The organism is Tsukamurella sp. NPDC003166 (assembly GCF_040611135.1).
In the GTDB taxonomy this organism is placed as follows: domain Bacteria; phylum Actinomycetota; class Actinomycetes; order Mycobacteriales; family Mycobacteriaceae; genus Tsukamurella.
Genome location: NZ_JBEXNL010000010.1, coordinates 55013 through 111575, shown reverse-complemented (window position 1 = coordinate 111575; position 56563 = coordinate 55013). Strand labels below are relative to the sequence as shown.

The 56563-nt window shown below is 70.9% G+C and carries 52 protein-coding genes, 1 tRNA gene and 1 riboswitch (2 of these 54 cut by a window edge); of the genes, 33 read left to right on the top strand and 20 right to left on the bottom strand.

All coding sequences use genetic code 11. From position 1 onward, the window contains the following. The 4 genes in view from ABZX10_RS13400 to ABZX10_RS13385 are tightly spaced (at most 27 nt apart) and all read left to right on the top strand, a layout consistent with a single transcriptional unit that may run on beyond the window. On the top strand, positions 1-74 hold the end of the coding sequence (locus ABZX10_RS13400; RefSeq protein WP_355540142.1) for an enoyl-CoA hydratase. The gene continues 661 nt to the left of window position 1, outside the view; the window shows 74 of its 735 coding nt (coding positions 662-735); its start codon lies beyond the left edge, outside the window; the stop codon is at positions 72-74. Between the two features lies 1 nt (position 75). Beyond that, the gene (locus ABZX10_RS13395; RefSeq protein ID WP_355540139.1) at positions 76-1167 is read left to right on the top strand and encodes an MBL fold metallo-hydrolase; all 1092 of its coding nucleotides are present in this window, start codon (positions 76-78) and stop codon (positions 1165-1167) included. A gap of 10 nt (positions 1168-1177) precedes the next feature. Then, positions 1178-1351 carry an antitoxin gene (locus ABZX10_RS13390; RefSeq protein ID WP_355540136.1) on the top strand — a complete coding sequence of 58 codons (174 nt, stop codon included), beginning with the start codon at positions 1178-1180 and terminating at the stop codon, positions 1349-1351. A 27-nt stretch (positions 1352-1378) separates the two neighbouring features. Next, positions 1379-2962 carry a VWA domain-containing protein gene (locus ABZX10_RS13385; RefSeq protein WP_355540133.1) on the top strand — a complete coding sequence of 528 codons (1584 nt, stop codon included), beginning with the start codon at positions 1379-1381 and terminating at the stop codon, positions 2960-2962. A 1-nt stretch (position 2963) separates the two neighbouring features. On the opposite strand, the gene ABZX10_RS13380 is transcribed toward ABZX10_RS13385, so the two are convergent. Beyond that, positions 2964-3040 (bottom strand) — tRNA-Arg (locus ABZX10_RS13380). Positions 3041-3122: 82 nt separating this feature from the next. On the opposite strand from ABZX10_RS13380, the gene ABZX10_RS13375 reads away from it, so the two are divergent. Next, on the top strand, positions 3123-4265 hold the full coding sequence (locus tag ABZX10_RS13375) for a metallophosphoesterase (protein ID WP_355540130.1): 1143 nt from the start codon (positions 3123-3125) through the stop codon (positions 4263-4265). An 18-nt stretch (positions 4266-4283) separates the two neighbouring features. Continuing rightward, a complete protein-coding gene (locus tag ABZX10_RS13370; protein WP_355540127.1) occupies positions 4284-4763 on the top strand; it encodes a DUF2510 domain-containing protein in 480 nt (159 codons plus the stop codon). Here the strand turns inward: ABZX10_RS13370 and rnhA are convergent, their stop codons facing one another. After that, positions 4764-5207, bottom strand: coding sequence for a ribonuclease HI (rnhA, locus tag ABZX10_RS13365; protein WP_355540124.1), 444 nt, complete (start codon positions 5205-5207; stop codon positions 4764-4766). A 37-nt stretch (positions 5208-5244) separates the two neighbouring features. On the opposite strand from rnhA, the gene ABZX10_RS13360 reads away from it, so the two are divergent. Beyond that, positions 5245-5844, top strand: a complete 600-nt coding sequence (locus ABZX10_RS13360; protein ID WP_355540121.1) for a pyridoxamine 5'-phosphate oxidase family protein — start codon at positions 5245-5247, stop codon at positions 5842-5844. 30 nt (positions 5845-5874) lie between these two features. Here ABZX10_RS13360 and ABZX10_RS13355 read toward each other — a convergent pair whose 3' ends face one another. Then, positions 5875-6882, bottom strand: coding sequence for a hypothetical protein (locus ABZX10_RS13355; protein ID WP_355540118.1), 1008 nt, complete (start codon positions 6880-6882; stop codon positions 5875-5877). A gap of 132 nt (positions 6883-7014) precedes the next feature. Between ABZX10_RS13355 and ABZX10_RS13350 the strand changes: the two genes are divergently transcribed. Then, positions 7015-7650, top strand: a complete 636-nt coding sequence (locus tag ABZX10_RS13350; RefSeq protein ID WP_355540115.1) for a TetR/AcrR family transcriptional regulator — start codon at positions 7015-7017, stop codon at positions 7648-7650. Beyond that, on the top strand, positions 7647-8405 hold the full coding sequence (gene cobF, locus ABZX10_RS13345; protein WP_355540112.1) for a precorrin-6A synthase (deacetylating): 759 nt from the start codon (positions 7647-7649) through the stop codon (positions 8403-8405). The genes ABZX10_RS13350 and cobF overlap by 4 nt, the downstream gene beginning before the upstream one ends. On the opposite strand, the gene ABZX10_RS13340 is transcribed toward cobF, so the two are convergent. Next, a complete protein-coding gene (locus tag ABZX10_RS13340; protein ID WP_355540109.1) occupies positions 8384-8956 on the bottom strand; it encodes a TetR family transcriptional regulator in 573 nt (190 codons plus the stop codon). The two genes, cobF and ABZX10_RS13340, sit on opposite strands and share 22 nt — an antisense overlap. 94 nt (positions 8957-9050) lie before the next feature. Here ABZX10_RS13340 and ABZX10_RS13335 point away from each other — a divergent pair, with 94 nt between their 5' ends. Continuing rightward, positions 9051-9497: a hypothetical protein gene (locus tag ABZX10_RS13335; protein ID WP_355540106.1), complete on the top strand. Its 447-nt coding sequence runs from the start codon at positions 9051-9053 to the stop codon at positions 9495-9497. 46 nt (positions 9498-9543) lie between these two features. On the opposite strand, the gene ABZX10_RS13330 is transcribed toward ABZX10_RS13335, so the two are convergent. Beyond that, a complete protein-coding gene (locus ABZX10_RS13330) occupies positions 9544-10293 on the bottom strand; it encodes a 3'(2'),5'-bisphosphate nucleotidase CysQ (protein WP_355540104.1) in 750 nt (249 codons plus the stop codon). Between the two features lie 22 nt (positions 10294-10315). Here ABZX10_RS13330 and ABZX10_RS13325 point away from each other — a divergent pair, with 22 nt between their 5' ends. The 3 genes from ABZX10_RS13325 to efeB all read left to right on the top strand — a co-directional run bounded on the left by ABZX10_RS13325 (position 10316) and on the right by efeB (position 14536). Further along, on the top strand, positions 10316-11191 hold the full coding sequence (locus ABZX10_RS13325; protein ID WP_355540101.1) for a DNA-formamidopyrimidine glycosylase family protein: 876 nt from the start codon (positions 10316-10318) through the stop codon (positions 11189-11191). Between the two features lie 65 nt (positions 11192-11256). Then, the gene (gene efeU / locus ABZX10_RS13320) at positions 11257-13296 is read left to right on the top strand and encodes an iron uptake transporter permease EfeU (RefSeq protein WP_355540098.1); all 2040 of its coding nucleotides are present in this window, start codon (positions 11257-11259) and stop codon (positions 13294-13296) included. Then, positions 13286-14536, top strand: coding sequence for an iron uptake transporter deferrochelatase/peroxidase subunit (gene efeB, locus ABZX10_RS13315; protein ID WP_355540095.1), 1251 nt, complete (start codon positions 13286-13288; stop codon positions 14534-14536). The genes efeU and efeB overlap by 11 nt, the downstream gene beginning before the upstream one ends. A gap of 263 nt (positions 14537-14799) precedes the next feature. On the opposite strand, the gene ABZX10_RS13310 is transcribed toward efeB, so the two are convergent. Both ABZX10_RS13310 and ABZX10_RS13305 read right to left on the bottom strand, forming a co-directional pair. After that, a complete protein-coding gene (locus tag ABZX10_RS13310; protein WP_355540092.1) occupies positions 14800-15420 on the bottom strand; it encodes a DoxX family protein in 621 nt (206 codons plus the stop codon). Positions 15421-15523: 103 nt separating this feature from the next. After that, positions 15524-16993 carry a PLP-dependent aminotransferase family protein gene (locus ABZX10_RS13305; protein ID WP_355540089.1) on the bottom strand — a complete coding sequence of 490 codons (1470 nt, stop codon included), beginning with the start codon at positions 16991-16993 and terminating at the stop codon, positions 15524-15526. A 61-nt stretch (positions 16994-17054) separates the two neighbouring features. Here ABZX10_RS13305 and ABZX10_RS13300 point away from each other — a divergent pair, with 61 nt between their 5' ends. The 3 genes from ABZX10_RS13300 (at position 17055) to ABZX10_RS13290 (ending at position 18906) form a co-directional block, all read left to right on the top strand. Then, a complete protein-coding gene (locus tag ABZX10_RS13300; RefSeq protein WP_355540086.1) occupies positions 17055-17771 on the top strand; it encodes a hypothetical protein in 717 nt (238 codons plus the stop codon). Further along, positions 17690-18427 (top strand): SDR family oxidoreductase, encoded by a 738-nt coding sequence (locus ABZX10_RS13295; RefSeq protein ID WP_355540083.1) that lies wholly within the window; start codon positions 17690-17692, stop codon positions 18425-18427. Before ABZX10_RS13300 ends, ABZX10_RS13295 begins: the two co-directional genes overlap by 82 nt. 248 nt (positions 18428-18675) lie before the next feature. Then, a complete protein-coding gene (locus ABZX10_RS13290; RefSeq protein WP_355540080.1) occupies positions 18676-18906 on the top strand; it encodes a hypothetical protein in 231 nt (76 codons plus the stop codon). On the opposite strand, the gene pgi is transcribed toward ABZX10_RS13290, so the two are convergent. Then, the gene (gene pgi / locus ABZX10_RS13285; protein ID WP_355540077.1) at positions 18903-20597 is read right to left on the bottom strand and encodes a glucose-6-phosphate isomerase; all 1695 of its coding nucleotides are present in this window, start codon (positions 20595-20597) and stop codon (positions 18903-18905) included. The two genes, ABZX10_RS13290 and pgi, sit on opposite strands and share 4 nt — an antisense overlap. 113 nt (positions 20598-20710) lie before the next feature. Here pgi and ABZX10_RS13280 point away from each other — a divergent pair, with 113 nt between their 5' ends. From ABZX10_RS13280 to ABZX10_RS13270, 3 genes are all read left to right on the top strand, one after another. Beyond that, entirely contained in the window at positions 20711-22174 is a 1464-nt protein-coding gene (locus ABZX10_RS13280; RefSeq protein WP_355540074.1) for an NAD-dependent succinate-semialdehyde dehydrogenase, read from the top strand. A 259-nt stretch (positions 22175-22433) separates the two neighbouring features. Beyond that, positions 22434-23744: a hypothetical protein gene (locus ABZX10_RS13275; protein WP_355540071.1), complete on the top strand. Its 1311-nt coding sequence runs from the start codon at positions 22434-22436 to the stop codon at positions 23742-23744. Further along, complete coding sequence (locus ABZX10_RS13270; protein ID WP_355540068.1) at positions 23741-24478, top strand: glycosyltransferase; 738 nt, start codon at positions 23741-23743, stop codon at positions 24476-24478. Before ABZX10_RS13275 ends, ABZX10_RS13270 begins: the two co-directional genes overlap by 4 nt. 245 nt (positions 24479-24723) lie before the next feature. Here the strand turns inward: ABZX10_RS13270 and ABZX10_RS13265 are convergent, their stop codons facing one another. After that, the gene (locus tag ABZX10_RS13265) at positions 24724-25386 is read right to left on the bottom strand and encodes a helix-turn-helix domain-containing protein (protein ID WP_355540065.1); all 663 of its coding nucleotides are present in this window, start codon (positions 25384-25386) and stop codon (positions 24724-24726) included. Positions 25387-25459: 73 nt separating this feature from the next. Between ABZX10_RS13265 and ABZX10_RS13260 the strand changes: the two genes are divergently transcribed. Continuing rightward, on the top strand, positions 25460-26590 hold the full coding sequence (locus ABZX10_RS13260) for an FAD-dependent monooxygenase (RefSeq protein ID WP_355540063.1): 1131 nt from the start codon (positions 25460-25462) through the stop codon (positions 26588-26590). A gap of 15 nt (positions 26591-26605) precedes the next feature. Here the strand turns inward: ABZX10_RS13260 and ABZX10_RS13255 are convergent, their stop codons facing one another. Beyond that, positions 26606-26890 (bottom strand): chorismate mutase, encoded by a 285-nt coding sequence (locus ABZX10_RS13255; protein WP_355540060.1) that lies wholly within the window; start codon positions 26888-26890, stop codon positions 26606-26608. 43 nt (positions 26891-26933) lie between these two features. Here ABZX10_RS13255 and ABZX10_RS13250 point away from each other — a divergent pair, with 43 nt between their 5' ends. The 3 genes from ABZX10_RS13250 (at position 26934) to pcrA (ending at position 33338) form a co-directional block, all read left to right on the top strand. Then, positions 26934-28781, top strand: a complete 1848-nt coding sequence (locus ABZX10_RS13250; RefSeq protein ID WP_355540057.1) for a hypothetical protein — start codon at positions 26934-26936, stop codon at positions 28779-28781. 177 nt (positions 28782-28958) lie between these two features. Further along, the gene (locus ABZX10_RS13245) at positions 28959-30752 is read left to right on the top strand and encodes a hypothetical protein (protein WP_355540054.1); all 1794 of its coding nucleotides are present in this window, start codon (positions 28959-28961) and stop codon (positions 30750-30752) included. 162 nt (positions 30753-30914) lie between these two features. Beyond that, positions 30915-33338, top strand: coding sequence for a DNA helicase PcrA (gene pcrA, locus ABZX10_RS13240; protein ID WP_355540051.1), 2424 nt, complete (start codon positions 30915-30917; stop codon positions 33336-33338). Positions 33339-33430: 92 nt separating this feature from the next. Here the strand turns inward: pcrA and ABZX10_RS13235 are convergent, their stop codons facing one another. The 4 genes from ABZX10_RS13235 to ABZX10_RS13220 form a co-directional block, all read right to left on the bottom strand. Beyond that, the gene (locus tag ABZX10_RS13235; protein WP_355540048.1) at positions 33431-34438 is read right to left on the bottom strand and encodes a M23 family metallopeptidase; all 1008 of its coding nucleotides are present in this window, start codon (positions 34436-34438) and stop codon (positions 33431-33433) included. 185 nt (positions 34439-34623) lie between these two features. Beyond that, a complete protein-coding gene (locus tag ABZX10_RS13230) occupies positions 34624-35934 on the bottom strand; it encodes a nitrate/sulfonate/bicarbonate ABC transporter ATP-binding protein (RefSeq protein WP_355540045.1) in 1311 nt (436 codons plus the stop codon). A 27-nt stretch (positions 35935-35961) separates the two neighbouring features. After that, a complete protein-coding gene (locus tag ABZX10_RS13225) occupies positions 35962-37698 on the bottom strand; it encodes an ABC transporter permease subunit (protein ID WP_355540309.1) in 1737 nt (578 codons plus the stop codon). A gap of 23 nt (positions 37699-37721) precedes the next feature. Then, positions 37722-38426 carry an MgtC/SapB family protein gene (locus ABZX10_RS13220; RefSeq protein ID WP_355540306.1) on the bottom strand — a complete coding sequence of 235 codons (705 nt, stop codon included), beginning with the start codon at positions 38424-38426 and terminating at the stop codon, positions 37722-37724. A 252-nt stretch (positions 38427-38678) separates the two neighbouring features. Then, positions 38679-38847: riboswitch (M-box (ykoK) riboswitch) on the bottom strand. A 59-nt stretch (positions 38848-38906) separates the two neighbouring features. Here ABZX10_RS13220 and ABZX10_RS13215 point away from each other — a divergent pair. From ABZX10_RS13215 to ABZX10_RS13180, 8 genes are all read left to right on the top strand, one after another. Beyond that, positions 38907-39521: a TetR/AcrR family transcriptional regulator gene (locus ABZX10_RS13215; RefSeq protein ID WP_355540042.1), complete on the top strand. Its 615-nt coding sequence runs from the start codon at positions 38907-38909 to the stop codon at positions 39519-39521. A gap of 251 nt (positions 39522-39772) precedes the next feature. Then, positions 39773-41332, top strand: a complete 1560-nt coding sequence (locus ABZX10_RS13210) for a carboxyl transferase domain-containing protein (protein ID WP_355540039.1) — start codon at positions 39773-39775, stop codon at positions 41330-41332. A gap of 6 nt (positions 41333-41338) precedes the next feature. Beyond that, positions 41339-43327, top strand: a complete 1989-nt coding sequence (locus ABZX10_RS13205) for a biotin carboxylase N-terminal domain-containing protein (protein WP_355540036.1) — start codon at positions 41339-41341, stop codon at positions 43325-43327. Position 43328: 1 nt separating this feature from the next. Then, a complete protein-coding gene (locus ABZX10_RS13200) occupies positions 43329-44477 on the top strand; it encodes an acyl-CoA dehydrogenase family protein (RefSeq protein ID WP_114514865.1) in 1149 nt (382 codons plus the stop codon). Next, positions 44474-45022, top strand: a complete 549-nt coding sequence (locus ABZX10_RS13195; protein ID WP_355540031.1) for a MaoC family dehydratase — start codon at positions 44474-44476, stop codon at positions 45020-45022. The genes ABZX10_RS13200 and ABZX10_RS13195 overlap by 4 nt, the downstream gene beginning before the upstream one ends. Positions 45023-45024: 2 nt before the next feature. Continuing rightward, entirely contained in the window at positions 45025-45867 is an 843-nt protein-coding gene (locus tag ABZX10_RS13190; RefSeq protein WP_355540303.1) for a CoA ester lyase, read from the top strand. A gap of 3 nt (positions 45868-45870) precedes the next feature. Continuing rightward, a complete protein-coding gene (locus tag ABZX10_RS13185) occupies positions 45871-47499 on the top strand; it encodes an AMP-binding protein (RefSeq protein ID WP_355540028.1) in 1629 nt (542 codons plus the stop codon). Between the two features lie 4 nt (positions 47500-47503). Then, positions 47504-49366: an acetoacetate--CoA ligase gene (locus tag ABZX10_RS13180; protein ID WP_355540025.1), complete on the top strand. Its 1863-nt coding sequence runs from the start codon at positions 47504-47506 to the stop codon at positions 49364-49366. A gap of 3 nt (positions 49367-49369) precedes the next feature. Here the strand turns inward: ABZX10_RS13180 and ABZX10_RS13175 are convergent, their stop codons facing one another. Genes ABZX10_RS13175 through ABZX10_RS13150 form a run of 6 tightly spaced genes read right to left on the bottom strand, consistent with a single transcriptional unit; the run spans position 49370 to position 55165 of the window. Then, positions 49370-50722, bottom strand: coding sequence for an FAD-linked oxidase C-terminal domain-containing protein (locus ABZX10_RS13175; RefSeq protein WP_355540022.1), 1353 nt, complete (start codon positions 50720-50722; stop codon positions 49370-49372). Further along, complete coding sequence (locus ABZX10_RS13170) at positions 50719-51537, bottom strand: sulfurtransferase (protein WP_355540019.1); 819 nt, start codon at positions 51535-51537, stop codon at positions 50719-50721. Before ABZX10_RS13170 ends, ABZX10_RS13175 begins: the two co-directional genes overlap by 4 nt. Next, a complete protein-coding gene (locus tag ABZX10_RS13165; RefSeq protein WP_355540016.1) occupies positions 51534-52508 on the bottom strand; it encodes a 2-dehydropantoate 2-reductase N-terminal domain-containing protein in 975 nt (324 codons plus the stop codon). Before ABZX10_RS13165 ends, ABZX10_RS13170 begins: the two co-directional genes overlap by 4 nt. Next, positions 52505-53545, bottom strand: a complete 1041-nt coding sequence (locus ABZX10_RS13160) for an ABC transporter substrate-binding protein (RefSeq protein ID WP_355540013.1) — start codon at positions 53543-53545, stop codon at positions 52505-52507. The genes ABZX10_RS13165 and ABZX10_RS13160 overlap by 4 nt, the downstream gene beginning before the upstream one ends. 28 nt (positions 53546-53573) lie before the next feature. After that, positions 53574-54284 (bottom strand): ABC transporter ATP-binding protein, encoded by a 711-nt coding sequence (locus ABZX10_RS13155; protein WP_355540010.1) that lies wholly within the window; start codon positions 54282-54284, stop codon positions 53574-53576. A 2-nt stretch (positions 54285-54286) separates the two neighbouring features. Then, positions 54287-55165 (bottom strand): ABC transporter permease, encoded by an 879-nt coding sequence (locus ABZX10_RS13150; RefSeq protein WP_355540007.1) that lies wholly within the window; start codon positions 55163-55165, stop codon positions 54287-54289. A gap of 146 nt (positions 55166-55311) precedes the next feature. Here ABZX10_RS13150 and ABZX10_RS13145 point away from each other — a divergent pair, with 146 nt between their 5' ends. Next, positions 55312-55941: an ABATE domain-containing protein gene (locus tag ABZX10_RS13145; RefSeq protein ID WP_355540003.1), complete on the top strand. Its 630-nt coding sequence runs from the start codon at positions 55312-55314 to the stop codon at positions 55939-55941. Beyond that, positions 55934-56563: the 5' portion of an LLM class flavin-dependent oxidoreductase gene (locus ABZX10_RS13140; RefSeq protein WP_355540000.1), read on the top strand. Its footprint extends 546 nt past the window's final position; 630 of the gene's 1176 nt are visible here — the first part of the coding sequence; the start codon lies at positions 55934-55936; its stop codon lies off the right edge, out of view. The genes ABZX10_RS13145 and ABZX10_RS13140 overlap by 8 nt, the downstream gene beginning before the upstream one ends.

Here is a 56563-nt window from a genome sequence, read left to right as displayed (position 1 = left end):
GGGACTCGGAGGACATCAAGGAGGCCATCATGGCCCGGTTCGAGAAGCGCGAGCCGCGCTTTCAGGGTCGCTGACATGCGGCTGGGCAACGTCGTCACTTTCGCCGCCGGAGCGGCCGCGGGGATCGCTGGCGCCGCGGGGCTGCGCGCCGCGAGCGGCCTCAAACGATCGATGGGCGCGCAGGTCGACACCGTCTACACCAACACCGACCCCGACAGCCCGCACCAGCGGTTCGACGCGGCGAAGATCGCGCGCGGCGTCGTGGGGCGGGCCCGGCGCGGGCTGGGCGCACCGTCGGGCCCGATCCCGCTGGCCGCGGACCCGAGCCCGGAACAGGCCTCCGACCTGGCCGTCACCTGGTACGGGCATTCGTCCGTGCTGATCGAGGTCGACGGCTTCCGCGTCCTGGCGGACCCGGTGTGGGGCGAGCGGGTCTCGCCGTCGCCCACGATCGGGCCGGCGCGGCTGCACCCGGTGCCCGTGGCGCTGAGCTCGCTGCCGGAGATCGACGCGGTGGTCATCAGCCACGACCACTACGACCACCTCGACCTGCCCACGATCGACGAGCTCACCCGCGACCGGGACGTGCCCTTCTGCGTGCCGATCGGCGTCGGCGGGCACCTGCGGGCGTGGGGCGTCCCCGAGCACCGGATCGTCGAGCTCGACTGGGATCAGGCGCACGTGCTCACGCAGGGCGGGCGCAGCCTCAAGGTGGTGTGCACCGAGGCCCGGCACTTCTCGGGCCGCGGCCTCACCCGCAACTCGACCCAGTGGGCCTCGTGGTCGCTGGTCGGCCCGGAGCACGCCGTGTTCTTCGGCGGCGATACCGGCTTCACCGAACGGTTCAAGCTCGTCGGCGACCATTTCGGCCCGTTCGACCTGACGCTGCTGCCGATCGGGGCGTACGACCCGCTGTGGCCCGACATCCACACCAACCCGGAGGAGGCCGTCGCGATCCATCAGCTGATCGCCAAGCCGGGCGCGCCCCTCGTGCCGGTGCACTGGGCCACCTTCAACCTCGCCTTCCACGAGTGGTCCGAGCCCGTCGAGCGGCTGCTCGCCGCCGCGGAGGAGGCCGGGGTCACCACCGTGATCCCCATGCCGGGTGGCAGGGTCGACGGTGCGATCGCCCCTGGTCCGCGGGACTGGTGGCAGCGGGTCCGCTAGCCTGAGCGGCATGGATTTCAAGGATCTCGCGAACAAGGCCAAGGACGCTCTCGGGAAGAACCCGGGGCTCATCGACAAGGCCGGTGACTTCGTCGACGGCAAGACCGACGGCAAGTTCGCCGCCCAGGTCGACAGGGCGCAGGACGCGGCGAAGAAGTTCGTCGGCGGCGACGCACAGAAGTAACACACGAGAAAGAGCGTCACTGCACTCATGGGTCGTCATTACGCGCCGGGTGACTCGGCCGCGGAGCCGCGGCGCCGGCGGAACCTCGCTCGGATCCTGCTCGGCGCGGGGCTGGTCGCCGTGCTCGTGGCCGGCGTCGTCGCGATCGTGAGCGGGCGGTTCGAGCGGTGCGGCGCCCAGCACACCGTCACCGTGATGGCAGATCCCGCGCTCGCTCCGGCGGTGCGCTCGCAGGCGTCGCTCGCGTCGGACCGGTGCACGACCTTCGCCGTGGCGGAGGTGCCGGACGGAGAGGCTGCTGGCCGGCTCGCCGGTGGCGGGGAGGGCGCCGACCTGTGGCTGGCGCCCTCGCGCAACCGGTCCGACGCGGTGTCGGCGCAGCTCGGCCGCGAGGTGCCGACGACCGTGGTCGCCGCGTCCCCGATCGTGTTGGCGGGCGCGAGCATCCCGCAGCCGGCGAGCTGGCTCGAGGCGATGTCGCAGGCCAGCATCCGCGCCGTGCCCTCCGGCTCGCCGTACGCCGACGGGCCCGTCGTGGTCGGCGTCGCCGAGGCGGGCGCGCCGGGCGGCAACCTGCAGGGCCTCGACGTCGCGCTCGCGCAGTACGCGCAGGCCGCCAAGCGGGTCAGCGGCGAACCCGTGCGGGCGGCGGCCGACGCGGGCGGCGTCGTGGTCGTCCCCGAGTACGCGTACCTGGCGGCCAAGAAGACCAAGGGCGATGTCGCGGCGAGCGTGCCCAAGACGGGCACGCCGCGGGACGAACTCCTGCTCGCCGTCACCGCCACCGGCGACCGGCTGCCCGTCGCGAAGGACGCCGGCCAGCGCCTCGCGAGGGCTTTCGCCTCCGCGGACGGCCGCGCGGCCCTCGCCCGCGACGGTCTGCGCGGCACCGACCTGGCGGAGGCACCGTCGGGCGGCGTGGGAGCGGTCACCAAGCTCCCCGACCCGAACCCACAGCTCCTGGCCCACGCCCTGCAGGCCTTCAGCACCCTGGAGGTGCCGCTCAAGACGCTGGTCGTGGTCGACACGTCCGGCTCGATGGAGGAGAAGGTCGGCACCACCACCCGCATCGGGATGCTGGCGTCGGGCTTCACCAAGGTGGTCACCCAGATCCCGGACGCGAACGCCGTCGGCCTGTGGACCTTCTCGCTCGCCCCGAACGGCGGCAAGGACTGGACCGAGGTCGTGCCCACCGCGCGGCTCTCCGACAAGCGGGGTGACAAGACCCAGCGGCAGGTGCTTCTCGACGGGGTGAACTCGCTCCCCGGTCGCGTGCGCGGCGGCACCGGCCTGTACGACACGACGCTCGCCGCGTACCGGCAGGCCGTCAAGGACTTCGACCCCGCCTACTCGAACTCGCTCATCCTGCTCACCGACGGCGGCAACGAGAAGGACGGCGGCACCACGCTGGAGCAACTGGTCGCGGAGCTGCGCAAGCTCGTGGACCCGGCCCGCCCGGTGAACATCCACACCGTCGGCATCAGCAAGGACGCGGATCTGCCGGCGCTGAGGAAGATCGCGGACGCCACCGGCGGTACCGCGCAGTCGGCCGACACGCAGGAGCAGATGCTCACCGATTTCGTGACGGCGATCGCCAAGCGCGCGAAATAGCTGGTGCCCCCGACAGGAATCGAACCTGCGACCTGATCTTTAGGAGAGATCCGCTCTATCCGACTGAGCTACGAGGGCGTGCGGCACGATTCTAGCCACGTGCGCCGCACCGGGTACATTCGGATGTCCGAGTTTGCACCAGCACGAGGGGGAGACGCGCGTGCCCACCGGCGTCATCGTGGTTCTGATCGTCACTCTGGCGTCGCTGGCACTGATCCAGTGGCGTGTCGTACGACGCTGGTCCAGCCGTCCCGCGCGCATCGCGGGCACCCTCGCCGGCGTCGCCGCGGCGGCGCTCACGGTGGCCGCGGCGGTCGGCCTGCTCGCGGGCGCGGGTCGCATCGCCCCCGAGGGTGTGCGCTGGATCAGCGCGGCCGGCCTGACCTGGCTCGCCACGGTCTTCTACTTGCTGCTCACCCTCCTCGTGCTGGGTGTGCTGTGGGTGCTCACCCGCCTGGTCCGGCTCGTCCGGCCCGGGTTCGACGGTGCGCCGCTCCGCCGCGTCGTGGCACTGGCCGGGGTGGCGGGCGCCGTCGCCGCCACGCTCTACGGCCTGGTCGAGGCGGCCACCCCGCGGGTCACGCACACCGCAGTGCCGCTGGCGTCACTGCCCGCGGCGTTCGGGCCGCTGAAGGTCGCGCTGATCACCGACATCCACGCCGGCCCGGTCCGGAACCGGACGTTCGTGCAGGGCGTCGTGGACCGGACCAACGCCGAAGCGCCGGACCTGGTGATCCTCGGCGGCGACATGATCGACGGCACGGTCGCGCAGATCGGTGAGGACCTGGCTCCGCTGCGCGGGCTGCGTGCCCCGCTCGGCGTGTTCGCGGTGACCGGCAATCACGAGTACTACGCGGGCGACGCCGTCAACTGGGTGCAGCGCTGGCGCGACGTGGGGGTGCGGCCGCTGGTGAACGAGTCGGTGCGGCTCGAGCGCGGCGGTGCCGCGATCACCGTGGTCGGCGTGAACGACCGCAAGGGCGCGCCGCCGCTGGCGGTGGACTACGACGCGGCGTTCGCCGGCGTCGACCCCGCAGGCTTCGCGCTGGCCGTCGCGCACGAGCCGGTGCAGGGTCGCGAGTTCGCGAAGCGCGGGGCGGATCTGCAGGTCGCGGGGCACACGCACGGCGGCCAGCTGTGGCCCTTCCGGTACCTCGTGAAACTGCAGCAGCCTGCCGTGGCGGGGCTCGAGAAGGTGGACGGGATGCCCGTCTACACCAGCCGCGGCGCCGGTGCGTGGGGGCCGCCGGTGCGCGTCGCGGCGCCGCCCGAGATCGCGATTCTTCAGCTGCGCGCGGCCTGACCTGCGCATAATCGGCACATGGCCGGTCGGATGCAGGTGCGCGCGAGTACCGAGGTCGGTCCGATCCGGGTGAGCGTGGCCCCGACACGCGGCGCGAAGGGACGCGCCGCCGATCCGTCGCGGCAGCGGGCCTCGACGTCCCAGCGCGTCTCCACCGCGCAGCGGGCCGCCACCGCGGGGCGTGCCGTCGCCACTGGGCTGCGGTTGCCGAAGAAGGCGGATCTCCCGCCGCCCGTCGCGCCCGCCGGTTGGTACCCGGATCCCGAGGACGTGGCGCGGATGCGCTGGTGGAGCGGTGACAAGTGGACCCGCCGGTTCGCGGAGCCCGGCGCGGTCCCGGTCGTCACGCGCCGGTCGGACGCCCCGCCCCGGCTCGCGCCACGGCCGAGGACCGCCCGCAGGCAGGGGGTGTTTCAGAATGTCGGGTTTTCGGGCCCCAGAGGTGCGCGGCGAGCATCGTCGGCCCGCCGAACCCGAAATTCTGAACGCACCGAGTGATCAGGAGTCCCGCGCCTCCTGCGCGCCCCGCGACGCCAGCTGGTCGGCGAGCTCGTTGCCCTCGTTGCCGGCGTGTCCCTTCACCCAGCGCCAGTCGATCTCGTATCGGGCGGCGGCCTGCTCGAGGCGCTGCCACAGCTCGACGTTCTTCACCGGCTGCTTGTTGGCGGTCTTCCAGCCGTTGCGCTTCCAGCCGGCCACCCACTTGGTGATGCCGTTCTTCACGTACGAGCTGTCGGTGTACAGCACCACGGGCATGGGGCGCGTGATCGCCTCGAGCGCTGAGATCGCGCCCATGAGTTCCATGCGGTTGTTGGTCGTGTCCTTCTCGGCGCCGTAGAGCTCCTTCTGATGGTCGCCGAACCGCAGCACCGCGCCCCAGCCGCCCGGACCGGGATTGCCCAGGCACGCGCCGTCCGTGTAGATAACGATCTCTTCCGCCACGGGGAGCCATCCTAGCGGGGCGCGCTACCGTGAAGCGGTGCCGAACAACCACTACCACCACCTCGCCTTCGGTCCGGGCGCGGTGGATCGCCAGCGGCGGGGCGGCGGCCCGCCCGGGTACGCCGGCGCGCTGGAACGGCCGGACGACGGTCCGCAGGACCTCACCGATCGCGAGCTGTTGGTGATCTCCCGCGCGGACCAGTTCTGCCTCGCCACCGTCACCCCCACGGGGTGGCCCTACCTGCAGTACCGCAGCGGGCCCGCAGGTTTCGTGCGACACGACCCGGCCACCGGGCGGCTGCGGTTCACCGACCTCACGGGCAACCGGCAGTTCGTCACCCTCGGCAACCTCGACGCCGACGACCGCCTCGCCATGTTCTTCGTCGACTACCCGCGCAGGATCCGGCTCAAGGTCTTCGGCCGCGGCACGATCATCGAGACCGACGAGGCCCGCACCATCGAGATCGCCGTCGAGGCCTACGACTGGAACTGTCAGCGCAGCATCATCCCGCGCTTCGACCGGGACTACCTCAAGCAGCTGGGCGCCGCGTATCAGAAGGTGGCCGCTGAGCGGGAGGCCGAGCTCCAGGCCGAGATCGATCGGTTGCGCGCCCGCGTCGCCGAGCTCGAGGGCTGACGCTGCTCGCCGTGTCCCGGGCGCTCGGCGTCAGAGCGGCTGGGTCGGGCCGTCGAACCGCGGATCGCGGCGGGGGATCGCCTCGGTCTCGGGCTTCGGCGAGACCTTCACGGGGCGCGGCGGCCGCTTGACCACGACCGTGTGCTGCTCCGACGGTGCCATCGGGCCGGTCTTCCGGGGCTGCGGGGCGCCGGCGGGCCAGTTCCGGTCCCAGTCCGGCTGGGGCCGACGCCGCGCCACGGGCGCCACCGCCGTGTTGTGCTCCTCCATCGCCGCCGGCGCAGTCGCCGGTGCCGGTACGGGGGCCGGTACGGGGGCCGGTGCGGCGGCCGGTGCGGGTATCGGCGGTGCGACGGGGCGGGCCCAGCTCGGGTCCGGGACCGGACGCTGCGCCGGTGCCGGGGCAGCCTGCGGCGGCAGCGCCGCGGTCGGCGCGAAGGGCGGCGCCGGGACGGGCGGCAGCGGGGCCGCGGCAGGGGCGGACCGTCGGGCGAGGAGCAGCGCGAGGGTACCGAGCAGGACCAGCACGGCGCCGACCACGACGACGTAGGGCCCGACCGCGGCGGCGGTGTCGACCGTCAGGCTCAGGCCCTCGACGGTGACCTTCTGCGAGCCGATCGGCGCGATGAGGGCGTAGGCGCCGACGCCGAGCGCGCCGAGTCCGCACGCGCCCGCGGCGACGGCCAACGGGCGCCGCAGCCGAACCGGCCCGAACGCCGCGACGGCGGCGAGGAGCAGCGCCGCGGCCGCGAGGCCGATCACGGACCAGCCCGCCCACGCGGCGTTGACCGGCACGACCGAGGAGACGTCCCGCCCCCCGACCGACGGCATCGTCACCGCGCCGACGCCCGTGACCTCGGCGCGTACCTCCGCCGGCAGCCCGACCGTGCGCGCGACCTCGGGCAGTGTCGCGGTCACGGTGAACCAGGTCAGGAACGCCGACGCGACGAGGCCGGCGGCGCCGGCAGCGGTGAGCACGAGCCCGGCGAGGCGCGGCACGGTGCCGGTTCGCTGCGGAGCGGGCGTGGAATCGGGCATTGCGGGCCTCCTCGGGCGGGTCGTCCACGACGCTAGGCGGCTGCGGTTGGCGGCCGCTTAAAGTCCGGCTGAATCGATGGCTACTGACGGGTACACTGAGCCGATGACACAGCCACTCGCAATCTGTCCCACGTGGGTGATCGGGTGACTGCGGCGCTGCAGCAGACGGACGACCCGAAGGGGCGCGCGAAGACCCGTCGGCGGCTGATCCGGGCGGCGTACCTGGTGTTCGCGCAGTACGGCTACGGCTCGACGACCGTGAAGATGGTGTGCGAGGCGGCCGGGTTCACGCGGGGCGCCTTCTACTCGAACTTCACCAGCCTCGAGGAGCTGTTCATCGAGGTCTGGCGGTTCCACGTGCAGTGGATCATGGACATCATGGCCAAGGTCGTCGAGACCTACACGGTGCAGGGCGCCGACTACGGCAAGCTCATCGAGATGGCCGTGCGGGCGATCCCCGTCAACGAGCGCTGGCAGCGGGTCAACGCCGACTTCGTGGCGCTGTGCACCCGGACCCCCGAACTCAACCAGACGGTCCGCGATGCGCAGCAGATGCTGCTGGCCAACATGATCCCGACGGTGATGCACGTCCTCGAGGCCGCCGGCCGCCGCGTCACCAGGCCCGAGGCGCTGGGCTACGCGCTGCTCGCCGTGCACGAGGGCACCGCGTCGTACTGCGTCATCGACCCGACCAGCGAGACGCTCAAGCAGAACCGGATCGACCTGCTCACCGCCACCCTGAACATGTACAGCGAGCCGATCGCGTGAGCCGCACCGCGCTGGTCATCGGCATCGGCGCCGGCGACCCGTCCCATCTGACGCTGGGCGCCGTGGACGCGATGCGCGCCGCCGACGCGCTGTTCGTGCTCGAGAAGGCCGCGGCGTCCTCGCTGACCGCGATGCGACAGGCGTTGGTCGATCGGCACGCCCCGGGCGCTCGGGTGGTCCTGGTGCCCGATCCGCCCCGGGACCGTTCGGCCGAGCGCGGCGCGTCCCGGCCCGACGGTGCCTACGCCGCCAATGTCGCGGACTGGCACGACGCCCGCGCCGCGGCGCTGGCCGCCGCGATCGTCGAGCACGTGCCCGAGGGTGGCTCGGCGGGCTTCCTGGTGTGGGGCGACCCGTCGCTGTACGACTCGACGCTGCGGGTGCTCTCGCGGGTCGCCGACGAACTGCCGATCACGCCGAGGGTCATCCCCGGCATCACCAGCGTGCAGGCGCTCACGGCGGCGCACGCGATCCTGCTCAACCGGGTGGGCGAGCCGATCCACATCACGACCGGCCGCCGGCTGCGCGAGGACGACGGCCGCAACACCGTCGTCATGCTCGACGCCGACTGCACCTTCCGCGAGACCGCCCGGCCCGACGACCACGTCTACTGGGGCGCCTACCTCGGCACCCCCGACGAGATCCTCCTCGACGGTGCCGTGGGCGAGGTGGGGGAGCTCATCGCCCGCACCCGCGCCGAGGCGCGCGCGAAGCACGGTTGGATCATGGACGTCTACCTGCTCCGCCGCCCCTGATCGTCGCGGCTGAAGAGGAGGTCCCCTGCGCGACGCGCGACCTGCGCGCGCGTCATTCCCGGGTGATCCGCCGCGAGCAGACTGCTACTGATCGCTGCGGCGAAGGCGAGGAAGGCGCGCGCCTCGACCTCGTCGGGATCGTCGCAGACCAGGGCGATCGCGTCCCGCAGCAACCGCATCCGGGCGTTGTCGACGCGACGCAGCCGGGCGGCCACGGCGTCGTCGCGCCGAGCCCAGTCGCGGACCGCGAGGTCGATGGGCAGCAGGCGCTCGGAGAAGGTGAGTCGGCCCGCGACCCGGACTTGATCGAGCGCGTTCTCGGTCGCCTCCGCCGACTGCCGGATCACCGCGTCGACGGTCTCCTCCTCCCAGGTGTCGAGCATCGCCGTGAGCAGGGCATCACGGTCGGCGAAGAACCCGTAGAACCCGCCCTTGGTGACGCCGAGCGACGTGGCGAGCGCCTCGACGCGCACCGCGTCGACCCCGCCCGCGGCCAGGGCTGCGAGCCCGGCCTCGACCCATCTCGCCCGTGGCGTGCGCAGGGCGCCCATCGCGCCTCCTCTCGTCCCCCCGATCCTATTGTGCGGTCGCGTACAACGTGTCATCCTCGAGTTATACGTATTCGTATAACTCGAGGAGGATCCGATGATCAGGTGGGCCGGTCGGTTGATCGTGGTGTTCGGGGTGGCGCACACGGTGCTCGCCCTCGGCTTCAAGGGGCGCGGCAACGCCCGCACCTGGTTCGGCGGCGGGATCCGGAACGAGGAGTTGGGCGCGCCGGAACCCGCGAGCAGCGCGTACTGGTTCTCGCTCAACAGCTTCGGAGTTCCGATGGCTCTGGTCGGCGCGTTGGTCCTCCGGCTCGACCGCCGCGGTATCGCGCCGTCGTACCTGCTCGCGGGAGCGCTCGCCGCGTGGACCGCGCAGTGCGCCGTCGTGCTGACCCGCACCCCGTGGCCGATCATGGCGGCGGCATCGGGGCTGCTGTTCGAGGGCACCCGCCGCGCACGTTCCCGGGGTGGCCGCACGAACGTCGTCTCCAGCGGCGCACCGTCCGGAAACCTCCGGGTCGAGGGAGGCCGGCGCCGCTGAGCCCGACGTTCGTGCGCGGACCCCGAGTACCGGGGACCCCGAGTACTCAGTTCAACGCGGCGAGCACCTTCTCCGCCAGCTCCGGCCGGCAGATCACGAGGTCGGGGAGGTAGGGGTCGGGGTTGTTGTAGGTGAGCTCGGACCCGTCGAGGCGCGAACAGTGCAGCCCCGCGGCCCGCGCGACGCCGACGGGCGCGCACGAGTCCCACTCGTACTGGCCGCCGGCGTGCAGGTACACGTCGACCTGCCCGGTGACGACGGCCATCGTCTTCACCCCGGCGGAACCCAGGGAGACGGGCGTGAGTCCGAGCGATTCCGCCACCCGGAACATGCCGGGCGTCGCGCGACTGCGCGACAGGGCCAGGTTGCCGGTCAGCGAGCCCGTGGGAGCGACCACGGTGTCGGAGCGGAAGACCTGTCCCATCGCGGGCAGCGAGACGGCGCTCCGCACCGGCTGCCCGCCCTGCGTCAGCGCCACGTGCACCGCGTAGTCGGGGCGATGCGCGGCGTAGTCGCGGGTGCCGTCGAGCGGGTCGATCACCCACACCCGCTCGGCGGAGAGCCGCTCCGTCGAGTCGGGTGCCTCTTCGGAGAGCACCGCGTCGTGCGGCCGGTACCGCTGCAGGACCCGCGCGATCCAGGCCTGCGCGAGCCGGTCGCCGGTGTCTCCGAGCACCCCGTCGTCCAGCAGCGACCCGTGCCGGATGGCCTGCAGGATGCGCCCGGCACCGTCGGCGATCTCGGCCGCGAGGTCGATGTCGGACAGATCGCCGCCGGAACGGCCGAAGAAGGTCATACCCCCACACTAGATTGGACCCATGCCGGAGCTTCCCGAGATCACCGCGATCGCGGACTACGTGGGCGCCAAGGCCGTCGGTACGCAGGTCCGGCGGGTCGACGTGGCCGCCCTGTCCGTCCTCAAGACCTACTCGCCGGGCCCGCACGACCTGGTCGGGGCCACCGTCACCGGCACCCGCCGGATCGGCAAGTACTTCGTCCTCGATTGCGAGAAGCCCGACGGTGAGCGGCTCTCCCTCGTGGTGCACCTCTCGCGGGCGGGGTGGTTGCGCTGGTCCGACAAGCTCTCGCCGACCCCGCTCAAACCCGGTGGCAAGTCGCCGATCGCACTCCGCGTGCACGTCGGGCCGGAGGGGGAGGGCTTCGACCTCACGGAGGCGGGCACGCAGAAGCGGCTCGCGGTGTGGATCGCGGCTGATCCGCAGGAGATCGAGATGGTCGCCACCCTGGGCCTCGACGCGCTGGCCGTGAGCCGCGACGAGTTCGGCGCGATCCTCGCGGGCTCCCGCGCGCAGCTCAAGACCCTGCTGCGGGACCAGCGGACGATCGCGGGGATCGGCAACGCCTACTCGGATGAGATCCTGCACGCGGCGAAGCTCTCGCCCTTCGCGGCGGCGAAATCGCTGGACGTGGAGCAGGCGGATGCCCTGTACGCCGCGATGCGCTCGGAGCTCGACGATGCCGTGGCCCGGTCCGTCGGGCAGCACGTCGCCACCCTCAAGGCGGAGAAGCGTTCGGGGATGCAGGTGCACGCCCGTACCGGCAGCCCGTGCCCCGTCTGCGGCGACACGGTGCGCGAGGTGTCGTTCGCGGACCGCTCGTTCCAGTACTGCCCCACGTGCCAGACGGGCGGGAAGATCCTGGCGGACCGTCGGATGTCGAAGCTTCTGAAATAGCCGAAAACGCCCGAAGGATAGGCATCACTTTGTGAACTGCAGTAGGCGTGCCTTACCTTCTAGGGATGATCTGGGGTGATGCCGTCCCGAACTTCCTCATCGGCCTTCGTGAAGGGCTTGAGGCGGGACTGATAGTGAGCATCCTGTTGGCCGCCGTGAAGAAGTCGGGCGGCTCGAGGGTGCCGGTGTGGTTGGGTGCGCTGGGCGCGGCGTCGTTGTCGGTGAGCTTCGGCGCGGTGCTGACGTTCACGACCTCGGAGCTGTCCGCCACGGCGCGCGAGGTGGTCGCGGGCACGCTGAGCGTGGTCGCGGTGATCCTCGTGACGATCATGATCTTCTGGATGCGGCGCACGGCCGCGTCGCTGTCGAAGAGCCTGCGCGGCGATGTCGAGACCGCGCTCGCGCTCGGCGCGGGCGCGCTGGTGCTGACGGCCTTCTTCGCCGTCGCACGCGAGGGCCTCGAGACCACGCTCTTCTTGTGGACGGCGGCGCGGGCCTCGGGCGACGCGGTCGCCCCGGCGGTCGGCGCCGCGCTCGGTCTGCTGGTCGCCTTCGGGATCTGCGTGCTGCTCTACCGGCAGGCAGTCCGCCTCGACCTGGGCAAGTTCTTCCGCTACACGGCGGTGCTGCTCATCGTGGTGGCGGCCGGTGTGCTCGCCTACGGCCTCGGCGACCTCCAGAACGGCGGCGTCCTGCCCGGCCGCACGTGGCTCGCCTTCGACCTCAGCGGCACCATCAGTCCCGACTCGTGGTGGGTGGCGCTGATCAGCGGCATCACCAACCTCGCGCCGAAGATGACGGTGCTGCAGGTGCTCGCCTGGATCGCGTACGTGGTGATCGTGCTGGGGCTGTTCCTCGGCACCACACCGCCGGCGCCCGTCGCCGGTGCGCACGACAAGGGCCGCTTCGAGACCTGGGCCGCGCGCCTGGCCGGCCGCCGCACGCTGCCCGTCGCGGGTGTCGTGGTGCTGGTGCCGATGCTCGTCGCCGGCCTGATCATCGCCCTCCTGCCAGCCAAGCCGCCGGCGGCGGGTTCGGTCATCGTCACCGCCGCGGACTGCGCGAAGGGCTTCTCCGGCGCGGGCCCGGGCCTGCAGCGGATCACCGTCACGAACAAGTCCGGCAAGTCCGGCGAGATCACCCTCGTCGACAGCGGCGACGCCGTGGTCGGCGAGATCGAGACGCTCGGCCCGGCCACCACCGCCGACCTGTCGGCGACGCTCGGCAACGGCGGCTACCAGTTCGTCTGCTACCTCGCGGGGCAGAAGGCCACGCGGTCCGCGCAGTTCACCGTCACCGGTGGCTCGGGGAACACCCCGCAGGCCGTCTCGCGGGTCACGAAGGACGATCTCGACGGCGTGAACGTGAAGTACCAGGACTACGTCCTGACGGTGCTGCCCTCGGTCGAGGAGGCCTTGGGCCGGGTGAAGAGCGCGCTGACCGGCGGCGACACCGCGGGCGCCAAGCGCGCCTGGCTCGACGCCATGACGGCGTGGGAGCGGGTCGGCGCCTCGTACAACAGCTTCGGTGACGCGGGCAAGGCCGTCGCCGGCTTGCCGGACGGGTTCGCCGACGGTGTCCGCGACCCGGAGTTCTCCGGAATCCGGCGGATCGAGTACGGGCTGTACACCGGCGAACCGTCGGCGGCGCTGGTGGCGCAGGTCGACAAGACCCTCGACGGGATCGCGAAGGTCCGCAAGGACCTGCGCACCGACGACATCGCCGGGGACTCCAAGACGCTGTCGCTCCGCGGCCACGAGATCCTCGAGGACGCGCTGCGCGACCACCTGACGGGCGTCAGCGATCAGGGGGCGCACTCCGGCTACGCGGCGACCGCCGCGGACGTGGACGCCACCCGCACGGTGCTGCAGATCGTCGAGCCGCTGCTCACGCCCCGCGACCCGAACCTGCTGCCGACCGCGCGCCGCCAGCTCGACGACATCGTCAAGGCCCTCGACGCCGTCAAGCGGCCCGACGGCACCTACCCGCCGCTCGACGCGCCCACGCTCGCGCAACGGCAGAAGATCAACGGCACCGTCGGCGCGGCTCTCGAGACCCTGTCCGCCGTGCCCAACCTCCTGGAGGTCCCCAAGCATGACGGATGAGAACCCCACCGGCCCGGGTCGCCGGAAGTTCCTGCAGGGCACGGCGGTCGGCGCCGTCGGTGTCGCCGCGATCGGCGGGGTCCTCGCCGGGGGCGCCCGGAGCGACGCGGCGCAGTCGGCGGTCCCGAGGCCCGCTGATTCCTACCCGTTCGAAGGGGCCCACCAGTCCGGTGTGCTGACGCCGGCGCCGGCGGCGAAGCAGGCATCGCTGATGGTCGCGGCGTTCGATGTGATCGCCGCGGACCGTGCCGGTCTCGAACAGTTGCTGCGGACGATCACCGACCGCGCGCGGTTCCTCACCGCGGGCGGCGCGCCCACCGACCTCGGCGTGGGGAAGCCCCCGTCGGACAGCGCGGTCCTGGGCCCCGTGGTCCCGGCCGACGGGCTGACGATCACACTCGGCGTGGGGGACTCGCTGTTCGACGACCGGTTCGGGCTGAGCGCGCGCAAGCCGCGCAAGCTCAAGCCGATGACGGTGTTCCCGAACGACCAGCCCGACGCCGCGCAGATGCACGGCGACCTCGTGCTGCAGCTGTGCGCCAACAACCCGGACACCGTGCACCACGCGCTGCGCGACATCGCCAAGCACACCCGCGGCGCGATGCAGCTGCGGTGGAAGATGCAGGGCTACGGCGCTCCGCCGCGGCCGGAGGGCTCGTCGCGGAACCTGCTGGGCTTCAAGGACGGAACGGCCAATCCCGTGGGGAACCAGGCCGAGCAGCTGATCTGGGTGGCCGGCGGTGACGAGCCCGCGTGGACCCACGGCGGCACCTACATGGTGGTGCGGCTCATCCGGATGCTGGTCGAGTTCTGGGACCGCGTCTCGATCGCGGAGCAGGAGGGGATGTTCGGGCGTCGCCGCGATTCGGGCGCCCCGCTCGACGGTGCCGTCGAGACCGACGACCCCGACTACTCGAAGGACCCGGACGGGACCGTCATTCCGACCGATTCCCACATCCGCCTGGCGAACCCGCGCGAGGGCGAGAAGACGGAGAAGCAGCGCCTGGTGCGCCGGTCGTACAACTACGACCTGGGCCTGGACATGAACGGCAACATGGCCTGCGGCCACGTCTTCATCTGCTTCCAGCAGGATGTCGAGGCGCAGTTCGAAGAGGTGCAGAAGCGGCTGATCGACGAGCCGCTGACGGACTACGTCACCCCGTTCGGCGGCGGCTACTTCTTCGCCGTGCCCGGCGTGCGCGGTGGCGACGACTTCCTGGGGGCCGGGCTGTTCCGGTAGTACGACGGTGCCGGGGCTCGGTCCGCCGGACCCCGTTCGGCAGGCCAGCAGCCCTGCGTCGCCGGGCATTTCGGGTGCGGATGGGCTCCCGCACCCGTTTCACCCGGTCGCACCCGGCGTGCAGGGTGCGCTCGCGCGGTTCGGGTGCGGATGGCTTCCCGCACCCGAAATGCCCGCCCCGTACAACGATGCCGCCGGACCCTGGGTGAGGGGTCCGGCGGCATTCGTCTTCTCGCGGCCGGTGAGTGCCGCGGCGGCGGGGACTACTTGATCAGCTTGTCCACGCCGTCGTTCTCGCCCGTCTCCGGGTCGTAGTCGCCGAGCAGGAAGTCGCCCTCGGCGGCCTCGTCCTCGATCTCCTGGGACACGGCCGCGGCCTGCGCCAGCGCGGCGTTGCGGCGCGCGATCGTGACGCCGGCACCGGCGACGGCGCCGCCGAGCGCGAGCGCGGCCAGCCACGGCTTGTTCAGGCGGTCGCCCAGCAGGTGGTCGACGGAGTACGTGCCCGGGCCGGTCAGGGCCAGCGCGGCGGCCGCGACACCGAGGGTGATCGGGTACTCGTTGCCGCCGCCCTGCGCGGCGAAGCCCTGCGGGCGGTGCACCTCGGCGGCGACGATCATCGCGCCGACGCCACCCGCAGCGGCCAGCGGCGTCGCGGCGCCGAGAGCCAGTGCGGCGCCGGCCAGCTCGCCCGCGCCCGCGAGGGCCGCATTCGGCTTGCCGGGCGCGAAGCCCATCGACTCGAATCCCTGGCCGGTGGCCTCCAGGCCGTGCCCGCCGAACACACCGAAGAGCTTCTGCGCGCCGTGGTAGGCGAGCGCCCCGCCGACGGCGGTACGCAGGGCCAGGAGCCCGAGGTCACGTGCGGTGTTCTTCTGTCCCATGTCTGGTGTCCCTTCCAGCGGTGATCGTCGGTTCTGGTGACGTTCAACCGGACCGCGGTCCCGGGGATTCCGTGAGATGCGAAATGTGTCGCACGTCACCTGCTCACACCACGAGCTGTCCCTGAAGGTCCGGCACGGACGCGCCGCCGGTGGCCCGACGGTACGCCGCCCCCACCAGTTCGATGGCCTGGGCCAATTGGTCCGGCGGCAGCGAATAGGGGATGCGGATGTTGCGCTCGAGGGCACCGTCGACCCCGAAGGCGGAGCCGGCGGCGATGCGCACCCCGAGGCCGGCGGCGGCCGCGGCGGTGGCGGTCCCGACGGGGCGAGGCAGCGTCACCCACAGGCACAGGCCGCCGACGCCGGGCGAGACGCGCGCCCCCGGAAGGTGCTCGGCGACGGCCTCCAGGGCGACCGCGCGGCCGGCGCGCAGGGCGTCGAGCCGCCCGGGGAGGAAGTCGGCGAGGTGGTCGAGGGCGTAGCCGGCGGCGAGTTGCTCGAAGACGGCGCCGGCGAGGTCCATGTCGTGCCGGGCGGCGGTCAGTGCGTCGGGCGAGTTCTCGGTGCGGATCCAGCCGACCCGAAGACCGGCCCAGATGGTCTTGCTCGCGGAGCCGATCGTGATGATCCGGGCGCCGCGCGGCGCGAACGCCGCCACCGGCGGGGGAGCGGGCGCGTCGAGGGCCAGCTCGGCCATGGTCTCGTCGACGACGACGGGCACGCGGTAGCGCGCGGAGATCTCCCCGAGCCGCCGTCGGCCGGCCTCGTCGAGGAGCAGCCCCGTCGGGTTGTGGAAGTCGGGAATGGTGAAGATGATCCGCGGATTCTGTTGCTTGACCACCGCCTCGACCTGATCGAGGTCCCAGCCGTGCTCGGGATGCAGGCCCACCGCCACGGGCCGCGCGTTGTGCCGGCGCAGCGCCAGGATCGTGCCGTGGTGCGTCGGCTGCTCGATGATCACCCGGTCGCCGGGATGCACCAGCGTGTCGAGGACCACCCGTAGCGCGTGCTGCGCACCGGAGGTGACGAGCACCTGGTCCTCGGTCGTCGGCAGGCCGCGGTCGGTGTATCGCCGCGCGATCGATTCCCGCAGTGCCCGAACACCTCCCGGGTACAGGCCGATGCCCGCGAGGTAGGGCGGCGCGCATTCGAGGGCGTGCCGGTAGCCGTCGTGCACGATCTGGTCGGGCGCCGACGGTGCCGCGATGTTCAGCCGGATCAGGTCGGCCTCGGGCCCGGTGTCGGCGGGCTCGGCCGGCACGGAGTGGGGAAGCGTGAGCACGCTCCGCGCGCCCTGCCGGGACTGCAGGTGCCCGCTGTCACGGAGCTCGGCGTAGGCGGCGGTCACCGTCGTCCGGCTGACGTCGAGGTGGGCCGCCAGGGCGCGCTCGCTCGGTAGCGCGGTCCCGACGGGGACCCGACCGTCCAGGACGAGAAGGCGCAGGGCCTCGGCGAGGGCGAGGTAGGCCGGCCGCGGCGCGCGGCGCGCCGGTCCCACGCCGCCGTCGGCCTTCCAGGAGCCGAGCTGGCGGACCAGGGCGGCCGCGCCGACGGTGCCAGTTGACGGGAACATGAGGCCAGTATCTCAGAACTGGCTATGGATTGCCATGCCACTTGGCGTCACTCTGGGTGTCATGATGATTCGACTGATCAAGCTGTTCGTGGGCCTGTGGCTGTACGGCACGGCCATGGTCGCGATCCTGCGCGCCGGGCTGGGCAACATGCCGTGGGACGTGCTGCACCAGGGACTCGCGGAGAAGATGCACCTCTCGGTGGGGGTGGTCTCGATCATCGTGGGCGCGCTGGTGCTCCTCCTGTGGATCCCGATCCGGCAGAAGCCGGGCTTCGGCACCGTCGCCAACGTGATCGTGATCGGCGTCGCCTTCGACACCATGGCACCGCTGTTCCCGGAGGACCCCGCGCTGGTCGTGGCGATCCCGATGATGGTGGGCGGCATCGTCCTCAACGCCTTCGCGACGGTGCTCTACATCGGGGCCGGCATGGGGCCCGGCCCGCGGGACGGCCTGATGACGGGGCTCGTCGCCCGCACCGGCGGCTCGGTGCGCGTGGTGCGCACGTCGATGGAGGTGCTCGTGGTGATCGTGGGCTTCCTGCTCGGCGGGACCCTCGGCGTCGGGACGCTGCTGTACGCCGTCGGCGTCGGCCCGCTGATCCAGCTGTTCGCGCGCACCGGCCTCGGCGGCCCGGCGCTCGCGCAGGGCGGCGACGGGCACGGCGGCGGCGAGGAGGCGGTCGCTACTGTGGGGGAATGCGGATCCTCATCACCGGAGCCAGCTCCGGCCTCGGCGAAGGCATGGCTCGGACGTATGCGGAGCGCGGCGAGGACGTAGGGCTGCTGGCTCGCCGACTCGACCGGCTGGAGGCCCTGCGCGCCGAGCTCGTCGCGTGCCCGAAGACGGGCGCCGTCGAGATCGAGCGGCTCGATGTCACCGATTTCGACGCCGTACCCGCCGCCATCGCCGACGTCGTGGGGCGCCTCGGCGGCCTGGACCGCGCCATCATCAACGCCGGCATCGGCAAGGGCGCGCCGCTCGGAACGGGCAGGACGCACGCCAACCTGGAGACGGTGCAGACCAACCTGACCGGCGCGCTCGCGCAGATCGAGGCGGTGCTGGAGGTCTTCCGGGCGCAGGGCCGCGGCCACCTCGTACTCATCAGCTCCATCGCCGGCCAGCGCGGGATGCCCAAGGCACAGACCGCGTACTCGGCGAGCAAGGCCGGCCTCACCGCGATCGGCGAGGGATTGCAGGCGGAGTTCGCGGGCAGCGACATCACGGTCACCGTGATCAAGCCCGGCTTCATCGAGACCGACATCAACAAGGGAGTGAAGACCTCGATGAAGTCCTCGCTCGACGACGGCGTCAGGGCGCTGGTCAAGGCCATCGACCGGGAGCCCAGGGAGGCCGCCGTGCCGTCGTGGCCCTGGACGCCGCTCGGAGCGGTGCTGCGCCACGCCCCGGACGAGCTGACCCGCCGCCTCATCTGACACGCGCCGCACGGCCCCCTACGAACGCGATTTCGGCAGCGCGCTGCCGAAACTCCTGGGCGCTGCCGAACACCGTCCGCGTCGGAGAGAACCGGCAGCGCGCGGCCGAAACCTCTGCCGCTGAGCCGTCTCACCCGTTCGAGGTGGGGGCCCAGCCCTGAGCCCGTGGCCGCGGATCCCCGGGGCCGGCCCGGATGTGCGGCACCGTCGCCGCTCCTAGCGTGAGGAGTGACGAAAGGTGGTGCGAAATGCGCACATTCATCAAGACCGCAATGATCTCGACCGCGGCGGGAGCCGCACTGATCCTCGCGGCGGCGCCGGCGAACGCGGCGCCGTCGGACGGCTACGACTACGCGTCCGGCGCGGTCGGCGAGTCCTGCGCGGGCCAGTCGTGGGGCAAGCTCGCCCTCGACCGGTACAGCGGCATCGTCCTCACCTGCACGGACGCCGGCACCTGGCAGATCCCGAAGTACTCCTAGACCTTCCGGCCCGCCGGCTGGACCGCGCGACCCCGCACCTCGCGGTACCAGCGCACCTCCGCGTCGGTCGACGAGTCGAGCTCGGCAGTGGGGGCACCGTCGGACGCGATGACGGGGAGGAGGGCGTTGGCCTGGACCTTCCCGAGCTCGACGCCCCACTGGTCGAAGGCGTTGATGCCCCAGACCGCGGCCTCGGTGAACACCTGATGTTCGTAGAGCGCGATGAGTTGCCCCACGACGGACGGGGTGAGCTTCGGCGCCAGGATCGTCGTGGTGGGCCGGTTCCCGGGCATCACCTTGTGCGGCACGACCGAGAGATCGGCCCCCTCCACTCCGTTCAACTCCTCGGTGATCTCCTCCGCGGTCTTCCCGAAGGCGAGCACCTTCGTCTGCGCGAACAGGTTGCTCATGAGCAGGTCCTGCATGGTGCCGACGCCGTCGGTGGTGGGCAGGTCGTCGGTGGACTCGGCGAAGCCGATGAAGTCGGCCGGCACCAGCCGCGTGCCCTGGTGCAGCAGCTGGAAGAATGCGTGCTGGCCGTTGGTTCCGGGCTCGCCCCAGAAGATCTCGCCGGTGTCCACGCTCACGGGCGTGCCGTCGACGCGCACCGACTTGCCGTTCGACTCCATGGTCAGCTGCTGCAGGTAGGCGGGGAACCGCGCCAGGTCCTGTGCGTAGGGGAGCACTGCCCGTGACTGCGCGCCGAAGAAGTCGGAGTACCAGAGTCCGATGAGCCCCAGCATGATCGGCGCGTTCTGCGCGATCGGCGCCGTGCGGAAATGCTCGTCCACGGCGTGGAAGCCGGCGAGGAACTCGGTGAACCGCTCCCGGCCGACGGCGATCATCACCGACAGCCCGATCGCGGAGTCCACGGAGTAGCGGCCGCCCACCCAGTCCCAGAAGCCGAACATGTTCGCGGTGTCGATGCCGAAGGCCGCGACGCGCTCGGCGTTCGTCGAGACGGCGACGAAGTGCTTGGCCACCGCGTCCTCGCCCGTGCCCAGCCCGTCGAGCAGCCAGCGCTTGGCGGCGTGCGCGTTGGTCAACGTCTCCTGCGTGGAGAAGGTCTTGGACGCGATGACGAACAGCGTGGTCGCCGGGTTCAGCCCGGCCAGCGTGCCGGAGACGTCGGCGGGATCCACGTTCGAGACGAAGTGGCAGGTGATGCCGCGCTGCACGTACGCCCGGAGCGCGCCGTAGACCATCGCCGGCCCGAGATCGCTGCCGCCGATGCCGATGTTGACCACGTCGGTGATCGGCTCGCCCGTGGCGCCGCGCCAGGTGCGGGAGCGGACCGCGTCGCTGAAATCGCCCATCCGGTCGAGCACGTCGTGCACGTCGCGGGTCACGTCCTGGCCGTCGACCTGCAGGTCCAGGCTCGACGGTGCGCGCAGCGCGGTGTGCAGCACGGCGCGGTCCTCGGTCGAGTTGATGTGCTCCCCGGCGAACATCGCGTCGCGCCGGGCGGTGACCCCCGCGGCCTCCGCCAGCGCGGCCAAGAGCTCGAGCGTCTCGCGGGTGACGCGGTGCTTCGAGTAGTCGATGTACAGATCGCCCACCCGGAAGACGAACTCGGAGCCGCGCTCCGGATCGTCGGCGAACAGCTCGCGGAGGTGGACGCCGGACAGCTCGCGGTGGTGGTCGACGAGGCTGTTCCAAGCGGGGGACGCGGTGATGTCGCTGTCGCTCATGGGCGCCAGCCTAGTGTCCGGTGCGGGGTTCCGCGCGGGGTTCCGCGCGGACCCCGCGGGAGGCGGCGCGGACCCGGGCGCACGACCCGGGCGTCGGGACTAGTGTGGCTGGCATGGCAACCGAGCAGCGCATCCGTGACCTCCTCGACCGCGTCCCCACGGGGATCTTCGTGAACGGTGCGTTCCGCGATTCGAGTTCGGGTGCAACCTTTCCCGTGCACGATCCCGCCACGGAGGAGGTACTGATCGAGGTCGCGGACGCCACCGCGGAGGACGGTGCGGCCGCGCTGGACGCCGCGGTCGCGGCGGGGCCCGCCTGGGCGGCGACGCCCGCGCGCGAGCGCGCCGAGATCCTGCGCGCCGCCTACGAGGGCCTCGTCGCACGTACGGACGACTTCGCGCTGCTGATGACCCTCGAGATGGGCAAGGCCCTGCCGGAGTCGGCCAATGAGGTCCGCTACGGCGCGGAGTTCTTCCGCTGGTTCTCCGAGGAGGCCGTGCGGATCGCCGGCCGCTACACCCCCGCGCCCGCCGGCACCGGGCGGATCCTGGTGAGCAAGGCCCCCGTCGGGCCGTGCCTGGCGATCACCCCCTGGAACTTCCCCCTCGCCATGGGCACGCGCAAGCTCGGCCCCGCGCTCGCCGCGGGCGCCACGATGCTGGTCAAGCCCGCCGGGCTCACCCCGCTCACGATGCTGCTGCTCGCGGAGGTGCTGCAGGAGGCGGGCGTCCCCGCCGGCGTGGTCTCCGTGCTGCCGACGTCGAAGTCCTCGGCGCTGACGGGGCCGCTGCTGCGCGACCCGCGCCTGCGCAAGCTCACTTTCACCGGGTCCACCGAGGTGGGCCGCACGCTCATCGAGCAGTCGGCGCCCGGCGTGCTGCGCACGTCCATGGAGCTGGGCGGCAACGCGCCCTTCGTGGTCTTCGAGGATGCCGATGTCGACCACGCGGTCGCGCAGGCGCTGCTCGCGAAGCTCCGCAACGGCGGCGAGGCGTGCACCGCGGCCAACCGGTTCCACGTGCACGAGTCGGTGATCGGCGAGTTCACCGACAAGCTGGTCGCCGCGATGGAGAAGTACGTCCTCGGCCCGGGTGCGCAGGACGGCGTCACGATCGGCCCGCTCATCTCCGCGGACCAGCAGGACATCGTCTCCGAGCTGGTGCAGGACGCGGTCGCGAAGGGGGCCACGCTGCGGCTCGGCGGGGTCGCGCCCGAGGGACCGGGTCACTTCTTCCCGCCGACGGTGCTCGCCGACGTCCCGGCCGACGCGCGGATCCTCTCCGAGGAGGTGTTCGGACCCGTCGCCCCGATCGTCCCGTTCTCCGACGAGGACGAGGCCGTGGCCGCCGCGAACGCCACCGAGTACGGCCTGGTCTCGTACGTCTTCACTCGCGACCTGGACCGCGCGCTCCGGGTCTCGGACCGGCTCGAGAGCGGCATGGTCGGCGTGAACCGCGGCGTCATCTCGGATCCCGCGGGTCCGTTCGGTGGCGTGAAGGCCTCGGGGTTCGGTCGCGAGGGTGGCAGCGAGGGGATCGAGGAGTACCTGGAGACCCGCTACATCGCGCTGCAGTGACGTGAGGCACCGCAGGGTTCGGGCGACCCAGCGACTGTTCTAGTAGATTCCGGACGGGGAACCGGAAGGGGAGAGTGTGTCGGATTGGATCGCTGCTCACTTCGCTGTCGTGGTACCTGCGGGTAAGGCATCCATCGACGTCCAAGACCTTGATCACCCGCGGTGGGAGCGTCGTGCCTACAGGGGGTCCGCCTATCCGGAAGTAGCCGACGCCAATCAACCGCGTGAGCATGATCCCGAAGGATGGTTTCCGGGGAGGTTGGCCGCAGCAACCGCGAACTCACTGAGCGACGGCGCCAACGGGGAGGGGCCACCGGATCGCTTCCACACCCTGATGGATGTCACGGAATCGGATGGTGCGCTCGACGTCTCCGTGTTGGCGGTGGAGGTGGTGCGGTTCGCCTCCACCGAGGTCCGTGCGGCGAACAACATCGTCATCGTGCACCTCGAGGTGCACGAGCCCAGCGACGACGACCTTCTCCTCCTGAGCGCGTCGCTGCACGGCAAGATCGACGGGGGCTTTCCGGAGGGCGTGGTGAATCGAGCCATCGCCGCCGCGCTGCCCGACGACGTCGCGTCCGCCTGCGTCGTACAGAACGGCCTCGTCCGGAAGGCCGATGCTACCGACACGACCAACGACGGCCTCGTCCTCGTGTGCGCGGTCGCGCTCTCGAGGCGCACCCCGACTCTCGCACCCCTGAGTGCGCGCACCGAACACGGTTGGAGCCCGGCGCGGCAGTGGAACCACGTCTTCGCATACGGGTACAGCCGTACGGGGCAGGCGCCCTCCCAGTCGGAACTCGCCGCAGATTTCGGAAATGTGGATTTCCCTGCGGGGTGGCACTGCGCGGTGAGCGAACTGGGAGTCGGCGTCATCGGTGTGGATCCGGACCCCAGCACACCGATGTACCGGGAGTACTGGTCGATCGCACAAACGAGGTTCGTGGACATCGTGGTCCTCGCGGTGCGCCAGACGCTGGAGATCGAGTACTACTCGGAGCGGCTGGTGCGGCTCGGCGACGATTGGCTCGTGCATGCGCGAGCAGTCGAGGGCGGGCACGAATTGGGGCGACACTCGGTCCGTGACCTGCAGATCAACATCGAGAAGTTCGTCGGATCGTTCGTCGGCTTCCGCAACAGATACTGGTTCACCGTCATCCCGAGAAGAAACCGTGCGACCGCCCTGCTCGCCGGTCTCCATGAGGTGCTGTTCACCCGGGAACTGTTCGACAGCTTCATCGCGGACCTCAACCACATGAAGTCGATCCTCGACGTCATGTCGAACCGGATACAGGCGGAGTACCGGGCGAAGGCGCAGGAGGATGCGGACGCGCAACGGGAGAACCGCGACTGGACGATCTCCGTCGTCTCGGCGGCGGTCGGCCTCCCATCGGTGACGTACGCGGCTGCGGCGATCACGAACGATCCTGCGACGGAGGTCGTCCTGTGGTGGACACTTGGCTGGGGGCTCGCGTTCGTCCCCGTCATTTTCATCATGCGATGGGTGTTGTCCAGACACGGTCGGACCCCGAGGAGCGAGCCTGAGGGCAACGGCGGAGGTACGGAATGACGAATGGGCCGCGGATCGCGGTTATTACAGCAGTTCTTCCGCAGTCGACCGACTACCTCGACTCAGCGTACGAATCGCTGCGTCGCCAAGATCTGCTCGATTGGGAATGGTCGATCGTCTTCGACGGAACTGGCGGTGCGGTGTCGGATCGGATCGCGACGGATTCGCGCGTACTGATCAACCACAATCCGGAACGACGTGGGGTCGCCCACGGCCGTAATTCCGCGATCCTGGCGTCCTCCGCACCCATCCTCCGGAACCTCGACGCCGACGATGCTCTGGTGGAGGTCGACGCCCTCTCTACGGTTGTGCACGCGTTGTCCGACGAGTCGGTCGGCTTCCATCTCTCAGCCACCGTCGATCGCGAGGAGGACGGCTCGGATTCCGTGTTCGCCGCAATCCGGACCGAGCCCGGACGAATGCGCCGTGGCTACTGGGCGGACGAATGGATCACGCGGCGGTACCTCGACGTTCGAGCGAACACGCTTGCTGTCCGCCGAGACCTGTACTGGTACGTCGGCGGCTACCGCGCGATGCAGTTCGCGGAGGACGTCTCGCTTATCGCGGCTCTGAACGAGGTGAGCGAGGGGTGGTACGAGCCGCGCGCGCTCTCGATGTACCGCAAATGGCCGGGACAAACGTCGGCGGGAACTCGGCCCTGGGAGTTCGAGGCGTCCTACACAGACATCACTCGCGCAATCCTCAGTGCGCGGAGGCATCTGCAGATCCGATGATCGGCCCGTCCGCCGGATCTACGACTGCTTGGCTCGCGCGCGACGCAGGGCATCGGTCACAAGCGAGGACACCAAGGTGTCGTCGGAACCGTACCCGAGTTCAGCCCGTGCTCGGGCGAGAAGTCCCGAGGGGAGCATCACGTCGATGGTGACCGTTGGCGCCTCACGAAATTCAGGCAGTACGTCCATGGGGTGACCTCCACATCTTGGCTCGATCGTACCGCGGGTCGCAACGAACGTACTCGCTACAGGGCGTCGATCCCCGCCAGGAGCAGGTCCAGCCCGGCGAGGAACTGGGCGCGGTCGTCGTGGTCGGCCATGGTCGCGGCGATGCGGTGCAGGTACGGGAACTCGTCGGGATCCAGCTGCGCCATCCGGGCCGCGACGCCACCCAGCAGCTCCGCGCGGCTCGGCCCGCTGCGGGCGAGATCCGACCGGGCGTTGGCGGCGTTCTGCGCCGCCGCGCCGAGGACGTAGCCGACGATCGCGGTGGCGGCGTCGAACAGCGATTCCTCCGGCGTGCCCGTCGCCAGCACGGCCCCGCCGATCCGCTCACTCAGCAGCAGGTTCGCCGGCCGGCCAGGATCGGCCATCACCTGGGCGGCCAGCCACGGGTGCTCGTCAACCGTGTCGAACAGCGCCAGCGCCAGCGCGCGGATCGCCGCGCGGGGATCGTCGCCTCCCGCGGGCGCCGCGAGGATCGGCCGCAGGACGGCGTCGGTCGCGGCGGCGAGGAGCTCGTCCTTGCCGGCGACGTGGTGGTAGATCGCCCCGCTGCCCGTGTTCAGGGCGCCGCCGAGGGCGCGGAAGGTCAGCGCGTCGGCGCCGCTCTCGTCGAGCAGGCCGATCGCGGCGTCGACGATGCGGTCGCGGGAGAGGGCGTCGGTGCGGCGGCTGCGGGGTGGCACCACTCCATCTTGACACGACTGGAACGATGTTCCAAACTCGTATGGAACGTTGTTCCAATGAAAGGGGAGCGCCATGCAGACATCCATCACGATCATCGGCGCCGGACTCGGCGGCCTCGCCCTGGCCCGCGTCCTGCACGTCCACGGCATCACCGCCGTGATCTACGAGGCCGAGCCGACGCCCATGTCGCGCACGCAGGGCGGCCAGCTCGACATCCACGAGGCCGACGGTCAGGTCGCGATCGAGGCGGCCGGCCTCACCGCGCAGTTCCGCGCGCTGATCCACGAGGGCGGCGAGGCGACCCGGGCCCTCGGCCGCGACGGCACCGTCCTCCTCGACCTCCCGGACGACGGCGACGGCGGCCGGCCGGAGGTCCTCCGCGGCGAGCTGCGACAGCTGCTCATCGATTCCCTGCCGGCCGACGCCATCCGCTGGGGCGCCAAGGTCGTCGCGGTGCGCGCGCTCGGCGGCGGGCGGCACGAGCTGACTTTCGCCGACGGCACCGTCGTCGAGACCGGCCTGTTGGTCGGGGCCGACGGTGCCTGGTCCAAGGTGCGCGCCCTGGTGACGGACGCGGCACCGTCGTACTACGGCACCACCTACGTCGAGACCTACCTGCACGACGTCCGGCGCCGCCACCCCGGCATCGACGAGCTCGTGGGGGAGGGCGCGATGTTCGCGCTCGCGCCGGGCCGCGGGATCAGCACGCACGCGGAGGCGGGCGACATCGTCCACACCTACGCGCAGCTGCACGTGCCCGAGGGGTGGGCGGACGGGATCGACTGGTCGGCGCCGTCGGCCGCCGAGCGCGTGCTCGCCGAGTATCCGGGCTGGTCGGGAGAGGTGACCCGCCTCATCGGCGAATCGGACACGCCGCTCGTGCCGCGGCGGCTCTACACGCTGCCCGTCGGGCTGCGGTGGGAGCGCGTCCCCGGCGTCACGCTGGTCGGCGACGCCGCGCACGTCAGCCCGCCCGCCGGGGAGGGCGCCAACATCGCGCTGTTCGACGGTGCCGAGCTCGCCCGGCACATCGTCGAGAACCCCGGCGACCTCGATGCCGCCCTCACCGCCTACGAGAGCGAGATGTTCGTCCGTGCCGAGCAGTCCGCGGCGGACGCGGACGAGATGGCGACGATGATGCTCGGCGGCGACGCGCCGAACGCCCTCGTCGAGTTCTTCACGGGGATGCCGGCCGGGGCCTGACCGCGGACCGTCGGGCTAGCGGCCCAGCGGGCCCCGGCCCAGGCGGAGGAGGAGCATCGCGAGGGTGTGGCCCTCGCGGCCGAGCTCGGAGAACCGCTCGAGCACCTTCATCTCCCGCGAGTGCACCAGGCGCGTGCCGCCCGAGGCCATGCGCGTGCGGCCGATGATCCGCGAGACCTCGCTGCGGCGCTTGACCGCCGCCAGGATCTCCGCGTCGAGGCGGTCGATCTCCTCGCGCAGCGCCTGGATCTCCTCTTCGGCGAGGGGCGTCTCCGCGCCGGTGTCGTCCGGTGTGCTCATGGGTTCAAGTTTTCCACAGGCGCGGGACCTACGATCACACACCGTGCACCGTCCGACCCGGCTCCCCGCTCCGCAGCGCCTGCTGTGGGTCGGCGCGGCGGTGCTCATCGCGGTGTCGCTCGCTGTCCGCGCGTACGTGCTCGCGCGGGGGAACTTCTACTGGGACGACGTGGCCTTCGTCGGGCGGGCGTCGCGGCCGCTGACCGATCTGAGCGCCTGGTTCGTCGACTACGACGGCCATTTCATGCCGGGCACCCTGTTCGCGGCGGCGGTCCTGACCAAGGTCGCGCCGCTGAGCTGGCCGGCAGCAGCGGCATCGCTCCTGGTCCTGCAGCTGCTGGCCGCGCTGGCGACGCTGCGGGCGCTGGTCGTGGTCGCCGGGCGTCGGCCGGTGGTCCTGGTCCCGTTCGTGTTCTTCCTGTTCAGCCCGCTCACGCTGACGGCGATGGCGTGGTGGGCCTCGGGCTTGAATGCGCTGCCGTTGCAGATCGGGCTGGCGGTGGTGGTCGCGGAGACGGTGCGCTACCTCCGCGGCCGCCGGCGCTCCGGCGGGTACGCGGTGGCGGCGTTGCTGCTCGCGCTGTTGTTCTTCGAGAAGGCACTGGTCATCCCGTTCGTCGCGCTCGCGACCGCCTGCCTGCTGCCCTACCTGCGGGGGCACCGTCGGCCCGTGCGGACGGTGCTGCGGCGCGGTCGGTGGTTGTGGGGCGCGTTCGCGGTGGTCGTCGCCGCGTGGATCGTGCTGTGGCTGACCGTCACGGCGTCGCGGCCGGGCACGCACACGGTGGGGTTCACGGCCCGGACCCTGTGGCGGTCGGTGAACGCCGTGATCGCGCCCGCAGCGGTCGGCGGGCCGTGGACGTGGACGCGCACCAACCCCGGGCCGCCGCTGGTGGTGACGGGTGTCGTGCTGACGGTCGTCGGGCTGGTCGCCATCGCGGGGATCGTGCTGGTCACGCGGCTCCGCGCGCCGCGCGGGCTCGCCGCCTGGGGCGCCGCGGTGCTGTACTTCCTGGGCGTGTCCTCGACGGTGTTCTTCCTGCGCAGCTCGGAGTTCACCTCCCCGCTGCTGCCCCTGTCGCTGCGCTACTTCGCCGACTTCGCGTGGGTGCTCACGCTCGCCGGCGCGCTCGTCCTGCGTCGGGAATCAGGCCGAATTCGGGGTCGGGAGGCCGGATTCGGCCTCGTGATGTCGAGAACCGCCGGTTTCACGAGGGATCGCCGACTGTGGATCGCCGTCGTAGTGGTGTTCGCGCTCAGCGGTACCTTCTCCGCCGTCCGATTCGCCCCGGTCTGGCGCGACAACCCCACCGGTCCCTACCTGCGGGAACTGCGCGCCGGCGCCGCCGAATACGCCGGCCGCGAGGTGCTCGACCAGCAGGTCTACGGCGACGTCCTGAGCCCGCTGTCGGGCCCCAACAACCGGCTCTCGCGGATCCTCGCCACCCAGCCCGCGCACCCGCGGTTCGCCGAGTACGCGGGCGAGGCCACCGTCGTCGACCGGTCGGGGCGGTTCGTGCCCGGGCGAGTCACCCGCGTGCGCAGCCTGCCGCTCGGGCCGTTCCCGTGCGGCACCCGGGTCGACGACGCTGCCCCCGTCACCCTCGCGTTCGAGGGGCCGCTGGCGTTCTGGGACTGGGTCGTGGAGGTCAACTACCTCGCCTCGGCCGACGGTGTCCTCGTCCTGCAGCAGCAGCGCGGCGCGACGCCGGTCCGCGTGCCGCTGCACAGGGGCGCGCACACCGTGTACGCCCGGGTGACGGGTACGGGCGACGGCCTCGTCGCCCGAGCGGAGACGCCCGGTCTGGTCGTCTGCGTCGGGAGCGGGCCGGTGGGTCTGCTCGTCCCGGCGTCGATACCGGACGCGGCGCGCCCTGTCGTACCGCGCTGACCTGCGGCGACTTCTACCTGCGGTTATTCAACACTGTGGATTATCTGTTGAGACAGATAGACGTGTGGTGTCGCAAAGCTTCTTCGAATCCGGTCCGAAAATCCACAGCGTGGGCGTATGTTCCCTTCGTCCGGTTCGCGTGTGATCCGGTTCATTCCAGCTGAAGGGTGTATCTCCATGCTCGCTGCAGAACAGCGGTCCGTCCCTCGTCGCTACGCCGCGCCCGCGGTCGCCATGGCCGCCGCGGCGGCCGTTGCGGTCGCCCCCGTCGCCACGTCGATGGGGGCGGTGACCGCCCCGTCGCTCCCGCCGATCGTCGCCGACCTCGGCGGCGCGGCCAGCGCCGTCGCGAACTGGGCGACGGCCAGTGGCCTGAAGTTCGTCACCGACCCGATAACCGGACTGACCAAGCTCGTCACGGACCAGGTCGGCAATGCGACCGTGATCGGGAACGTCCTGCTCACGGGCGGGCAGGACGTCCTCAAGGGGATTGCCACCGGATTGCCCGAAGCGCTCGCCGAGGCGCAGAAGCTCATCGCGGCGGGCAAGCCCGGCGACGCGTGGCAGGCGATCGTGAACAGCATCACCGCTCCCGTGCTGGGCGGCCTGCTAAACGGGATGACGCCGATCATGGAGCAGTTCGGCCCGCAGATCGGGCCGTTCGCCGACGCCTTCCAGAAGGCGCTCACGCCGATCCTCGGCCTCGTGCTCCCGGGGCTCACTTCGATCATCACGCCGCCCGCGCTCGTACTCGACGGCGTCCAGGCCGCGGCGAAGGCCCTGCAGGCCGGCGACCCGTTCGGCGCGGTCACCTCGCTCCTCGACACGGCCGGCAAGGTCGGCGAGTTCGCGATCGGCGCGGTGTTCGGCGAGTACGGGGTGGCAAAGGGTCTCACGGGCCTTGTGCCAGCCATCCTATCCGGCCTCGCGGGATCGTCGTGGGCGAGCCTCGGCCCGTTCTCGACCTCGACAGGCAACGCCGCCACGTTCACCGCGGCGTCCGCGTCGACCGCGGCGAGTGCCTCCGCCGTCCCCGCTCTGCCCGACTTCGGGGCGATCGGGACCATCTGGTCCGACGCGTTCAAGGGCGCATTTGACTACCTGAGCGGACCGGGTGGCATCAAGTCGGCGATCGACGCAGTGCTCTCCGGGGTGCCGAAGGGGCAGCTCGCTACTCCGTACGTCGTGGCGCATGGGATCTTCCTTGCGCCTTTGCTCATGCTCGGCGAGCCCCTGCTCAAGACCGGCGACATCGTTAATCCACTTTTGGGCCCCCTCGGTGATGGAATCTCCGGCGCGGCGTTCCCGCTGATCATGTCCACTCTGGGCATCTATAGCGCAACTCGCCTTGCTCCCGAAGCGGCTCTCAAGGCGATCGAGAACGTCGGCAAGGCGCTCGCCTCGGGTGATTCGGTCGCAGCGCTGACCACGGCGATCAGCGGTGTGGGCGCCACCTTGACCGAGGTGAACAAGGGGCTGCTCCTCTCGGATCCCAACGGCTACCCGGCTCTGCTGCCCAGCATCGTGGATATCCTGCGAGGCTTCACCGACGGACTGACGGGCAAGACCGCCGAGCAGGAGGGCATCACAACGATGGCAGACACGCTGCACTCGTCGGGCGACGCGGTCACGAAGCCGGCCGAGTCATCGACGGTCGAGTCGGCGGCCGCCGAGGCGCCCGCCGAAGGTGCACCGTCGACCGAGGCGCCCTCCGCTGAGGCTCCGTCCAGTGAAGCACCCACGGGTGAAGCGCCTGTCGACGAGGCGCCCGCCGGAGACGCGCCCGCCGGAGACGCACCCGCCGCGGCTGACCCCGCGGAGGAGGCGCCCGCCGAGCCCGCCACCGAGCCCGCCGGGAACGAGGCCGCGGCTGATCCCTCGACCGACGCGTCCGACGATGCCGACGCAGAAGCGGCAGATACTAGCGCCGCCGATACCAGCAGCGCAGACACAGCCGCCGCGGCGGCCTGATCCCGCACCCGTTCCACCCGAACGCACCCGGCACGCCGGGTGCGTTCGGGCTTTCCGGGTGCGGGTGCGGGTGCGGCTCGCCCGGTGCGCGCCGCGGGGGTGGGGAATCGCACGAACGGCGTGCGAAAACTTGTCACCCACCCCGGCTAGGCTGGACGGGAGATGAGTAACCCAGCACCGCAGCAGTCCGGACTCCGCCAGCGTCAGCCGTTTTCCCGTGAGAAAGCACAGGTGGAGCGCCAAGAACGCGGCCAGGAACTGCTGGAGGGGCTCAACCCGCAGCAGCGGGCGGCCGTCCTCCACGAGGGCTCGCCGTTGCTCATCGTCGCGGGCGCGGGTTCGGGCAAGACGGCGGTGCTCACCCGCCGCGTCGCGTACCTGCTGGCGGCCCGCAACACGCACCCGGGCCAGGTCCTGGCGATCACCTTCACCAATAAGGCCGCGGCGGAGATGCGCGAGCGCGTTGCCGGGCTCATCGGCCCCCGCGCGAAGATCATGTGGGTCTCCACCTTCCACTCCACCTGCGTGCGCATCCTGCGTGCCCAGGCCGGCCTGCTTGCGGGGATGAACTCCAACTTCTCCATCTACGACGCGGACGATTCGCGCCGGCTGCTCACCATGATCGTCAAGGACATGGGGCTCGACGCGAAGAAGTTCGCGCCCCGCGCGCTCGCGACGCACATCAGCAACCTCAAGAACGAACTGATCGACCCGGAGCGGGCGTCGGCGGACGCGGCGAAGACGGGGGAGCCCTTCGCGGTCACCGTCGCCGAGGTGTACGGCACCTACCAGTCCCGCCTGCGCGGCGCGAACGCGTTCGACTTCGACGATCTCATCGGGGAGACGGTGGCGCTGCTGCAGTCGCACCCGAACGTCGCGCAGTACTACCGCCGCCGGTTCCGCCACGTGATGGTCGACGAGTACCAGGACACCAACCACGCGCAGTACGTGCTGGTGCGCGAGCTGGTGGGCCTGGAGACCGATGCGGACGGCGTCGAGCCCAGCGAGCTCTGCGTCGTGGGCGATGCGGACCAGTCGATCTACGCCTTCCGCGGCGCCACGATCCGTAACATCGAGGAGTTCGAGCGGGACTTCCCCAACGCGGAGACCATCCTGCTGGAACAGAACTACCGCTCCACCCAGACCATCCTGTCCGCGGCGAACGCCGTGATCTCCCGCAACGCGGGCCGGCGCGACAAGAAGCTGTGGACGGATCAGGGCGATGGCAAGCTCATCACGGGCTACGTCGCCGACAACGAGCACGACGAGGCGAGTTTCGTGGTCTCGGAGGTCGATGCGCTGTCGGATCAGGGCGTCAAGTACAGCGATGTGGCGGTCTTCTACCGCACCAACACCGCCGCCCGCGTGCTGGAAGAGGTGTTCATCCGCCACGGCGTGCCCTACAAGGTGGTCGGCGGTGTCCGCTTCTACGAGCGCAAGGAGGTCCGCGACCTCGTCGCCTATCTGCGCGCGATCGACAACCCGAACGACACCGTCAGCCTGCAGCGCATCGTCAACACCCCGCGCCGCGGCATCGGCGATCGCGCCCAGGCGTGCCTCACGGTGCACGCCGAGAACTGCGGCGGCACGTTCGCCGACGCCATCGAGGACGCGGTCGAGGGCACCGTCGCCATGCTCAATCCCCGCTCGCGCAACGCGATCGCGGCGTTCTCGGGACTGATGGCCGATCTGCGGCGCACCGCGGCGGACGAGGATCAGGACCTGGGTAACCTGCTCGAGGCCGTCGTCGAGAAGACGGGGTACCGGGCCGAGCTCGAGGGCTCGGCCGACCCGCAGGACGGTGCGCGCCTCGAGAACATCGAGGAGTTGATCAGCGTCGCGCGGGAGTTCTCCGCGCAGGATTTCACCGACGTCGTCGTCGACGAGGGGGCCCCCGAGCCGGGCTCGCTGGCCGCCTTCCTGGAGCGGGTCTCGCTGGTCGCGGACGCCGATCAGGTCCCGGACAACGAGGCGGGCGTCGTCACGATGATGACGCTGCACACCGCGAAGGGCCTCGAGTTCCCCGTCGTCTTCGTGACCGGCTGGGAGGACGGCCAGTTCCCGCACATGCGCGCCCTCGGCGACGAGGCGGAGCTCGCCGAGGAGCGTCGCCTCGCGTACGTGGGCATCACCCGCGCGCGCGAGCGCCTCTACGTCAGCCGAGCGATGGTGCGCTCCACCTGGGGCGATCCGATGCAGAACCCGGAGTCGCGGTTCCTCGCCGAGATTCCGCAGCACCTCATCGACTGGCGGCGCACTGAGCCCAAGCGCAGCCCGTTCGGCGGTTCCCGGGGCGTCTTCGGGCAGGACCGTCAGTCCTGGAGCGGGAACACGTACGGCGGTCGGGGCGGGTCCCAGGGCGCCGACGGTGCCTGGAAGTCCAAGCGGGAGCCCAAACCCGCGCGGCGCTCGAACAAGCTCAAGCTCACCGTAGGAGACAGGGTGCTGCACGACTCGTTCGGCATGGGCACCGTCACTCGGATCACGGCCCAGGGCAGCACGATGGAGCAGACGACCTTCGACTTCGGCTCGGCCGGCACGATGACGCTGATGTCGCACTTCGGCCTGCCGATGGAGAAGCTCTGACGGCGCGGCAGTGGTCTTTCACGACGCCCGCTACTCATGCGAAAGGCGCCCTGGATCATCGATCCGGGGCGCCTTCTGCGTGTGCTGGAGTTCTAGACGTTCACGCCGCGCTCGGCCAGCCAGGCCTGCGGGTCCATCTTCGCGCCGGCGGGGCTGTGCACCTCGAAGTGCAGATGCGGGCCGGTGGAGTAGCCGTTGCTGCCGACCCAGCTGATCAGGTCGCCCGCCTTGACGGTCTGGCCGGCGTGCACGTTGACGTTGTACATGTGGCCGTAGACCAGCACGGTGCCGTCCGAGAGCCGGATCTTGATCCAGATGCCGAAGCCGGACGCGGGACCCGCGTCGGTCACGACGCCGTCGGCGGCGGCGAACAGCGGGGTGCCGAGCGGCGCGGCCAGATCGAGGCCGCCGTGCATGGCGCCCCAGCGGGTGCCGAAGTTCGAGGTGAGGATGGCGCCGTTGATCGGCGCGATCACCTTGGGGCGCATGGAGTCGATGATGCGCTTGTCGTCGGCGTCCTTGCGGGCCTTGCCGCCCGCGAGACCGGCGGTGAACTGGTCCATGTCCTGCGCGGGCGGGAGCGGCGCCTGGCGGCCGGCGTTGGCCTCGGGGCCGGGAGCCGGTGCGATGGGCTGCTGCGAGGTCGACGGGCCCTCGTCGGGTGCGGTCGAGACAGCGGCACCGGCGACGGTCGCGCCGGCGGCCAGGGCGAGCAGTGCGGCGCGGCCCTTGAGTGCGTGCGGAGGAGCGGGAACGCGATGCTTGCCGCCCCGGCGGACGGGGCTGCCGAGGGGTTCGGGGGCGAGCTCGGGCTCGGCGAGGAGTGCGGTGTCCTCGTCCTCGTCCAGGGCCGGACCGTCGAACCGTGGGGTGCCGGTGAACAGCACCTCGGGGATCATGAGGTCCTGCGTGACCTCCGAGCGGGACGGGCGGTACAGCAGCGCCGATCCGCCGTCGGACGCGTCGGTCCAGGTCTCGGCGTAGGCGGCTTCGAGGCGGGCCTCGAGCTCGTCCAGCGGAATGATCGCGGTGATCGACTCATCGTCCAGTACCTGCGTGGAGCCCTTGAAGCTCACGTGGTCCTCGCGACTCCGTGTCATATCTCGCCTACTCCAACCGTAAAACCGCACTTCGGGCCACTCGGTGATCCGACGACGACCTCGTCGTGACCGCTCTGTGACCCGCGTCCCGTCGACGATAACGAAATGATTGCGACGAGACAACCTCTAGGAGTGCCCGTGCGGCGAATGTGTTCTTGGTCACAACGCGATAACGAAGCGGGGGATCACGACAGTGTTGCAGCCGGATCGAGCCGGATCCGGTCCGCGTCCGCGTCGTAATCGTAGAGCTCCGCGTACCGCCCCCAGTCGATCGCCAGCCGCATCTGCCGGTCGGCGTCCTCGGGGCCGAATCCGCGCCGCAGGAGGTCGACGAACAGGCCGAGCCGGACGGCACCGTCGTTCGAGGAGCGCAGGGTGCGCAGGACCGTCCGGACCAGGGGCGCTCGCCCCGCGGCCTGGCGTGCGAACACCTCCTTGGCCTCGGTCAGGGGCACCGTGACGAAGGTGCGTCCCTCCTCGGTGATGCTGATGTCGTTGCCGGTGACCTCGACGAAGCCCAGCATCGCGGCGGCGTCGACGAGCGGCATGATGTCGTCGAGTTCGAAGTTGAGGTCCGCGGCCAGGTCGGGCAGATCGGCGTGGTCGTGGTGCGCGTACACGAGCTCGACGAGGCCCGCGAGTCCGTCGACGGTGGCGTCGGGCAGCGGCCGGCTGACGGGGGTCGCCTCGCCGGGGTCGGGCGCGTGCCGGATCTCGACGCTGCGCCCGGTGAGGGCGCCGTACAGCTCGTCGACGATCGCCTCGAACTCGGCCGCGGTGCGCGTCCGCGGACGCGGCAGGTCGATCCGCGTCTCGTGCACGATGCGGCCGGGCTTGGAGCCGAGCACGACGACGCGATCGGCGAGCAGCACCGCCTCCTCGATGTTGTGGGTGACGATGCACACGCTCCGGGTGGGGAAGTCGTCCTGCGTCCACAGTTCGACGAGCTCGCCGCGCAGGTTCTCGGCGGTGAGGACGTCGAGGGCGGAGAAGGGCTCGTCCATGAGCAGCAGGTCGGGCTCGAGGACCAGGGCGCGGGCGAAGCCGACGCGCTGGCGCATGCCGCCGGACAGCTCCCGCGGGTACGCCGACTCGAACCCGTCGAGGCCGATGGTGTCGATCGCGGCGAGCGCGCGGGCGCGTCGCTCCTCGCGGGGCACGTTCCGGGCGGCGAGGCCGAGCTCGACGTTGTCCTGGACCGTCAGCCAGGGCATCAGGGCGAAGGACTGGAAGACCATGGACGTGCCCGGGTTGGGGCCGGTGAGCGGCGCCCCGTCGGATTCGACGGTGCCGGACGTGGCGGGGATGAGCCCGGCGATGATCCGGAGCAGCGTGGACTTGCCCGAACCCGACCGGCCGAGGAGGGCCACGATCTCGCCCGGCTCGATGGTGAGGTCGATGTCGTCGAGGACGGTCAGGGTGTCGCCGCGGGCGCCCTCGAAGCTCTTGGTGAGGTCGGCGAGTCGGATCAGCGGCGTGGCGGTGGTGACGGTCATGGGGGAGCTCCTAGTAATACAGGGTGGCTAGAGGGAGTACCGGCGCTCGGCGACGCGGTAGAGGCGGCGCCAGAGCGCGGCGTTGGTGCCGACGACGAACAGGCACATCACGACGATGCCGAGCAGCAGGTGTGAGACGTGTTCCGCGCCGGTGGCCGCCGTGGCGCGGGCGATGTAGTCGCCGAGACCGAAGGCGTGCTGCGTCTCTCCGTTGTACGACACGATCTCGGCCACGATCGACGCGTTCCATGCGCCACCCGCGGCGGTGATGCCGCCCGTCACGTAGCCGGCGAAGACGCCGGGTAGGAGCACGGAGCGCCACTTCATCGTGCGGGGCAGCCGCATGTCGTCGGCGGCCTCGAGCAGGTCGCCGGGGATCGCGCTGGCCGCCGCGATGACGTTGAACAGGATGTACCACTGCGTGCCGAGCGCCATGAGCACGATCCCGCCGAGGTTCAGCGGGATGTGCCACGCCACGAACACCGCCGTGACCACGGGGAACAGGAAGTTCGCCGGGAAGCTCGCGCAGACCTGGATGATGGGCTGCAGTGCGCGGCTCAGCGCCGGGTTCAGGCCGATGATCACACCGATCGGGACCCAGATCGCGGTGGCGACGACCATCACCACGGCGACGCGTCCCATCGTCGCGAGGCCGAGGAGCAGGACGTGGCCGACCTCGCCGACGCCCGCGTCGCGCAGGATCAGCTCGACGGCGCGCCACAGCCCGTAGGCCACGATCGCGGCGACGACGAGCGCGAACACCCCGTCGCCCAGGCGCCTGCGGGCCGGATGCCCGACGGTGGCCGGCGCGCTCGGGCCGAGCAGGCCGAAGGCCGCGTCGAGGGCGGTGACGACGGGGTTCGTCAGGTGACGGAACGCGGAACCGGCGTGCGAGCGCCGCAGGACGCCGAGGACCAGCGACTTCGGCTCACGACCGGTGGCCGAGTCCTCGAGCCGGAACCGTTCGGCCCATGCGGTGAGCGGGCTCCAGAACAGGAGGTTCACGCCGACGATCACCACGATCATCGCGGCGATCGCCCACCCGACGCGGCCGAGGTCACCGTCGGACGAGGCGGTCGCGACGTAGGCGCCGATGCCGGGGAGGGCGTACTCGTTGCCCGCGACGGAGACGGCCTCGGAGGCGGTCAGGAAGAACCAGCCGCCACCGAAGCTCATCATGGCGTTCCAGACCAGCGGGATCATGCCGCTGGGTACGTCGAGACGCCAGAATCGTTGCCAGCGAGACAATCCCAGGTTCTGCGCCGCCTCACCGAGGTCCCGGGGCTGGCTGATGAGACTCTGGTAGAAGGCGAAGGTCATGTTCCACGCCTGCGAGGTGAAGATGGCGAAGATCGCGGCGCACTCGAGTCCCAGTGTGGAGCCGGGGAACAGGGCGATGAAGAGGGTCACCGTGATCGACAGGAAGCCGAGGATCGGCACCGACTGCAGCACGTCGAGGATCGGCAGGAGGATGGATCGCGCGCGGCGCGAACGAGCCGCGAGAGTCGCGTAGCCGAAGGTGAACACCAGCGAGGCGCCGAGTGCGATGAACATGCGCAGCAGCGATCGTGCTGCGTAGTAGGGCAGTTCGGCGGGATCGGTGTCGATCCGGGTACCCGCGTGGGCGGCGTCGAAGGTCGCGCCCATGCCCTGGCCCACGCGGATGACGAGCCAGATCAGCGCGGCAGCACCCACGATCACGAGGAGGTCGGCGGCGAATCCGAATCGGCGTCGGCCTTCGGCGCGTCGCCGGGCGGGCAGCAGCGCGCTGCCGAGGGACGTGGTGGTCACAGGTCGACCTCCTCGTGGTCGGAGAGAACGTCCCAGCGGACCGCCGTGACCGACGGCTCCATGCTGAGCTGGCTGATGGCGGATTCGAGCGCGCGGTCGTCGCGGCCGTCGGCGGCGAGCGTGGCGCGGACCTCGACCCGCCCCTCCTGCGCATTGGTGCTGCTGATCGACTGCAGATGGAAGACGGTGCGGCTCAGCGCCTGTACGAGCATGACGCGGACGTGCGCCTCGTTCTCGTCGCGCGTCACGGCGACGAACTCGTACCGGCTGGGCGCCTCCTTGCCGGTGTCCGGCGCCTTGTCGACGGCATGCCCGACCGATCGCAGCGCGGTGTTCACGCCGATCACGACGGCGGTACCGATCGCCGCCGGCACGTACATCCCCGAACCGGCGAGCGCGCCGACCGCTGCCGAGCACCACAGCGTGGCGGCGGTGTTCAGCCCGCGCACGGTGAGTCCGTCGCGCAGGATCACGCCGCCGCCGAGGAAGCCGATGCCGGACACGATCTGCGCCGCCACCCGGGTGGGGTCGCCGCCGCCGAATCCGTACGCGGACAACACGACGAAGAGTGCCGAGCCGACGGAGACGAGCGCATTGGTGCGCAGGCCGGCCATCCGGGCGCGGTACTGGCGTTCGAGTCCGATAAGGGTGCCGAACCCGACGCCCGCGGCGATCCGCAGCAGCATGTCGAGCAGGTCGATGTTCGTGGTGGCGTGCATGGTGTTCTCCTCGTCCGGGCACGCGCCACTGCGCCGCAGGCCGATGGCCGCGGCGGAGCAGGGTGTGGGAGATGTCAGTGGGGCGGAGGAGACATGCCTCCGGCCCGGATCACGGTGTGCTCAGCGGGTTCCCGCGGTGATGCGGGAAATGCCGAGCGAGAGATGGTGACTGTCGTCGGTCATGGGCATCACCTCCATCGGTCGAACCGCGCGCCGCAGGAGGAGACTGAAGAAATCGCCCCTCCACGTCAGACCTTCAGCACTTCGCGGCGTGAACCCGTGAACGGGAGCCAATCGGGGTGCACCCTTAATCCGGATGCGCCTGTCCTGACCCGGGGCGTCTCTCGACGTTCGGGGTCGCTGGCCTGTTTCCGCGAAGGAGCCTCAGCGAACGATTGGCGCCTTGCGTAACAAGCATGACACGGGGTGCGGGGCGGGGCAAGCCGAGTAGTGTGGCGCGCCATGGAGGTACCCACGACGAGGCGCGGCGTCGGCTCGGCGCCGGAGGCGGGCACGGCGCGCGAGCGGGCCAAGGCCGCCCGCCGTCGCGAGCTGCTCGCGGCGGCCGCGGCGCTCATGGCGGAACGGGGCTTCGCGGGCGTGCGGCTGGAGGACATAGGTGCCGCCGCCGGAGTCTCGGGACCCGCTATGTACCGGCACTTCTCGGGCAAACAGGACGTGCTCGCCGCGCTCCTCGAGGAGATCTCCGAATACCTCTACGACGGTGGCCGCCGGGTGGCTCAGGAGCGCGCCGACGATCCGCGGCAGGCGTTGCACGACCTCGTCGACTTCCATGTCGACTTCGCCGCCTCCGAGCCGGACCTGATCCGGGTCCAGTACCGCGACCTGTGGTCGCTGGCTCCGGAGTCCGCGCGCCGCGTGCGGCGGCTGCAGCGGCAGTACGTGGAACTCTGGGCCGACGAGTTGACCCGCCTGGGTGGCGACCCGGTGGAGAACCGCGCGACGGTGCACGCCGTCTTCGGCCTGCTCAACGCAGCGCCGAGCCTTCCGGCGCTGCCGCAGCCCCGTCTGCGCGCCCTGCTTCGCGACAAGGCCCTCGCCGCCCTCGGCGTGTAGCGCGCCGCCCGCAGGGTTGCCGCGGCGCGCGGGTCGACGGCGTGGCGTGGGGGCGGTTCACCCCCTCCGTGACGCCGGGCGTCTGGTGGGGGAGCGAACGCGGGGGTCGCGGTTCGGCCCGGCGCGGGGGACGACGATGCCGCTTCGGCCCTCGATCGGGGAGTGGACCTCGGGCAATCGGCAGCGCGGAAACTACTCGCCGGTAAGACTGGACAGAGGTGGCCGGGCTCACATATTCTCGGGTTCAGTTAATGGCGACTAACTCATTAGGAGCGGGCGTGACATTCCGGGAGGAACACGAGGCGAACGTCGCCGAGCTGCGCGAACGGCTCGGCAGGGTGGCCCAGGGCGGCGGCGAGCGCGCTCGCGCACGGCACGAGGGCCGCGGCAAGCTGATGGTCCGCGAGCGGATCCGCCGGCTGCTGGACACCGGCAGTCCGTTCCTCGAGGTGGCGCCGCTCGCCGCGGAGGACATGTACGACGGCAAGGCGCCGTCGGCGGGTGCGGTCGCGGGCATCGGCACCGTGTCCGGGCGGCAGGTCATGATCGTCGCCAACGACGCGACGGTCTCCGGCGGCACGTACTACCCGGTCACCGTCAAGAAGCACCTGCGCGCGCAGGAGATCGCGATGCAGAACCGGCTGCCCTGCATCTATCTCGTCGACTCGGGCGGCGCCATGCTGCTCAACCAGGACGAGGTCTTCCCCGACCGGGAGCACTTCGGCCGGATCTTCTACAACCAGGCGAACATGAGCGCTGCCGGCATCCCGCAGATCGCGGCGGTGCTGGGCAGCTCGACCGCCGGCGGCGCCTACGTTCCCGCGATGAGCGACGAGACCGTCATCGTCCGCGACCAGGGCACCATCTTCCTCGCCGGCCCGCCGCTGGTGAAGGCCGCGACGGGCGAGGACGTGACCGCCGAGGACCTCGGCGGCGGCCTCATGCATTCCACCAAGTCGGGCGTGACCGACCACCTCGTGGACTCGGACGACGAGGCGCTGGAAAAGGTCCGCCAGATCGTCGGGCGGCTCGGCCCCGTCGGCGAGGTGCAGTGGGACGTGCGCCCGGCGGTGCCGGCGGCCCGGCCGCAGACGGACCTGTACGACGTCGTGCCGACCGATCCGAAGATCGGTTACGACGTGCGCAAGCTGATCGGGATCATCGCCGACGGTGGCGAATTCGACGAGTTCAAGGAGCTTTTCGGTACCACCCTGGTCACCGCGTTCGCGCGCATCCACGGGCACCCGGTGGGCATCATCGGCAACAACGGCGTGCTCTTCGCCGAGGCCGCCCAGAAGGGCGCGCACTTCATCGAGCTGTGCGACAAGCGCCGGATCCCGCTGCTGTTCCTGCAGAACATCACCGGGTTCATGGTCGGCCGCCAGTACGAGGAGGGCGGCATCGCCAAGCACGGCGCCAAGATGGTCACGGCCGTGGCGTGCGCGCGGGTCCCCAAGTTCACGGTGATCGTGGGTGGATCCTTCGGCGCCGGAAACTATTCCATGTGCGGTCGGGCGTACTCGCCGCGATTCCTATGGATGTGGCCCAACGCGCGGATCTCCGTGATGGGCGGCCCGCAGGCCGCCGACACGCTCGGTTCGGTCCGCCGCGAGCAGGAGGGTATGGAGGAGTTCAAGCAGGGCGTGCGCGACCAGTTCGATCGGCAGTCGCAGGCCTACTACTCCACGGCCCGGCTGTGGGACGACGGGGTCATCGACCCCGCCGACACCCGCACGGTCCTCGGCCTCGCGCTCGAGGCGGCGTCCCGCACGCCGCTGGCCGAGGTCTCCTACGGCGTCTTCCGGATGTGAGCTGATATGAGTAAGAAGATCGAGAAGGTCCTCATCGCCAACCGTGGCGAGATCGCTTGCCGCGTCATCGAAACGCTGCGCACCCTGGGCATCGCCAGCGTCGCGGTGTACTCCGACGCGGACACCGACGCCCGGCACGTGCAGCTCGCCGACGAGGCCGTGCGCCTCGGCCCGGCCGCCGCCACCGAGAGCTACCTGCGCATCGACAGGGTCGTCGACGCCGCACGCGCCACCGGCGCGGACGCGGTGCACCCCGGCTACGGCTTCCTCTCCGAGAACGCCGCCTTCGCGCGGGCGCTTTCGGAGGCCGGGATCGAATTCCTCGGCCCGCCGGTCGAATCCATCGAGGTGATGGGTGACAAGATCACCGCGCGCGCCGCGGTCGTCGAGCGCGACGTGCCCGTGGTCCCCGGCATCAGTCGTCCGGGCCTCACGGACGCCGACCTGATCGGAGCGGCCGAGGGCATCGGCTTCCCCGTCCTCATCAAGCCCAGCGCGGGCGGCGGCGGCAAGGGCATGCACCGGGTCGAGAACCCGGCGGATCTGCCCGCCGCGATCGCCGCCGCGCGCCGCGAGGCCGCCGCCGCCTTCGGCGACGACGCGCTGTTCATGGAGCACTTCGTGGACACCCCGCGCCACATCGAGGTGCAGGTGCTGGCCGATAAGCACGGCAACGTGATCCACCTCGGCGAGCGCGAGTGCTCGCTGCAGCGCCGCCACCAGAAGGTGATCGAGGAGGCCCCGTCGGCGCTGCTCGACGAGGCCACCCGCGCCGAGATCGGCCGCGCCGCCTGCGATGCCGCGCGCTCCGTCGGCTACACGGGCGTGGGCACCGTCGAGTTCATCGTCTCGGCCAAGCGTCCCGACGCCTTCTTCTTCATGGAGATGAACACCCGTCTGCAGGTAGAGCACCCCGTCACCGAGTTGGTCACCGGAGTCGACCTGGTGGAGCAGCAGATCCGCGTCGCCAACGGCGAGGTGTTGGCGCTGTCCCAGGACGACATCGTGCTCACCGGGCACGCCGTGGAGGCCCGCGTCTACGCCGAGGACCCGGCGGCCGGCTTCCTGCCCACCGGCGGCACGGTGACCGCGCTGCGCTACCCGCGCAGCGATCGCCGCGGCCCCGTTCGCGTGGACACCGGCATCGAGACCGGCAGCGTCGTCGGCAGCGATTACGATCCCATGCTGGCCAAGGTGATCGTGCACGCGGACGACCGCGAGCAGGCGCTGCGCCGTCTCGACGAGGCCCTCGCCGGCACCCAGCTGACGGGCCTGCGCACCAACGTCGACTTCTGCCGGTTCGTCCTCGCCGACGGCGACGTCGTCTCCGGCACGCTGGACACGGAGCTGCTGGATCGACTGGCGCCCAACTACACCCGGCCGGAGCCGACGGTCCGCGCGTACGCCGCCGCCGCGCTCACGGCGGTCGCCGCAGCCCGCGGCGAGGGCGCGTGGGGCACCGAGACCGGCTGGCGCATCGGGGGCGCGCAGCCCACCGTCGTCCGGTTCGCCGGCACCGAGGGGACCGGAGAGGTCCACGTCTGCGTGCTCGGCGACGCGGTGACGGTGCGCGGCACGGCCGCGGGCTCGGTGCTCGACGGTGCCGGCACCGCCCGGATCGCCGGTGAGCGGCTGGTGGTGGACGGATACTCGACCCCGGTCACCGTCGACCTGCTGGGCGGGACCTACTGGGTCAGTGGCGAGGACGGCACGTACGAGCTGCCGCTCGCGAAGTCCACGTCGAAGGACCGCGACGGCGCCCACGGCGGCGACGTCGTGAGCCCCATGCCGGGCGCCGTGGTGGCGGTGCCGGTCGAGGACGGCCAGACGGTGGCCAAGGGCGAGACCCTGGTGATCATCGAGGCGATGAAGATGGAGCAGCCGCTGGCCGCGCCGCACGACGGTGTGGTGTCGATCGCGGTGCGCACAGGAGACAAGGTGACCGCGGCCCAGGTGCTCGCGAGCGTCACGGCTACCGCAACGGAGGAGAGCTGACATGGAATTGACCCAGGACTACGCGGACCTGCGGGACACGGTGCGCGACTTCGCGAACCAGGTGGTCGCGCCCGTCTCGGCCAAGCACGACGAGGAGCACTCCTTCCCGTACGAGGTCGTGAAGCAGATGGGGCAGATGGGCTTGTTCGGGCTTCCCTTCCCCGAGGAGTACGGCGGCATGGGCGGCGACTACTTCGCGCTCGCGCTCGCGCTGGAGGAGCTCGGCCGCGTCGACCAGTCGGTCGCGATGACCGTCGAGGCCGGCGTCGGCCTGGGCGCCATGCCGATCTACAAGTTCGGCACTGAGGAGCAGAAGCAGAAGTACCTGCCCTCCCTGGCCGCGGGAGAGAACCTCGCGGGCTTCGGCCTCACCGAGCCCGGCTGCGGCTCGGACGCCTCCGGCACGCAGACCACCGCCAAGCTGGACGGTGACGAGTGGGTGATCAACGGCTCCAAGCAGTTCATCACCAACTCCGGCACCGACATCACCAGCCTGGTGACGGTGACCGCGGTGACCGGCACCAAGCCGGACGGGCGCAAGCAGATCTCCACCATCATCGTGCCCAGCGGTACACCGGGGTTCACCGTCGAGCCCGCCTACAACAAGGTCGGCTGGAACGCCTCGGACACGCACCCGCTCAGCTTCTCCGACGTGCGCGTGCCGAAGGAGAACCTGCTGGGCGAGGAGGGGCGCGGCTACGCGAACTTCCTGTCCATCCTCGACGAGGGCCGCATCGCCATCGCCGCCGTCGCCACCGGTGCGGCGCAGGGCTGCGTGGACGAGTCGGTGAAGTACGCCAAGGAGCGCAACGCGTTCGGGAAGCCGATCGGCGAGTTCCAGTCCATCGCCTTCGCCATCGCCCGGATGGAGGCCCGTGCGCACACCTCCCGCGTCGCCTACTACGAGGCGGCGCGGCTCATGCTGGCCGGCAAGCCCTTCAAGAAGGAGGCCGCCATCGCCAAGATGATCTCCTCCGAGGCGGCGATGGACAACGCCCGCATGGCCACCCAGATCCACGGCGGCTACGGCTTCATGAACGAGTACCCCGTGGCGCGGCACTACCGCGATTCGAAGATCCTCGAGATCGGCGAGGGCACCACCGAGGTGCAGCTCATGCTGATCGCCCGGTCGCTGGGGCTGAACTCGTGACCGGCGGGCAGGAGGCCGGAGGCCGACCGGGGGATGTCTCCGGCGAGCCCGTGCGGCGGGTCACGCAGCGCGGCCTGTGGTTCGACGAGTTCGAGGACGGCGTGCTCTACGAGCACCGGCCCGGCGTCACCGTCACCGAGGCCGACAACATGCTGTTCACCAAGCTGACCATGAACACTCAGGCGCTGCACCTGGACGCGCACTGGTCGGCGCAGCAGCCCGGCTTCGGCGGCCAGCGGCTGGTGAACTCGATGTACACGCTCTCCACCCTGGTGGGCCTGTCCGTCGCGCAGCTGACGCAGGGCACGCTGGTGGCGAATCTCGGGTTCAGCGAGATCTCCTTCCCCGCACCGGTGTTCGCGGGCGACACGCTGTACGCGGAGACGCTGTGCACCGGCAAGCGGGAGTCCAAGTCGCGGCCCGGGCAGGGCATCGTCAACCTGCGGCACATCGCGCGGAACCAGGACGGCACCGTCGTCGCGGTGGCCGAGCGCTCGACCCTGGTGCGCAGGGCGCCGTCCGGCTCCGATGGGGAGGGGGAGTGAGCGTGTTCCACCGCGACGGACGTGACGCCCCCGCCTGGCGGCCGCCGGGCCCCGCGATCCTGTTCTGCCCCGCCGACCGCCCCGAGCGGTACGCGAAGGCGGCCGAGCGCGCGGACGCGGTGATCCTCGACCTCGAGGACGCCGTCACCGCTGACGCCCGGCCCGCTGCCCGTGAGGCGCTGATCGACAACGATCTGGACCCGGAGCGGACGATCGTGCGGGTGAACGCCTTCGGCACCTACGACTTCGCCGAAGACATCGAGGCGCTGCGCCGCACGGCCTATCGTGTGGTCATGCTCGCCAAGACCGAGTCCGCGCACCAGCTGGACAAGCTGGCGCAGGTCGACGGGCTGCAGGTGATCGCCCTGATCGAGACGCCGCGCGGCGCGGTGAACGTGAACGAGATCGCCGCGCACCCGCGGTGCATCGGGCTGATGTGGGGCGCGGAGGATCTGGTGGCGGCGATGGGCGGGCGGTCCTCGCGGTTCGCCGACGCCACCTACCGGGACGTGCCCCGGTACGTCCGCTCGGCGACCGCACTCGCCGCGGCGGCGCACGGCAAGTTCGCCCTCGATGCGGTCCACATCGACATCGCCGACGCGGACGGCCTCGCGGCCGAGGCGGAGGACGCGGTCGCGCTGGGCTTCGCGGCCACCGTCTGCATCCACCCCTCCCAGTCGGCCGTGATCCGCGCCGCCTACCGGCCGACGGACGAGGAGATCTCCTGGGCCCGTGAGGTGCTCGAGGCCGAGGCGGGCAACAACGGCGTCTACCAGGTGCGCGGTCAGATGATCGACGCGCCGCTGCTCGCGCAGGCGCGGGCCATCATCGGAAGGGTCGACTGAGACATGACCACCACCCCGTCCTACGACCGCGGCGAGGCCGATCCGGCCCTGCTCACCTACACCATCGGCGCGCAGCTCGAGGTGACCGCCGACCGGTTCGGCGAGCGCACCGCGCTCGTCGACGTGCCCTCCGGCCGGCGGTGGACCTACGCCGAGCTCCTCGCGGACTCGCGTGCGTTCGCGGCGGGATTGGTGCGGAACGGGATCCGGCGCGGTGACCGGGTCGGCGTCTGGGCGCCGAACACGCCGGAGTGGGTGATCGTCCAGTTCGGTACCGCGCTCGCCGGCGTGATCCTGGTCAACCTCAATCCGTCGTACCGGCAGCGCGAGCTGGAGTACGCGCTGAACCAGTCCGGCATCGTCGCGGTCTACACCATGACGAGCTTCAAGACCTCGGAGTACGCGGCGATGCTGGCTGCCGCGCGGCCCGAGGCGCCGGAGCTGCGCGACGTGGTGACCTTCGGATCGGCGGAGTGGGACGCGTACCTGGACCCGGCGACAGACGACGAGCTGGGCGCCCTCGCGGACCTCGGCGACGAGCTGGCCGCCGACGACCCGATCAACATCCAGTACACCTCGGGCACCACGGGGTTCCCCAAGGGCGCCACGCTGACCCACGCCAACATCCTCAACAACGGCTACCTCGTGGGCGAGCTGCTGAACTACACCGAGCAGGACTCCATCTGCATTCCCGTGCCCTTCTATCACTGCTTCGGCATGGTGATGGGCAATCTCGCGGCGATCACCCACGGTGCGGCGATGGTCATCCCGGGTCCGGCGTTCGTGCCGGAGGACGCGCTGGTCGCCGTCGCCGCGGAGAAGTGCACCAGCCTCTACGGCGTGCCCACCATGTTCATCGCCGAACTGGCGTTGGGGAACTTCGACGACTACGACCTCTCCAGCCTGCGCACCGGCATCATGGCCGGCTCGCCGTGCCCGGAGGAGGTCATGCGCAAGGTGGTCGACCGGATGGGCATGACGGAGGTGTCGATCTGCTACGGCATGACCGAGACCTCTCCGGTGTCCACCCAGACGCGGGTCGACGACGCGCTCGAGCTGCGGGTCGGCACCGTCGGGCGGGTGGGGCCGCACCTGGAGATCCAGGTGATCGACCCGATCGACGGCACCGTCATGCCGCGCGGCGAGGTCGGGGAGCTGTGCACCCGTGGCTATTCCGTGATGAAGGGCTACTGGAACAACGAGGAGAAGACCGCCGAGGCGATCGACGCCGACGGGTGGATGCACACCGGCGACCTCGCGACCATGGACGACGCCGGCTACGTCCGCGTCACCGGCCGCATCAAGGACATGGTGATCCGCGGCGGCGAGAACATCTACCCGCGCGAGATCGAGGAGTTCCTCTACACCCACCCGGACATCCTCGACGCGCAGGTGATCGGCGTGCCGGACGAGAAGTACGGGGAGGAGCTCATGGCGTGGATCCAGCTCCGCGAGGGCGTGGACGCGTTCACCGTCGAGGACCTCAAGGCCTTCGCCGACGGCAAGATCGCTCGCCACAAGATCCCGCGCTACGTGCACGTGGTACCGGCTTTCCCTATGACGGTATCGGGGAAAATACGCAAGGTGCAGATGCGAGAGGAGTCCCTTGGGCTCCTCGGTCTGGGAGAGTAGAGACATGCATTCGATCGATCGGTTCGCCGAATTCGTGGGTGTGCCCGCGGGCGACTACGACACCGTCTTCCGGTACTCCGTCGAGCAACCCGAGAACTTCTGGGGCGGAGTATGGGACTTCTTCGAGCTCGGTGAGCGCACGGGAGCGGTGCTCGTCTCGCGCGAGATGCCCGGAGCCCGCTGGTTCCCCGAGGTGGAGCTGAACTACGTCGACCGGGTGCTGAGGTTCGCCGATCTGCCCGGCAACGCCATCGTCGGCCTCTCGGACGACGGTGCGCGGGTGGAGGTCCCGTGGTCGGAGCTGCCCGCCCGGGTGTCCGCGATCGCCGAGCTGCTGCGCTCCCTCGGGGTCGGGATGGGCGACACCGTCGCGGCTTACCTCCCCGATGAGCCCTTCGCAGTGCTCGCCTTCCTGGCGACGGCGTCGATCGGCGCGATCTGGTCGGGCTGCGGCCAGGACTACGCGCCCGAGGGCGCGGCGGGTCGCATGGCGCAGCTGGAGCCCAAGGTCCTGTTCGCGCGCGACGGCTACGCGTTCGGCGAGAAGAAGGTCGACAAGCGCGTCGACACCGTCGAACTCGCTGAACTGCTGGGTGTTCCGTCCTCGCACGTGATCACGCGGCTGCCCGAGCCGGGGGCGGACACCCCGGACCTGAAGCCCGTGCAGGTGCCCTTCGACCACCCGCTGTGGGTGCTGTTCAGTTCCGGAACCACCGGCAAGCCGAAGGGGATCGTGCAGGGGCACGGCGGCATCCTCGTCGAGCACGTGAAGGTGCTGGGGCTGCACAACGAGATCGGCCCCGGCGATGTCTTCTTCTGGCACACCGCGCTGTCGTGGATGATGTGGAACTACCAGGTGGCCGGCCTGCTCCTGGGTGCCACCATCGTGACCTTCTCCGGGCATCCGTTGGCGCCCACCGCCGATCGGCTCTGGCAGGTCTGCGAGGACGAGGGGGTCACCTTCTTCGGTACCAGCCCCGGACAGCTGCAGGCCTCGCGCAAGGCCGGCCTGAACCCCGGCACCGAGCACTCGCTGGTGCTGCGCACCATCGGCAGCACCGGCTCGCCGCTCGCGCCGGACCTCTTCACCTGGGTCGACGAACATGTGGCCCAGGGGCTTCCGGTGAGCTCCGTCTCGGGCGGCACCGACGTGTGCAGCGCCTTCTGCGGCGGTACCGCATCGGTACCGCACGTCCCGGGGGAGCTGACGGTGCGTTATCTCGGCTGCGCGATGGACTCGTGGGCACCCGACCGCACGCCGCTCGTCGGCGAGGTGGGCGAGATGGTGATCACCGTGCCCATGCCCTCGATGCCGACGCACTTCTGGAACGACCCGGGCGAGAAGAAGTACCGCGCCGCCTACTTCGAGCACGAGTGGACGGACGGGGTCGCGCCGAACGTCTGGCGCCACGGCGACTGGGTGGAGCTGACGGACCGCGGCTCGGTCACCATCCACGGCCGCAGCGATGCGACCCTGAACCGCAACGGGATCCGCATGGGATCGGCCGACATCTACGAGGTGGTCGAGGCCATCCCGGAGGTCGCTGAGGCCATGGTGGTCGGCGTCGACGGCCCGGACGCGCGGTACTGGATGCCGCTGTTCCTCACCCTCGTGCCCGGTGCCGAATTGACCGACGAACTGGTCGGCCGCATCCGCACGGACGTCAAGACACGGCTCTCACCCAGGCACGTGCCCGACGAGGTCGTCCTCGCCCCCGGCATCCCGCACACCAAGACCGGGAAGAAGCTGGAGATCCCGATCACGGCCATGCTCGCCGGGCGGGACGTCAACGTCGACCCGAGGTCCATCGACGATCCGGATCTCCTGGCCTGGTACGAGAAGCGGGGCCGCGACCACTCGTGGTGATGCCTACCCGAGGGCCTTTCCCGGGTTGAGGATGCCGTTCGGGTCGAAGACGGACTTGATCCCCCGCGTCAGGTCCGTCGATACGTCACCGATCTCGGAACGCAACCAGCGCTGCTTGAGCAGGCCCACCCCGTGCTCGCCGGTCAGCGTTCCGCCGAGGTCGAGCGCGGCGCGGAAGACGGCATCCGCGGCGCGCCACGCGCGGTCGGGGATGCCGGGCTCGTCCACGACGATGATCGGGTGCAGGTTGCCGTCGCCCGCGTGCGCCATCGTCGCGATCGTGACGCCGAACTCGGTGGCGATCCGCTCCACCCGCTCGATCATGGTGCCCACCTGTGACAACGGCACCGCGACGTCCTCGATCAGGACTCGGCCCAGACGCTCCAGCGCGGGCAGGGCGTCTCGGCGCGCCGCGACGAGCGCGCCGCCACCGTCGTCGGCGACGGTGACCTCGGTCGCGGAGCGCGCCCACAGGCGCGCGACGACGTCGCAGGCGTGCGCACCGTCGTTCCCCTCGAACTGGATCATCGCGAGCGCACCCCGGCCGAAGGACGTTCCCTTCCACCTGTCCAACGCGAGCAGGCAGGTGCCGTCGAGCAGCTCTGCAACCAACGGCGAATCGCCCGCCTCGAGCACCTCGGTCACGCCCGCTGCAGCGGCCGCGGTGGACGGGAACAGGCCGACCACCGTGTGCACCACCGGTGACACGGACCGCAGCCGCAGCGTGGCCTCGGTGACCACGCCGAGCGTGCCCTCTGACCCCACGATCAGCGACGTGAGGTCCAGCCCCGCTACACCTTTGATGGTGCGCCCGCCGGTGTGAAGAATCCCTCCGCCCGGCAGCACCACCTCCAGGCCGAGCACGGAATCGCGGGTCACGCCGTACTTCACGCAGCGCAGCCCGCCGGCGTTGGTGGCGATGTTGCCGCCGATCGTCGAGATCGCCACACTGCCGGGGTCCGGCGTGTACCGCAGTCCCACCGCCACGGCGGCGGCGTCGACGTCGGCGCTGAGAACACCGGCAGACACGCGGGCGATCCGATCCGCGCGGGAGACCTCGAGCAGTCCCGTCATCCGCTCGGTGCTGAGCACGAGCTCGCCGGCCGCGGCGGAGGCGCCTCCGGCGAGCCCGGTCCCCGCACCGCGGGTGACGACGGGGGTCCGGGTGCGCTCGGCGATCGCCAGCACCGCCGCAACATCGTCGGTCGACTCCGCGAAGACGACGCCGAGCGGGGAGCCGTCGCCGACCGCTCCGGATCGATCCGATCGATAGGACTGCAGTACCGCGGGATCGGTCACCACCGCGGCACCGATCCGGGCCCGCAGCTCGTCGACGACGGTGACTCTCGCGGTCACGAGGCGCCCACGGCACCGGGCCGGGCCGGATCCGCGGACCACTGCGACCACGAGCCCGGATAGAGGGCCGCGGTCACTCCGATCGACGCCAGCGCCGCGATCTGGTGCGCGGCGGTCACCCCGGAGCCGCAGTACACGGTCACGTCGGCATCGTCGCGCACTCCCAGCCCGGCGAACCGCTCCCGCAGCCGGTCGGCCGGCAGGAACAGCCCGTCCGGCCCGACGTTGTCCGCCGTCGGCGCACTGACGGCGCCGGGGATGTGCCCGGCCCGCGGATCCACCGGCTCGACCTCGCCGCGATAGCGCTCACCGGCACGGGCGTCGAGTAGCAGGGCGCCGCCCGCCGCCACGTCGTCCGCGGTCACCGTGGGCAACCCGCCGGGAGTCACCACGGCCGTGCCGCCGCCTGCGGCGGCCTCGGCACCGCCGGCCACCGGCAGGCCCGCGGCGCGCCACGCGCCGAGGCCACCGTCGAGCAGTCGCACGTCGGCGATCCCCGCCCACCGCAGCAGCCACCACAGCCGTGCGGCGGACTGGCCGGCGTTGTCGTCGTAGACGACCACCGTCGACTCCGGGTGGATCCCCCAGGCCCGCACCGACTTCTGCAGGTCGGCGATGTCCGGCAGCGGGTGCCGTCCGGCTTCGGGCGACGCCGGCGCGGCGAGCTCGGTCTCCAGGTCGACGTAGACGGCACCGGGGATGTGCGCGTCGAGGTAGTGCTCGTGCCCGCGGTCGTCGCCGAGCTTCCAGCGCACGTCGAGCAGCAGTGGCCGGTTGAGCCGCGCCAGCTCCGGCGCGGAGATGGTCACCGTCATAGCAGGATCCGTCCTTCGTCGAGTACCGTCCGCAGCGATGTCGTGCCGGGCGCGACGCCGTCGCGCAGCAGCCGCCACAGCGCCACCTGTACTGCCCGGTTCGCCGGTGCCCGGGTCCCGAACTCGTGGGCGAGATGGACGATCTCGCCGTTGAGATAGTCCGTTTCGACGGACCCGGCGCCGCGCGCGAGGCTCTGCCACGTGGACCGTCGTGCCGTTCCCGCGCCGGGGACGTCGACGATCCGGAGTACCGAGTGGTCGAGTCGCGATTCGGTCCCGTAGTCGGCGTGGTCGAGGCCCGCCGCGGCGAACGCTTCGAGGGCCTCGGCGCGTAACAGTTCTGTCACCTCGTCATGCTCGGCATCGGTGCCGTCGAACACCTCGATCGCGTTGCCCAGGTTGGCCAGGAGTTTCGCCCGCTTCCAGCGGCCGATGTCGGCGGCGACCTGGGTGGGGAACGCCGCCGCGGTGAAGTCGCGGGCGATGCTCTCGACGGCCTCGCCGGCGGCACCGTCGGGGTGCGGGCCCAGCCACACCAGCCCGGCCGTACCGGTCGGCGTGTAGACCGCGACGGTGCCGGGGGTCTCGAATTGCGCGGGCGTGAGGATCGATCCCGCGATCACCATGTCGAAGTACCGGGTGGCGATGCGTTCGGTGTCCAGCCCGTTCTGCAGGGTCACCAGCGGAAGCCCGGTGGGCGCCCAGTCGGCGAGCGCGGCCGAGGCCTGCTGCGCCTTCACCGCCAGGACCAGAACGTCGTCGGTTCGCGGTCGGACGTCCGCGGGGCCACCGGCGACGTTCACGGGAATCTCGCGGGTGCCGTCGGGACGCAGGTAGCGCAGGGGAGATCCGGACAGCGCGCGCAGCTGCTCGCCCCGGGCCACCAGCACGGAATCGATGCCCGCGAGGGTGAGCTCGGCGGCCAGGGCGCTGCCGACGGCGCCCGCACCGACGATGACGTACCGAGTCACTTGCCGCCCTTCTCCAGTGCGGACTGCAATGCCGAGTTGAGGTCGGTCGACCAGAGGTCGGAAACCTTCACGGCCGCCGGGATCGCCTTGATGTCGACGAACGAGTCGGCCACCCTCTGCTGGCTCTGCTCCGCGGCCGGAGTCACCACCCCGAGGTGTGTCGGGCGCTGTGCCTCCTGCTGCGTGATCTGTTGGACCGCACTGGCTTCCGGCTGCTTGGTGGCGGCGGCGAACCGCTTGGCGTAGTCCGCCAGGTGCCCGTCGCGGATGTAGGCGTAGGCCCGGTCCAGGCGTGCCAGCAGGTCCGCCAGGGCCGCCTTCTTGGCGGCGTCGCCCAGGAGCGCCTTCGTGGTGCTCCACGGGAAGTTCCCGGAGAGGATGTTCTCCCCGGATCCGATCGTCTTCGCGCCGCCGGCGTGTGCCTGGATGATCGTGTTGCCGTAGCTGGCGAATGCGTCGATGGAGCCGCCCTGGAGCGCGGCCAGTCCGTCGTTCGGTGATACCGGCCGGGATTCGATGTCGGTCCAGCTCAACCCGTTCTGCTTGAGCAACTCGTTGAGGAAGTAGGCCGCGGTGGTGTTCTTGACGTAGCCCACCTTCTTGCCCTTGAGGTCCTTGATCGACGTGATGGAGGAGTCCTTCCCGACCACCACCTCCTGGAGCAGGGTGCTCGCGGTCTGCACCGCCACCTGGGTGAAGTTCACGGTGCCGCCGGCCGCCACGAAGATCGGCGGCGTCTCGCTGGACTGCGCGACATCGAGTGCCTTGGACTGCAACGCCTGAAGCTGCTGGTCGCCGCCGGAGAAGACTGGCCACTCGATGCGATAGGGCGTGTTGTCGAGGCCCGCGACCTGCAGGGCGGCCTGGCTGGCGGCCCAGCCGGTCTGGCCGATCTTGAGCGAGACCGAGGCGGGGGCACCACTCGATCCGCCGGCGTCGGTCGACGACGATCCGCAGGCCGACGTGGACAGGGCGGCCGTCACGACGGTGACGGTGGCGACCACGGCGACGAGCGGTGTGCGCAGTGCGCGATTCATGGGATGCCTTTCAGCGGGAGTGGAGGGCTCAGCGGACGCCGAGCCGGTCGAGGATGTCGCGGCGGGTGGCGACGAAGTCGGCGGACGTGATGTCGCGGGGGCGCTCGGCGGGGAGTCGTACCTGGTGGGCGATGCGCCCGTCCTCCATGACCAGCACGCGGTCGGCGAGCAGCAGAGCCTCCTCGACGTCGTGGGTCACCATGAGCACGGCGCACCCGTGGCTGCGCCACAGGTCTTCGACCAGCTTCTGCGCGGCCACGCGAGTGAGCGCGTCGAGTGCGCCGAAGGGCTCGTCGAGCAGTAGGAGGTCGGGTTTGCGCACGAGCGCACGTGCGAGCGAGACACGTTGTGCCTGGCCGCCGGACAGGGTCTTGGGCCACGCGCCGGCCAGGTCGGTGAGGCCGACCTCGGCGAGCGCGGTGTCGGCGAGTGCACGGTCCGGGCGCCCGGGGAGGCCGAGCACGACGTTGCGCCACACGCGCTTCCAGGGCATCAGCCGCGGCTGTTGGAAGCCGACGGAGCGGTGCTGCGGCACGGCGGCGTCGCCGGTGATGTCGGTGTCGAGGCCGGCGAGAATCCGGAGCAGCGTCGACTTCCCGCAGCCGCTGCGGCCGAGGAGGACGACGAACTCGCCGGTGGTGATCCGCAGATCGAGGTCGGAGAGCACCTCGCGATCGTCGAAGCTCTTGCTCAGGTCCGAAACGCGGACCACGGTGCCGGGCTCTACGGAGACGGTCATCATCATTTCCCGTCGAAAGTCGACTGCCAGGAGAGCAGCAGCCGGGAGAGGAGGCGGACGAACTGGTCGCACAGCAGGCCGAGAATCGCGTAGACGACCAGGCACACGACGATCGCATCGGTTTGGAAGAACTGCCGCGCGGTGTCCATGAGGTAGCCGATCCCGCTGCCCGCGTTGATCTGCTCGGCGAACACCAGCGCGAGCCATGCGGTGCCGAGCGAGTAGCGCAGTCCGATGAGCGATCCCGGAAACGCGGCGGGGAGGATCACGTGCCGGATCATTCCCCAGCGGTTCAGTCCGAGAGTCTCGCCGGCTTCGATCAAGCCCGCGTCGACGCCGCGGATCGCGCCGAAGATGTTGAAGTACAGGGGGAACAGCACCCCGAGGGCGACCAGCGCGATCTTGGGCTCCTCGTCGATGCCGAACCAGATGATGAACAGCGGGATCAGCCCCACCCATGGCACCATCCGCAGCATGCCCAGCGACGAGTCCAGCAGGTCCTCGCCGATTCTGACGAGACCCGCGGCCAGCGCGAGCACCACCGCGAGTGCGGCGCCGATCACGAAGCCGATCAGGACCCGTCGACTCGAGGTGACGATCGCCGACGGAAGGTCGCCGGCCTCCCAGAGGGCCACCGCGCGACTCAGGACCGCCGCCGGCGATGCGATCACATCGGGGTGCAGGACGCCGGTCGCCGACCCGATCCACCACAGTAGGAGCAGGATGGCGGGCCCGCCTGCGCGCCGCAGCCAGCGGGGCACCGTCGGCAGGCGGCGGCTCCGCCCGGAGGGCGTGAGTGAGATCAGTTCGGGGTTCCCGGTGCCCGGGGACGCCGTCGGTACCGGTGCGTGCACGGCCGGTTGCGGGGATGCGAGGGTCACAGCGGGACTCCCTGTGTTCGTGATGAGACCACCACGGCGTGATGGACCAGTTCAGGCTCGCCGCTCGTCGCGTCATGGGTCAAACCCCTGACTCATCGTGAATTCAAGGGTTCGCCCGGCGCCCTGCCGGCCGTAGCCTGATCGACATGACCCAGCTCCGCGTGCCGTCGGATGTCGTGGAATCGGCCGACCAGCGCCGCCACGGCTTCCCGTTCCGTTCGGGCAGCGTGGCTCTCGATTTCGTTGCGACGGTGGCGAAGCGCGACATGGCCGATCGTGAGATGCTCGCCGATGCCGACGCCTTCGTCGACTGGCTCTACGTGGCCGGCCTGCCGGCCGTCACCACCGCGGTGACGCCCGAAGCGGTGCGCCGTGCGCGCAGGCTGCGCGAGGCGATCCACCGGCTGATCCGTGCCCGGGTGGACGGCGAGGAGCCCGCTCCTGCCGACATCGAGCTGATCAACGACGCCGCCCGGCCGCGCACTCCGACGGCGCTGTTGGCCCCGTCGGGACGCACCGCCCTGCCCGCCGACGGCGTGACCCCGACGGCGATCCTCGCGCTGCTCGCCCGGCAGGGGGTGGAGCTTCTGACCGGCCCGTACGGCGACCGGATCCGACGGTGCCTGGGCCACGACTGCAGCCTGTACTTCGTCGACCGCTCCCGTCAGGGCAACCGAACCTGGTGCTCGATGTCCGCCTGCGGCGCCAAGAACAGTTCGGCGCGCTACCGCTCGCGTCACCGGCACCAAGAGTCACGAAAGGACCACCATGTCTGACACTCCGATTCCCGAGACGGCTGCTCCGGCCGTCGAGTTCATCAGCCTCACCCATCTCAACCAGTCCACCGAGCTGAACCCCGTGCCCACCCGCGGGGTGGAGCTCGACTTCTTCCGCCGCTACGTCCGGGCGCTGGAGGACGGCGGCTACGACTACACGTTGCTGCCCTACGGCTCGTCGAGCGCGGACCCGTTCGTGCTGGCGTCCGCCGTCGGTCAGCTCACCGATCACCTCAAGCCCATCGTCGCGCTGCGCCCCAACACCGTCCATCCGCTGGTGGCCGCACAGCAACTCGCCACGTTGGACCAGCTGACCGAGGGCCGCGCGGTGGTGCACATCATCTCGGGCGGCAGCGACGTGGAGCAGGTACGGCACGGCGACTACCTCAGCAAGGACGAGCGGTACGCGCGCTCATCGGAGTACATCGACCTCCTCCGCCGTGCGTGGACCGAGCCGAAGGCGTTCGACCACCACGGCACCCACTACCGGTTCGAGGGCTTCGGGCCCGGGTTCGCGCCCTACGGGGACACCATTCCCGTCTCGATCGGCGGTTCCTCGGACGCGGCCTTCGAGATCGGCGGCGGGCAGGCCGACATCTTCTCGTTCTGGGGCGAGCCGCTC

Bases quoted from the DNA above. Each gene is read 5' to 3' on its own strand.
- ABZX10_RS13395 (WP_355540139.1), top strand. From the start codon at position 76: ATGCGGCTGGGCAACGTCGTCACTTTCGCCGCCGGAGCGGCCGCGGGG.
- ABZX10_RS13390 (WP_355540136.1), top strand. From the start codon at position 1,178: ATGGATTTCAAGGATCTCGCGAACAAGGCCAAGGACGCTCTCGGGAAG.
- ABZX10_RS13385 (WP_355540133.1), top strand. From the start codon at position 1,379: ATGGGTCGTCATTACGCGCCGGGTGACTCGGCCGCGGAGCCGCGGCGC.
- ABZX10_RS13370 (WP_355540127.1), top strand. From the start codon at position 4,284: ATGGCCGGTCGGATGCAGGTGCGCGCGAGTACCGAGGTCGGTCCGATC.
- ABZX10_RS13355 (WP_355540118.1), bottom strand. From the start codon at position 6,882: ATGCCCGATTCCACGCCCGCTCCGCAGCGAACCGGCACCGTGCCGCGC.
- ABZX10_RS13340 (WP_355540109.1), bottom strand. From the start codon at position 8,956: ATGGGCGCCCTGCGCACGCCACGGGCGAGATGGGTCGAGGCCGGGCTC.
- ABZX10_RS13335 (WP_355540106.1), top strand. From the start codon at position 9,051: ATGATCAGGTGGGCCGGTCGGTTGATCGTGGTGTTCGGGGTGGCGCAC.
- ABZX10_RS13330 (WP_355540104.1), bottom strand. From the start codon at position 10,293: ATGACCTTCTTCGGCCGTTCCGGCGGCGATCTGTCCGACATCGACCTC.
- ABZX10_RS13325 (WP_355540101.1), top strand. From the start codon at position 10,316: ATGCCGGAGCTTCCCGAGATCACCGCGATCGCGGACTACGTGGGCGCC.
- efeU (WP_355540098.1), top strand. From the start codon at position 11,257: ATGATCTGGGGTGATGCCGTCCCGAACTTCCTCATCGGCCTTCGTGAA.
- efeB (WP_355540095.1), top strand. From the start codon at position 13,286: ATGACGGATGAGAACCCCACCGGCCCGGGTCGCCGGAAGTTCCTGCAG.
- ABZX10_RS13310 (WP_355540092.1), bottom strand. From the start codon at position 15,420: ATGGGACAGAAGAACACCGCACGTGACCTCGGGCTCCTGGCCCTGCGT.
- ABZX10_RS13305 (WP_355540089.1), bottom strand. From the start codon at position 16,993: ATGTTCCCGTCAACTGGCACCGTCGGCGCGGCCGCCCTGGTCCGCCAG.
- ABZX10_RS13300 (WP_355540086.1), top strand. From the start codon at position 17,055: ATGATGATTCGACTGATCAAGCTGTTCGTGGGCCTGTGGCTGTACGGC.
- ABZX10_RS13295 (WP_355540083.1), top strand. From the start codon at position 17,690: ATGCGGATCCTCATCACCGGAGCCAGCTCCGGCCTCGGCGAAGGCATG.
- ABZX10_RS13290 (WP_355540080.1), top strand. From the start codon at position 18,676: ATGCGCACATTCATCAAGACCGCAATGATCTCGACCGCGGCGGGAGCC.
- pgi (WP_355540077.1), bottom strand. From the start codon at position 20,597: ATGAGCGACAGCGACATCACCGCGTCCCCCGCTTGGAACAGCCTCGTC.
- ABZX10_RS13280 (WP_355540074.1), top strand. From the start codon at position 20,711: ATGGCAACCGAGCAGCGCATCCGTGACCTCCTCGACCGCGTCCCCACG.
- ABZX10_RS13270 (WP_355540068.1), top strand. From the start codon at position 23,741: ATGACGAATGGGCCGCGGATCGCGGTTATTACAGCAGTTCTTCCGCAG.
- ABZX10_RS13260 (WP_355540063.1), top strand. From the start codon at position 25,460: ATGCAGACATCCATCACGATCATCGGCGCCGGACTCGGCGGCCTCGCC.
- ABZX10_RS13255 (WP_355540060.1), bottom strand. From the start codon at position 26,890: ATGAGCACACCGGACGACACCGGCGCGGAGACGCCCCTCGCCGAAGAG.
- ABZX10_RS13245 (WP_355540054.1), top strand. From the start codon at position 28,959: ATGCTCGCTGCAGAACAGCGGTCCGTCCCTCGTCGCTACGCCGCGCCC.
- pcrA (WP_355540051.1), top strand. From the start codon at position 30,915: ATGAGTAACCCAGCACCGCAGCAGTCCGGACTCCGCCAGCGTCAGCCG.
- ABZX10_RS13235 (WP_355540048.1), bottom strand. From the start codon at position 34,438: ATGACACGGAGTCGCGAGGACCACGTGAGCTTCAAGGGCTCCACGCAG.
- ABZX10_RS13230 (WP_355540045.1), bottom strand. From the start codon at position 35,934: ATGACCGTCACCACCGCCACGCCGCTGATCCGACTCGCCGACCTCACC.
- ABZX10_RS13215 (WP_355540042.1), top strand. From the start codon at position 38,907: ATGGAGGTACCCACGACGAGGCGCGGCGTCGGCTCGGCGCCGGAGGCG.
- ABZX10_RS13210 (WP_355540039.1), top strand. From the start codon at position 39,773: ATGGCGACTAACTCATTAGGAGCGGGCGTGACATTCCGGGAGGAACAC.
- ABZX10_RS13205 (WP_355540036.1), top strand. From the start codon at position 41,339: ATGAGTAAGAAGATCGAGAAGGTCCTCATCGCCAACCGTGGCGAGATC.
- ABZX10_RS13200 (WP_114514865.1), top strand. From the start codon at position 43,329: ATGGAATTGACCCAGGACTACGCGGACCTGCGGGACACGGTGCGCGAC.
- ABZX10_RS13185 (WP_355540028.1), top strand. From the start codon at position 45,871: ATGACCACCACCCCGTCCTACGACCGCGGCGAGGCCGATCCGGCCCTG.
- ABZX10_RS13180 (WP_355540025.1), top strand. From the start codon at position 47,504: ATGCATTCGATCGATCGGTTCGCCGAATTCGTGGGTGTGCCCGCGGGC.
- ABZX10_RS13170 (WP_355540019.1), bottom strand. From the start codon at position 51,537: ATGACGGTGACCATCTCCGCGCCGGAGCTGGCGCGGCTCAACCGGCCA.
- ABZX10_RS13160 (WP_355540013.1), bottom strand. From the start codon at position 53,545: ATGAATCGCGCACTGCGCACACCGCTCGTCGCCGTGGTCGCCACCGTC.
- ABZX10_RS13155 (WP_355540010.1), bottom strand. From the start codon at position 54,284: ATGACCGTCTCCGTAGAGCCCGGCACCGTGGTCCGCGTTTCGGACCTG.
- ABZX10_RS13145 (WP_355540003.1), top strand. From the start codon at position 55,312: ATGACCCAGCTCCGCGTGCCGTCGGATGTCGTGGAATCGGCCGACCAG.